Raw genomic sequence first — 55901 nt, 5'->3', positions numbered from 1 at the left:
CACGAACGCACTTCGCGTCGCGGGCAAAGCGATCGAGAACATCCGGGTCGTCATGTCCGGAGCCGGCGCGGCCGGTACGGCCATCCTGAAGCTGCTGCTCGCCGCGGGCGTCAAGAACGCCGTCGTCGCCGACATCCACGGCGTCGTGCACGCGGGCCGCGAGGACCTGGTGGACGCCGCCCCGGACTCGGCACTGCGCTGGATCGCCGACAACACCAACCCCGAGGGCCTCACGGGCACCCTCAAGGAGGCCGTGCGCGACGCCGACGTCTTCATCGGCGTCTCGGCCCCGAACGTCCTCGACGGGGACGACGTGGCCGCCATGGCCGACGGCGCGATCGTGTTCGCTCTCGCGAACCCGGACCCCGAGGTCGACCCGGCGATCGCCCGCCAGACCGCGGCCGTCGTCGCCACCGGCCGTTCGGACTTCCCGAACCAGATCAACAACGTGCTGGTCTTCCCGGGTGTCTTCCGCGGTCTGCTGGACGCGCAGTCCCGGACGGTCAACACCGAGATGATGCTGGCCGCCGCCAAGGCGCTCGCGGACGTGGTGACCGAGGACGAGCTGAACCCGAACTACATCATTCCGAGCGTCTTCAACGACAAGGTCGCGGGCGCGGTCGCCGGCGCCGTGCGGGAGGCCGCCAAGGCGGCCGGCGCGGGGGCGGGCAGCCCGTCCGGCGTCTGAGGCACAGGCCGCCGCCCGGGCCCCCGCGGGGGCCCGGGGGCACCGGCTCCCCGGACTGTGAGTAACCCCACGGCCGCCGGGAACCCGGCGCGTCGCAAGAACCCTGTCAGCAGCGCAGCTATCGTGGCGCCAGGCTCAGGCCCTCTTTTTCGTGTGACTCCCCAAGGGTGTTCTCACGACTCCTGCGGGTGCCGGATTGGCTTTCCCGCCGCAGGTAGAGGCAGGATGCGTCCCTGGGCGCGAGGGTCTGACGACGGACCCGGGTCCGGGGACTCACGGAGGACCCTGGCAGCATCGGCTTCGATCTGACGCCTCAACGGCAAGATGAACACGGGAGTAACAACATGAACCGCAGTGAGCTGGTGGCCGCGCTGGCCGACCGCGCCGAGGTGACCCGCAAGGACGCCGACGCCGTGCTGGCCGCGTTCGCCGACGTCGTCGGCGACATCGTCTCCAAGGGCGACGAGAAGGTCACCATCCCCGGCTTCCTGACCTTCGAGCGCACCCACCGTGCCGCTCGCACCGCCCGCAACCCGCAGACCGGCGAGCCCATCCAGATCCCCGCCGGGTACAGCGTGAAGGTCTCCGCGGGCTCGAAGCTCAAGGAAGCCGCGAAGGGCAAGTAACCCTGCTGTTCGTACGCCGACGGTGTACGAACCACAGTGAGTGACATCAAAGGGGCGGCCACCCGAACCGGGTGGCCGCCCCTTTGGCGTCACTGCCTGCGCCGCTGCGGCGGGATCAGCCGAGCGCCTTGCCCGGCAGCTCGACCTTCGCGCCGAGCTCCACGAGCTTCTCCATGAAGTTCTCGTAGCCGCGGTTGATGAGGCCGATGCCGTGCACGCGGGACGTGCCCTGGGCCGCCAGCGCCGCGATCAGGTACGAGAAGCCGCCGCGGAGGTCGGGGATGACCAGATCCGCGCCCTGGAGCTTGGTCGGACCCGAGACGACGGCCGAGTGCAGGAAGTTGCGCTGGCCGAAGCGGCAGTTCGAGCCGCCCAGGCACTCGCGGTAGAGCTGGATGTGCGCGCCCATCTGGTTCAGGGCGGACGTGAAGCCGAGGCGGGACTCGTAGACCGTCTCGTGGATGATGGACAGGCCCGTGGCCTGGGTCAGGGCGACCACCAGCGGCTGCTGCCAGTCGGTCTGGAAGCCCGGGTGGACGTCCGTCTCCAGCGCGATGGACTTCAGCTGGCCGCCGGGGTGCCAGAAGCGGATGCCCTCGTCGTCGATCTCGAAGGCGCCGCCCACCTTGCGGTAGGTGTTCAGGAACGTCATCATCGAGCGCTGCTGGGCGCCGCGGACGTAGATGTTGCCCTCGGTCGCCAGCGCCGCGGACGCCCAGGACGCCGCCTCCAGGCGGTCCGGGAGGGCGCGGTGGTTGTAGCCGCCGAGCTGGTCCACACCGGTGATGCGGATCGTCCGGTCGGTGTCCATCGCGATGATCGCGCCCATCTTCTGCAGCACGCAGATGAGGTCCTCGATCTCCGGCTCGACGGCCGCGTTGGCCAGCTCCGTGACGCCCTCCGCGAGGACGGCCGTCAGCAGCACCTGCTCGGTCGCGCCGACGGACGGGTACGGCAGCTGGATCTTCGTGCCGCGCAGCCGCCGGGGCGCCTCCAGGTACTGGCCGTCCGCCCGCTTCTCGATCTTCGCGCCGAACTGCCGCAGCACCTCGAAGTGGAAGTCGATGGGCCGGCCGCCGATGTCGCAGCCGCCGAGGCCGGGGATGAAGGCGTGTCCGAGGCGGTGCAGCAGCGGTCCGCAGAACAGGATCGGAATACGGCTCGACCCCGCGTGGGCATCGATGTCAGCGACGTTCGCGCTCTCCACGCGCGTCGGATCCATCACCAGTTCGCCGGGTTCGTCACCCGGACGGACCGTCACACCGTGCAGTTGCAGCAGACCCCGTACGACTCGAACGTCGCGGATGTCCGGAACATTGCGGAGCCGGCTAGGGGCGCTGCCCAGCAGCGCTGCGACCATGGCCTTCGGTACGAGGTTCTTCGCACCGCGGACACGGATCTCGCCCTCCAGCGGGGTTCCGCCGTGGACAAGCAGGACATCGTCGTTGACGGTCATGAATCTCGCGTTCCATGGAGTCGGGCAGGGGCCAGGAGGGAAAGGGTAATCGCCCACCACCCCCCTTCTGTAAGCCTGAGTGAGCCCCAGCCACGTCATAGCTCTGTCACAACACGAACCGTTCCGAACCGGGCACATGGGGTCACGGCCGGTTTCCGTGCCCCGGGGACGCTCCGGTGTGCCCGCCCGTCTGCCCTCGCCACCCTCAACCGAGGCCTTACCAGGCGACCTCTTCGATTCGTGGCCGCGTTCCCCGCCTCTGCCGCATTGCCTCCCCATGCGAGGGCAAGATGCGGGATCATGTCTGCCATGACCGAGGTGTCCTCGCTCACAGGGCGGTTGCTCGTGGCCACCCCCGCCCTGGCGGACCCGAACTTCGACCGTGCGGTGGTGCTGCTCCTCGACCACGACGAGGAGGGCTCCCTCGGTGTCGTCCTCAACCGGCCCACCCCGGTGGACGTGGGGGACATCCTGGAGGGCTGGGGGGATCTCGCCGTGGAACCGGGTGTCGTGTTCCAGGGCGGCCCGGTGTCGCTGGACTCCGCCCTCGGCGTCGCGGTGGTCCCCGGCGGCGTGTCCGGCGAGGCCGCCCCGCTGGGCTGGCGCCGGGTGCACGGCGCGATCGGTCTGGTCGATCTGGAGGCCCCGCCGGAGCTGCTGGCCTCCGCCCTCGGCTCCCTGCGCATCTTCGCCGGGTACGCCGGCTGGGGCCCCGGCCAGCTGGAGGACGAGCTGGTGGACGGCGCGTGGTACGTCGTGGAGTCGGAGCCCGGTGACGTCTCGTCCCCGTCTCCCGAGCGGCTCTGGCGCGAGGTGCTGCGCCGCCAGCGCAACGAGCTGGCGATGGTGGCGACGTACCCGGACGACCCGTCGCTCAACTGATGCGTGTGAGCTTCAGTACCCTTGGCCCTATGAGCACTCTCGAGCCCGAGCGCGGGACTGGTACGGGGACCCTCGTTGAGCCGACGCCGCAGACCTCGCACGGTGACGGTGACCACGAGCGCTTCGCCCATTACGTCCAGAAGGACAAGATCATGGCGAGCGCCCTCGACGGCACCCCCGTCGTGGCGCTGTGCGGCAAGGTCTGGGTACCGGGCCGCGACCCGAAGAAGTACCCCGTGTGTCCCATGTGCAAGGAGATCTACGAGTCCATGAGCTCCGGCGACGACGACAAGGGCAAGGGCGACAAGTAGGCCCTCCCCGCGGGGCGTGAAGCCCCCAGGGCGCGTTTCGCGCGCCCTGGGGGCTTTTGTGCTGTCCGGGCGTTGCGCGGGGTGCGTCTGCCGGTCACAGAGTGGTGGAGACCTCTTGTGGGCGTGTTCATGCAGTCCCTAGCCTCCAGGGTGTTGTGCACAGCGAAACCTTCATTGCGCATGTTGCAACGCCCCCCTCGGAGGAGCACTCCATGAAGCTGTCCGTCCGTATCGCCGGACTCACCGCGCTCGCCACCCTCCTGGCCACCGCCTGCGCGCCCCAGACCTCCTCGAACTCCTCCTCCGACAAGGACGAGAAGACCGGCACGCTGCGCGTGTGGCTCTTCCAGGAGGTCGGCAACGTCCCCAAGGAGAAGGTCGTCGACTCGGTCGTCGCCGACTTCGAGAAGGCCCACGAGGGCACCGAGGTCGACGTCGAGTACATCCCCGTAGACACCCGCGCCCAGCGCGTCAAGGCCGCCTTCAACGATCCCGCCTCCGCTCCCGACGTGATGGAGTACGGCAACACCGACACGGCCGGCTACGTGAGGGACGGCGGACTCCTCGACGTGACCGAGGAGTTCGGCGACTGGAGCGAGACGAAGGACACCGACCCGACGGCCAAGCAGTCGGTGACGGTGGACGGCAGGCTCTACGGCGCCCCGTTCTACGTCGGCGTCCGCGCCCTTTACTACCGCACGGACGTCTTCGAGGAGCTGGGCCTGTCCGTCCCCGGGACGATGGACGAACTCGCCTCCACGGCCCGCGCGATACGCGCCGCGAAGCCCGAGCTGTACGGACTGGTGGTCGGCGGCGCCTACACCTATGGCGCGATGCCGTTCGTGTGGGCCAACGGCGGTGCACTCGCGAGCGGCAAGAGCGGCTCGTACGCGTCCCGCATCGACAGCCCCGAGGCCCGCAAGGGCATCAAGGCCTACACGTCGCTCTTCGGCGACGACAACTGCCCCGCCGCCAAGTGCGCGGGCATGGGCGGCAACGACACGATCTCCGCGTTCGCCGCGGGCAAGGCGGGCATGGCGATCGGCGGCGACTTCAGCCACACCGCCGTCGAGGCCGGGAAGGTCAAGGGCAAGTACGCCGTCGTCCCGCTGCCGGGGGTGAAGTCCGGCTCGATCGCCCCCGCCTTCGCGGGCGGCAACAACATCGGCGTTCTGAAGAGCACCTCCCACCGCACACTCGCCGTCCGGCTGATGGAGCGGCTCGCCTCGAAGAAGACGCAGAGCGAACTCTTCGACGCGATGGGCTTCCTGCCGACCTTCACGGACGTGCGGGCGCAGGCCGCGCGGCGGGAGCCGTTCGTGAAGCCCTTCGTGCAGACCCTCTCCGCCGGCACCGAGTTCGTCCCCGCGTCACCCGCCTGGGCCCAGATCGACTCCTCGCTGGTCCTGCCGACGATGTTCCAGGAGATCATCAGCGGCAAGAAGGACGTCACGAAGGCCTCCGAGGACGCCGCGAAGAAGATGAACACCGCGTTCGTCTCCGCGGGGTGAACCCGATGAACGACCGCACGGAATCCGCTGCCGCTGCGGCAGGGCCCGGACCGGCCGGTGGCGATGCCGCTGGGAACGGCGTGAGCCCGACCGTGCCCGCGGGGACGCCCCCGGCGCGAGCCGCAAGCCGACCGCACGTCGGCCGGGCACCCGCGCCGGCTTCCCCTCCCCCGCCCGCGCCGGGCCGCCTCACCGCGCCCGGGGCGGCCCCCGCCGGAACGGCCCGGAAGGGTTCCGCCGCCGAGCGCGGCACCGGGCACGGCGACGGTTCGCCCGCCCGGCCGTGCCCGCGTCGGGCCGCGCCCGGCGGGTCCCCGCTCGCGGCCGGCGGCTGGACGCCCTGGCTGTACCTCGCGCCCGCGCTCGTCGTGCTCGGGGGGCTGCTCGTCTACCCGATCTACCAGCTCGGGCTGATCTCCTTCTTCCGGTACACCCAGGCGCAGGTCAGCGGCGGAGAGCCGGCCACCTTCGAGGGATTCGCCAACTACGCCGCGCTGTTCGGGGACCCGCAGTTCTGGCAGGTGCTGCTCGCCACCGTGCTGTTCGCGGCGGCCTGTGTCGTCTCCACGCTCGCGGCCGGATGCGCACTCGCCGTCCTCCTCACCCGCGTCCGGGCCGTACCGCGGCTCGCGCTGATGCTGGCCGCCCTGGGCGCGTGGGCCACCCCGGCCGTGACCGGGTCCACGGTGTGGCTGTTCCTCTTCGACCCGGACTTCGGCCCGGTGAACCGGATGCTGGGCCTCGGCGACCACTCGTGGACCTACGGCCGTCTCAGCGCCTTCCTCCTGGTCCTGCTCGAAGTGGTGTGGTGTTCCTTCCCGTTCGTGATGGTGACCGTGTACGCCGGCATCCGTGCCGTACCCGGAGAAGTGCTGGAGGCCGCCGCCCTCGACGGCGCCTCGCAGTGGCGGATCTGGCGGTCGGTGCTCGCCCCGATGCTCCGGCCGATCCTGGTCGTCGTGACGATCCAGTCGGTCATCTGGGACTTCAAGGTCTTCACACAGATCTACGTCATGACGAACGGTGGCGGCATCGCCGGCCAGAACCTCGTCCTGAACGTCTACGCCTACCAGCAGGCCTTCGCGTCCTCGCAGTACGGGCTCGGCTCCGCGATCGGCGTCGTGATGCTGCTGATCCTGCTCGCCGTCACGCTGGTGTACCTGCGGCTGCTGCGCCGTCAGGGGGAGGAACTGTGAACCCGCTCCGCACCCGGGTGCGCCGCCCGGGCCGGCTGGCCGCCGAGGCCTCCGCCCTGCTGATCGCGGTCGTCGTGGCCTTCCCCCTCTACTGGATGGTGCTCAGCGCCTTCAAACCGGCCGGGGAGATCGAGTCCAGCGAACCCAGGCCGTGGACGCTCACGCCCTCCCTGGATTCCTTCCGGCGCGTCTTCGGGCAGCAGGAATTCGGCCGCTACTTCCTCAACAGCCTCGTCGTCGCGGGCAGTGTCGTGATCGCCTCCGCGCTGATCGCGTTTCTCGCCGCGACCGCTGTCACACGATTCCGCTTCCGCCTGCGGACCACCCTTCTGATCATGTTTCTGGTCGCCCAGACGGTGCCCGTGGAAGCCCTCACGATCCCCCTGTTCTTCCTCATGCGGGACGCCGGTCAGCTGAACACGCTGGGCTCGCTGATCCTGCCCCACATCGCCTTCTCGCTGCCCTTCGCGATCTGGATGCTGCGGGGGTTCGTGAAAGCCGTTCCCGAGGCGCTGGAGGAGGCCGCCTGCATCGACGGGGCGAGCCGGGCCCGATTCCTCTGGCAGATCCTTTTCCCGCTCGTCCTGCCGGGTCTCGTGGCCACCAGCGTTTTCTCGTTCATCTCCGCCTGGAACGACTTCCTGTTCGCCAAGTCGTTCATCATCAGTGACACCACGCAGTCGACGCTGCCGATGGCCCTGCTCGTCTTCTACAAGCCCGACGACCCGGACTGGGGCGGAGTCATGGCCGCCTCCACGGTGATGACCGTTCCCGTCCTGGTCTTCTTCGTACTCGTACAGCGGCGCCTGGTCTCCGGACTGGGCGGAGCGGTGAAGGACTGACGTGACCGAACTGGTTCCGCAACCCCGCAGCGTCGTCGCCACCACCGGTGAGGTGCGGTTGACGGCCCGCTCCCGGCTCGACGCCGGCGCCGGGACGGAGGGCGTCGGCCACTGGCTGCGCACCGTCCTGGGGCAGTCCACGGGCCTGCCCCTGCACGAGGGGAGGCAGCCCGGCGACACCGACGGCGTCACCCTCCGGCTCGCCCCCGGGCTCGGCCCCGAGGAGTACCGCCTCGTCAGCGACCGGCACGGCGTCCTCATCGAGGGCGGCGGCGCGGCCGGTGTCTTCTGGGGCGCCCAGACCCTGCGGCAGCTCCTCGGCCCCGACGCCTTCCGCAGGGCGCCGCTCGGCCGCGACCGGGCCTGGGCCGTGCCGTACCGCACGATCGAGGACGCCCCCCGGTTCCGCTGGCGCGGCACGATGCTCGACGTCGCCCGGCACTTCATGCCCAAGGAAGGCGTGCTCCGTCACCTCGATCTGCTGGCGGCGCACAAACTCAACGTCTTCCACTTCCATCTGACGGACGACCAGGGCTGGCGCATCGAGATCAGGCGGCATCCGCGGCTGACCGAGATCGGCTCCTGGCGCGCCCGCACGAAAACCGGCCACCGGGCCTCGCCGTTGTGGGAGGACAAGCCGCACGGCGGCTACTACACCCAGGACGACATCCGGGAGATCGTCGCCTACGCCGCCGAGCGGCATATCACCGTCGTCCCCGAAATCGACGTGCCGGGCCACTCGCAGGCCGCCATCGCCGCGTACCCGGAACTCGGCAACACCGACGTCATCGACACCACCGCCCTCACCGTCTGGGACACCTGGGGAATCAACCCGAACGTACTCGCCCCCACGGACGACACCCTGCGCTTCTACGAGGGCGTCTTCGAGGAAGTACTCGCGCTGTTCCCCTCCGAGTTCGTCCACGTCGGCGGCGACGAATGCCCCAAGGACCAGTGGCGGAGGTCGCGGACCGCGCAGGCGCGCATCAGGGAACTCGGACTCGCGGACGAGGACGGACTCCAGTCCTGGTTCATCGGGCACTTCGGCACCTGGCTCGCCGAGCGCGGGCGCCGGCTGATCGGCTGGGACGAGATCCTGGAGGGCGGTCTCGCCGAGGGCGCCGCCGTGTCCTCCTGGCGCGGCTACGCCGGGGGCATCGCCGCCGCCCGGGCCGGCCACGACGTCGTCATGTGCCCCGAGCAGCACGTGTACCTGGACCACCGTCAGGACGCGGGCCCCGAGGAGCCGGTACCGATCGGGTGGGTGCGCACCCTGGAGGACGTCTACCGGTTCGAGCCGGTGCCGCCGGAGCTGACGCCCGAGGAGGCCCGGCACGTGCTGGGAACCCAGGCCAACCTGTGGACGGAGGTGATGGAGGACCAGCCACGCGTGGACTACCAGGCGTTCCCCCGCCTCGCGGCCTTCGCGGAGGTCGCCTGGAGCGCCCTGCCCGCCCCGCCGGAACGGGACTTCGCCGGCTTCGAGCGCCGTATGAGCGTCCACTACCGGCGGCTCGACGCCCTGGGTGTCGCCTACCGGCCGCCCACGGGCCCGCTGCCCTGGCAGCGGCGTCCCGGGGTCCTGGGCCGCCCGATCGACGGCCCGCCGCCCAGCCGGTAGTGGCGCCTGGCGCGACCGAACAGCTCGAACAGGCCACGGAAAAAGCGCACAAGGGTCACCGAAAGTGCCAATCGGCACGCAGTGGCGAACCTGTACGAAAACGGATCATCTCGCCGGTGAGGTGGGCGAATGCCTCCTAGCGGACCCGTGTCTTCGGCGCTCGCCAAGATGTGCCAGAGTTGCCACGTCCGCCCTGTCAGCACGTACCGTACGGCAGCACAGGTGGGACCAGGTGGGGCAGCGGGAAGGGGCAGCCGGTTTGACCACGCACGCACCGCAGGCGGCGCAGGCCGTCACGCTGCCCACAACACTGGACGAGGCCGTGGCGGCACTCACCGCCGTGCCCGCCGCCGTGCCCGTCGCGGGCGGCACCGACCTGATGGCCGCCGTCAACTCCGGGCAGCTCAGGCCCGCCGCCCTGGTGGGCCTCGGGCGGATCAAGGAGATCCGCGGCTGGCAGTACCTCGACGGTCACGCGCTGCTCGGCGCGGGTCTCACGCACGCGCGTATGGGCCGCCCCGACTTCGCGGCCCTCATCCCGGCGCTCGCCGCCGCCGCGCGTGCCGCGGGCCCGCCGCACATCCGCAACGCGGGCACCCTGGGCGGCAACATCGCCTCGGCCGCCCCCACCGGGGACGCGCTGCCGGTGCTGGCCGCCCTGGAGGCGACACTGATCATCGCGGGCCCGGGCGGAGCCCGCCGGGAGATCCCCGTGTCGCACCTGCTCGCCGGGATGGACATGCTCCGCGCCGGCGAACTCATCGGCTACGTGCGCGTGCCGCTGCTGCACGCCCCGCAGGTCTTCCTGAAGGCGACCGGCCGGACCGGTCCGGGGCGCGCGGTGGCGTCCGTGGCCCTGGTCCTGGACCCCGCGCGCCGGGGCGTGCGCTGCGCGGTGGGCGCCATAGCGCCGATGCCGCTGCGGCCGCTGGACGCCGAGCAGTGGGTCGGCGGCCTCATCGACTGGGACAACAACCGGGCGCTCGTGCCGGAGGCGCTGAGCGCGTTCGGGGAGTACGTCGCCGCGGCCTGCATCCCCGACGCGGCGCCGGCCGAGGACGGCTCGGTCGCGCAGCTTCCGCCCGCCGTACTGCACCTGCGGCGCACCGTCGCCGCGCTGGCCCGACGAGCACTGGGGAGGGCGCTGTCGTGACCGACGACCAGCACGGAGAGGGCACACCCCGGGGCGGCAGCCGCTGGGACCCGCTGCCCCAGGGCGAGTACGACGACGGCGCCACGGCCTTCGTCGAGCTCCCCGAGGGGGGCGTCGACGCCCTGCTGGCCGCCGACAGCCCCCTCGCCGCGCCGGGCCACGGCTATGTGCCGCCGCAGATAACGGTCACCCCCGCGACGACGGCCGGAACCGACCCGGCGGCCACGGGCGCGTGGCCGGTGCCGGGCGCGCCCGCCGACGGGGCGCAGTGGCACGACCCGAACGCCGGGCACCAGCAGCACGGTCACGAACACGGCGCGCACCAGCAGCAGGGCCACGACCTGCCCGAACAGCCGTACGGCCCCGACACGCCGTACGACCCCGGGACGCCCTACGGCTCCGACGCGGGGGCGCGGCAGCACGCCGGGGACGACCGGTTCACGTACAACCCGGCAGCGACCGGGCAGTGGAACTTCGAGGAGACCGCGGCCGCCGCCGCGCCCGGCCACGACGTGACGGGGCAGTGGTCCATCCCTGTCGCCGGGGGTGACCTCCCGGACGAATCGGGCGAGTTCACCACGTCCTCACTGGTCGAGCAGTGGGGCGGCACCCCGCCGGCCACGCTGCCGGGCGGTGCGCCCGCGCCGTGGGCCACGCAGGCCGCGGGCCGGCCGTGGGGGCAGCAGGACCCGCAGGACACGGCGGCGCAGGAGCAGCCGGGCTACCCCCACGAGTACGAGCACGAGCAGGGGCACGGACAGGGACGGCGGGCCGACGCCGGACCGGCCTCCGGATACGCCCCCGACCAGCAGGCCGCCGGGCCGTTGCCGCAGGAGGCGGGCCCGGACGAGGCCGGGTACCCGCAGGACGGCCACGCACCGGGAGTCCACGAGGACACCGGCCCCGAGCACGGGACCGGGCAGTTCGGCCACGCGCCGGAACCGTCCGGGAACGCCGGGCACGGTCCGCAGACGCCCACCGCCGCTCACGCGCCCCAGCCGTCGGAGTACGCGCCGGAGGACCCCGGGGCGACCGGCCACACGGCGGAGCCGTCCCGCTATGCCGACCACGGGCCGGAGCCCACCGGCTTCCCCGACCACGGGCCGGAGTCCGCCGAGTTCGCCGATCATGGGCCGGAGCCCGCCGGCTTCCCCGACCACGGGTCGGAGTCCGCCGAGTTCGCCGACCGCGGGCCGGAGCCTGCCGGATTCGCCGACCACGGGCCGGAGTCCGCCGAGTTCGCCGATCACGGGCCGGGGTCCGACGGCTTCGCCGGCCAGGGGCAGGAGTCGGCCGGCGCCCTCGGCCATGGCCCCGAGGCCGCCGGTTTCCCCGACCACGGGCCCGAGTCCGCTGGTGCCGCCGACCAGGGGCCGGAGGCGGACGGCCTCGCCGGGCACGGGCCGGACCCGTCCGGTGCCGTCGGTCACCCGATGCCCGCCGCTCAGGCGCCCGAGCCGTACGCGGAGGCCCCCGGCGAGTTCCTCCCGGAATCCGTGCACGAGGCGCACGCGGAAGCCGCCGCGCTTCCGCGGGACGCTCAGGGCGCTCAAGACGCCCAGGAGACCTCACAGTCCGCTTTGGGGTCCGGTGAGCCCGCCGATACCGCCGAGGACGCTCCAGGGGCCCCAGAGGCCGCTGACGGCCCCTCCGAGGCCGCTGCCGGGCCCCTGCGGGCCCCGGCGGAGGCGGACGCCGGCACCGGAACGGATGCCGCCGACGGCGAGACCCGGGACGGCCAGGCTCCCAAGGAGGACCCGGCGACCGACCCGGCCGGCACCCCGGACGCCCCGCCCGGTGCCGCCCCCCAGGAGGAACACCCCCTCGCCTCCTACGCCCTGCGCGTCAACGGCACCGACCGCCCCGTCACCGACGCGTGGATCGGCGAGTCCCTGCTGTACGTGCTGCGTGAGCGGCTCGGACTCGCGGGGGCCAAGGACGGCTGCTCGCAGGGCGAGTGCGGCGCGTGCAACGTCCAGGTCGACGGGCGGCTCGTGGCGTCCTGCCTCGTCCCGGCCGTGACCGCCGCCGGCAGCGAGGTCCGCACCGTCGAGGGTCTGGCCGAGGACGGGCAGCCGTCGGACGTGCAGCGGGCGCTCGCGCGCTGCGGCGCCGTGCAGTGCGGCTTCTGCGTCCCCGGCATGGCGATGACCCTGCACGACCTGCTGGAGGGCAACCCGGCCCCCAGCGAGCTGGAGACCCGCCAGGCACTGTGCGGCAACCTGTGCCGCTGCTCCGGCTACCGGGGCGTGGTGGACGCCGTCAAGGAAGTCGTCGCCGAACGCGAGGCCCACTCCGCGCCCGCCGACGGCGACACCGACGAGGCCCGCATCCCGCACCAGGCGGGCCCGGGCGCCGGTGGCGTGAACGCGTCGGCCTTCGGAGCGCCCCCGGAACCGCACACCCCGCACTCCCCGGACCCGCACGACCAGCCCTACGGCCAGGACGGAGGCCCAGCGTGAGCAACGAAGCAGCCACCGCACAGGCCGCGGAGGCCGCCCCCGCCCCCGAACCCCTCCCGCACGGCATCGGCGCCTCGCTCCCGCCCGCCGACGCCCGCGCCAAGACGGAGGGCACCTTCCCGTACGCCGCCGACCTGTGGGCCGAGGGCCTGCTGTGGGCGGCCGTGCTGCGCTCACCGCATCCGCACGCGCGCATCCTGTCCATCGACACCACCCACGCGCGCGAGATGCCCGGCGTCCGCGCCGTCGTCACCCACGAGGACATCCCCGGCAGCCCGTTGCACGGCCGCGGCAAGGCCGACCGCCCGGTCTTCGCCTCCGAGGTCGTGCGCCACCACGGCGAACCCATCGCCGCCGTCGCCGCCGACCACCCGGACACCGCGCGCATGGCGGCCGCCGCCGTCATCGTCGAGTACGAGGTGCTCGACCCGGTGACCGACCCGGAGCAGGCCTTCGAGGCCGAGCCGCTGCACCCGGACGGCAACCTGATCCGGCACATCCCGCTGCGCCACGGCGACCCGGAGGCGGCCGGCGAGATCGTCGTCGAGGGCCTGTACCGCATCGGCCGCCAGGACCCCGCGCCCATCGGCGCCGAGGCGGGCCTGGCCGTGCCGCGCCCGGACGGCGGGGTGGAGCTGTATCTCGCCTCCACCGACCCGCACGCCGACCGCGACGCGGCCGCCGCCGCCTTCGGCCTGGAGCCCGAGCGCGTCAAGGTCGTCGTCACCGGTGTCCCCGGCGCCACCGCCGACCGCGAGGACCAGGGCTTCCAGCTCCCGCTCGGCCTGCTGGCGCTGCGCACCGGCTGCCCGGTGAAACTCACCGCCACGCGCGAGGAGTCCTTCCTCGGCCACGTCCACCGGCACCCCACCCTGCTGCGCTACCGCCACCACGCCGACGCCGAGGGCAGACTCGTCAAGGTCGAGGCGCAGATCCTGCTCGACGCGGGTGCCTACGCCGACACCTCCTCCGAGGCCCTGGCCGCCGCCGTCGCGTTCGCCTGCGGCCCCTACGTCGTCCCGAACGCCTTCATCGAGGGCTGGGCCGTACGCACCAACAACCCCCCGTCCGGCCACGTGCGCGGCGAAGGCGCGATGCAGGTCTGCGCCGCCTACGAGGCGCAGATGGACAAGATCGCCAAGAAGCTCGGCATCGACCCGGCCGAGGTGCGGCTGCGCAACGCCCTGGCGACGGGCGACGTGCTGCCGACCGGCCAGACGGTGACCTGCCCCGCCCCCGTGGCCGAACTGCTCCAGGCCGTACGCGACTTCCCCCTCCCGCCGCTGCCCAAGGACACCCCCGAGGACGAGTGGCTGCTGCCCGGCGGCCCCGAGGGCGCGGGCGAACCGGGCGCGGTGCGCCGGGGCGTGGGCTACGGCGTGGGCATGGTGCACATGCTCGGCGCGGAGGGCGCCGACGAGGTCTCCACGGCCACCGTGAAGGTCCACGACGGCGTCGCGACGGTCCTGTGCGCGGCCGTCGAGACCGGCCAGGGCTTCACGACGCTGGCCCGGCAGATCGTCCAGGAGACGCTCGGCATCGACGAGGTGCACGTGGCGCCGGTCGACACCGACCAGCCTCCGGCGGGCGCGGGCTGCCGCGGCCGGCACACCTGGGTCTCGGGCGGGGCGGTGGAGCGCGCGGCCAAGATGGTCCGCACCCAGCTCCTCCAGCCGCTCGCCCACAAGTTCGGCATGTCGACGGAGCTGCTCCAGATCACCGACGGGAAGATCACGTCGTACGACGGGGTGCTCTCCACGACCGTCACCGAGGCGCTGGACGGCAAGGAACTGTGGGCCACCGCCCAGTGCCGCCCGCACCCGACCGAGCCGCTGAACGAGACCGGCCAGGGCGACGCCTTCGTGGGCATGGCCTTCTGCGCGATCCGCGCGGTGGTGGACGTCGACATCGAGATCGGTTCCGTACGGGTCGTGGAGCTGGCCGTCGCCCAGGACGTGGGCCGCGTCCTGAACCCGGCCCAGCTCACCGCCCGGATCGAGGGGGGTGTGACCCAGGGCGTGGGCATCGCGCTCACGGAGAACCTCCGCACGCCACGCGGTCTGATCCGCCACCCCGACCTGACCGGGTACGCCCTCCCGACCGCCCTCGACGCGCCCGACATCCGCATCGTCCGGCTGGTCGAGGAACGGGACGTGGTCGCCCCCTTCGGGGCCAAGGCGGTCAGCGCGGTGCCGGTGGTGACGTCCCCGGCGGCCGTGGCGTCCGCCGTCCGCGCCGCGACGGGCCGCCCGGTGAACCGCCTCCCCATCCGCCCCCAGGCCGCGGTGGTCACGGAACGGGCCTGAGGCCCCCGCCGCCCGCGGGGCCCGCCCGGACCCCGCGCACCGGACTCCGCTCCGCCCGCGTGCAACCGACGCCGCGCCAGGGAATGAAAGCGATTTCGGCGGAAAGGGAACGCGCGAGGGTGCTCCGAGCGTCTTGTGAGGTGACGCGGCGCGGTCGTCGGGCGCGCGTCGCTGTTCCGGGGCGTTGTCAGTGGTGGGGCGTACTGTTCTGGGCAGTGGGGAACGGCTGCCGGGCTGGGCCGGGCGGTCCGCCGTGCTCCGTCAGGGGACGGTGAGCAAGCACATGCGGGGGAGCCCATGAGTATGACCGACGCCGGTTCCGCGGTGATCACCCTGACCGAGTCCGAGCTGGATCCGTGGGTGACGCACGCGTCCACGCGGCACTGGCTGACCGGGCCCGGACTCCCCTGCGACAGCGGTGTGCTGAGCTTCGCGGAGCTGAGCCGCGAGGGCCTGCGCACGGTCGCCGACTCGACGGCCGACCCGGACGACCGCCTCTCGGCGGAGCTGCGCGAGCAGTTGGTGATAGGCGGACTGCTGGGCCCCGGCGGCCTGGAGACGGAGTCGGTCCTGCTCGACGGCGCGACGGGCGAGATCTCGACGGCGTACGTCCTGCACGACCGCCCCGGCCCGATGGACCGCCGCCCCCTGGCCCCCTCCTTGCGGACGCTGGTCCGCTTCGCGGAGGCCACGGACGAACTGGCGGGCCTGCGCGGCCAGTTCGCCTCCTACGCGGGCCGCTACGGCCCCAAGGCGGTGGCGGAGGCGTCCCAGCACCTGCTGGCGGTGTTCCGCGACGGCGCGGACGGCGAACCGGCCCCGTTCTGGAAGATGGCGGCACTGATCCGCCCCCTGTCCCTGGTGGCGGGCCGGGGCGGCACGTCCGGCCTCTCCCTGGACCTCCCGCATCGCCTCCTGGACCAGGAGTTCGGCCCCGGCAAGGTGGCGCGCTTCGAGGACGTCGACTTCCCCGCGACCCTCACGCACGAGCCGACCCGCCGCTTCCTGCGCGAGGTGGGCCTCCCGGAGGACGCCCACGTCTTCTCCCTGGACACGGACGTCCCCCTGGCGACGCTCGCCGAGTACCACGCCGACACCGACGCCCCGGCGGAGCTTCCCGCCGGGTCCCACCGCCTGATCCGCCTCGGCCACCTGGTCGAGGACAACAGCCTGGTCGTCGACGGCGCGACGGGCGCGGTCCTCAACTGGAGCGAACCCGAGGCGACGCTGTACCCGCTCAACACGGACGTGTCGACCCTCGCCTTCACCCTCTGGCTCCTGCACCGCGAGCGTGCGATAGACGCCCAGTCGTCCCACGAGCTGACGACCGACACCTACGACCAGCTGGCCATGACGATGCTTCAGGTCCTGTCGACGGTCGACCCGACGGGTGCGACCGCCGACAGACCGGCCCGCCACTACTGGACGCACGCCTTCAAGGACGAGGCGGGCCGGGTGCTCTGACGGGCCCGCCGTCAGGCGGACCCGGAGGCGGTGCGGCGGCGCACGACGAACACCAGGCCGCCGCCGATCACCGCGGCGGCGGCCGCCGCACCGGCGAGCAGCGGGGTGCCGTCGGAGCCGGTGGCGGCGAGGTTTCCGCCGGTCGTACTGCCGGTCGTGGTGCCGGTGGAGCCGCCGGAGGTGGTGCCGGCCGGGGCCGACGCCGAAGGGGAAGCCGTGGCGCCCGTGCCCCCGGCGGCCTGACCCTCCGGGTCGTTGCCGTTCCCGCCGTCGCCGGAGCCGCCGTCGGCGCCGTCCGAGGGGTGCGGCCCGGGCTCGTTGTCGCTCGGCAGGTCGATGCTGATCAGGGCGGTGTTGTTGGCGCGGTTCTTGTCGTACACGGGGGCGATGTCATAGACGGACGACGCCTTGACCTGGCCCTCGGGATCCTGCGCCGTTTTCTTGATCTTCAGTGTGAAGGTGTACATGAGGGACTGGCCGGCGTCGAGGGTCCCGTTCTGCGGCCAGCACACGTACTTGGGCTTGCCCGGGGTCCCCTGCGGTCCGCTCGGCCCGTCGATCCCGAACGGCGCGCAGTCCTTCGGCACACCGACGGCCACGGTGCCCGTCGGGATCTGCACCAGCAGGGCCGGAAGGTCGTCGCTCTCCTGGTTCTGCACCCAGCCGGGGCCGTCGTTGCGCAGGGTCGCCGTGACCGACTGCTCCCCGCCGGCCAGCGCCTCGGTCTCCTCGCCGACCGCGACGAGGTCGGCGGTGTTGTCCGCGGTCAGGGTCAGCCGCCGGTAGCTGTCGTCGAACCCCTCGCCCGGCGCCTCACCGCTCGCGCTCGTGCCGTACTCGACGGCCTCCATCAGCGCGTTGTCCAGCGCCTTGAACCGGACGGGCGTGGTGACGGAGGCACCGGGTTCGATGACCGTGTCGAGCTCGCAGAGCGCCTGCCGCACCTGGTCCTTGACGGTCGAGTAGGTGCAGCCCGCCACCTGCTCGGGGAAGTCCAGCCCCCGCGTCAGACGCACCCGGAAGGCGACCCCGTCCACCGCGGCCGTGCCCTTGTTGGTGAGGGTGACGGACTTGTCGTACACCTCACCCGGCTCGGGAGTCGCGGACGGCAGGGCCGACACGACCAGCCCGGGCCCGCCCTCCTCCGCGTGCGCCAGGGGCGCGGCGACAGCGGGACCGGCGACGGCGATCACGGCAGCGGCCAGGACGGCTGCCGAGGGGCGGAGGTGCACGGGGTTCTCCTCGTCGGAATTCCTCGTCGGCCCCGGAAGGCACGACGACCGGAGCATGGGCTACCGGTCATGTCCTGGACACCTGAGAGGCACGCGGGGTTGTGCGCGACCTCCCCCAGCGGTGAAACGGGCCCGGACACCCCTGGCGGATTGCCCCGTTGCGCCTTGAACGCGCCCTTCCCCCCTCCTGGACCCGCGCCCATGCTCGGCCCATGGGGGACACAGGCGAATGGAGCATCATCCCGTTACCCGACCCGGACGGACACCGGCAGCGGCCACCGGACGCACCACAGCCGTGGGAGAAGACCGACCGGGCCCAGGCCGTGCGGGAAGGCGCCACCGGGCCCGAGCCGCCCGCTCCGCCCCGCTGCCCCCACTGCGGGCTGTCCGGTGAACGGCGTGTCACCTACTACGGCCGGCACGTCCTCCTCGAACCGGACATGCGGGTACCGGCGCACATGGTGCCCGCCTGGCACCGCTGGTACGTGGACTCCAACGGCACGGCGTGGAACAGCCGTCAGGACGAGCCCGCCCCAGGAGCCGTGTGCCACGTACCGCACCGCATCACCTGCCCCGGCCTGAGCCTGGAGGAAGCCGGCCTCCGGCGATGGCTGGAGGCCGTACGCGCGGAGAACGCGCGCCGAGCCCGACGAAGGGCCGACGAGGATCCCGGCCCGGTACCCCTTCCCGACGCCGGCTGACATCGGCAGATCCCCGAGAGGGCCAATAGACTGGTCGAAGGGGTCGGCATGGATCGACCGAGGAGCCTCCCATGAGGAAGAACAGAAGCGGAGTCCGGCGCGCGGCGGGAGTCGTCACCGCACTTGCCACGGCCGCCGCGATCGCCTCCGTAGCCCCGGCCCAGGCTCAGTCCACCGCTCAACTGACCGCGTACGTCAGCGACGGCTGGGGCGGCGGCACCATCACCAGCCAGCCCGCCGGGATCAACTGCCACCAGGAGGCGTGGGACCCGTACGCCTCCGAAGACCCGCAGCCGAACCCGACCGGCACCTGCACCGCGAGCTTCGAGGTCGGAACGACGGTCACCTTCACCGCCACACCCGATACGGGGTCCTACGTCAACGACGGCCCCTCACCGAACCCCGTGACGGTGCGAACCGGTTACAACCACACGTGGGTCATGTTCTGCCCGAGCGGCGGCCTTTGCTCGGCGGGTTAGCGCTGGAGGCCGTGGCGGGATTCGAACCCACGTAACTCGCTTTGCAGGCGAGCCCCTGAACCACTCGGGCACACGGCCGTGATCGAGTTCGGCGTTCCACTGCCGTGGCGGGATCCGGACCCGCGCAAGTGCCGTGTTCGAACTCGGTGTAGTGACCGTAGGTCGGCCGGGCATGGGGCTCAAGAGGTGTCGGGTGGGCTGCAATGTGACTGCCACACGCGGTTCATGAAAGGGGTGGCCGAGAAGAGGGGTGTACGACCAAGGTCTCAGGCGGAGACCGTCTCGGGACAGGGGTCACAGACGGGCGTGCACCTTACGCTGGCGGGCATGACCGTCCCGAAGCCGCGTGATGCCGATGTCCGGGAAGCCGCTGGTCCGCCCTCCGTGGCCGAGCGGGAAGAGGGCGTGCTGGGGGCGGCCCACCGGGCGTTGAGTGTGGGGATCGTCTCCGTCGTGCTGCTCATCGCCTTCGAGGCGACCGCCGTCGGCACGGCGATGCCTGTCGCGGCCCGGGAACTGGACGGGGTGTCCCTGTACGCCTTCGCGTTCTCGGGGTACTTCACGACCAGCCTGTTCGGGATGGTGCTCTCCGGGCAGTGGTCGGACCGGAGCGGCCCCCTCGGGCCGTTGACGACCGGTATCGCCTCCTTCGGGGCCGGGCTGCTGCTGTCGGGGACCGCCGGGACGATGTGGGTGTTCATCCTGGGGCGGGCCGTGCAGGGGTTCGGCGGCGGGCTGGTGATCGTCGCGCTGTACGTCGTCGTCGGGCGGGCGTATCCGGAGCGGCTGCGGCCCGCCATCATGGCCGCCTTCGCCGCGAGCTGGGTGCTGCCCTCGGTCGTCGGCCCTCTCGCGGCCGGCACGGTGACCGAGCAGTTGGGGTGGCGGTGGGTGTTCGTGGGGATACCCGTGCTCGTCGTCTTCCCGCTCGCGCTCGCGCTGCCGCAGATCCGACGTCGGGCGTCGGGACCGGCGGGAGGGACCGCCAACAGGTCCGCCCAGTCGGGGAGTTCCCCCACGACGGACCTGCCCGCCCGGGCGGACCGGCCGGCCCACTCGGATCTGCCGGCCGACTCGGATCTGCCGGCCCACTCGGATCTGCCGGCCCGGGTGGATCCGCCCTTGCCGTCGGATCTGCCCGTCCCGGCGGAACGCACGGCCCTGGCCGACCGGCCTGTCCCGGTGGACCCGGCTCTGACGGCGGACCCGGCCCGGACGGCAGACCCGGCCGGGACGGGGGACCTGCCCGCGCCCGCAAACCTCCCGCCCGCGACGGCAGACTTCGCAGCCACCCGGGCAGACCTCCCGCCCGCCCCGGCGGCCTCCGCGCCCGCCTCCGTCGACCGCCGGCGCATTCGGCTTGCCCTGGCCGTCTCCCTGGGGGCCGGGCTGCTCCAGTACGCCGCCCAGGACTTGCGTCCGCTCTCGCTCCTGCCCGGTGCCGTGGGTGTGGCCCTGCTCGTGCCGGCCGTGCTCGGGCTGCTGCCGCGCGGCACGTACCGGGCCGCCCGCGGGCTGCCGTCCGTCGTGCTGTTGCGCGGTGTGGCCGCCGGGTCGTTCATCGCCGCCGAGTCGTTCGTACCGCTGATGCTGGTCACGCAGCGCGGGCTCAGTCCGACCCTGGCCGGGTTCTCGCTCGCCGCGGGCGGCGGGACGTGGGCGCTGGGCTCGTGGGTGCAGTCACGGCCGCGGGTGGAGCCGTACCGGGAGCGGCTGGCCACGGTCGGGATGCTGCTGGTGGCCGCGGCCATCGCCACGGCCCCGAGTGTGCTGGTCGACACCGTGCCCGTCTGGACCGTGGCCGTCGCCTGGGCCTTCGGCTGCTTCGGGATGGGGCTCGTGATCTCCTCCACGAGCGTGCTGCTGCTCAAGCTGTCCGCCCCCGAGGAGGCCGGCACCAACTCCGCCGCCCTCCAGATCTCCGACGGCCTGTCCAACGTCGTCCTGCTGTCCGCCGGAGGCGCCGCCTTCGCCGCGCTGGGCGGCGGCACGGTGACCCACACGGCCACCCACACCTCCGGCTCCCACCCGGCCGCCTTCACCGCGGTGTTCCTGCCGATGGCGGTGGTGGCGCTGGCCGGGGCCTGGGTGTCGACACGGCTGCGGGAACGGCGACCGTAGATCCGGGGCGGACGGCGGGCGGCGGACGGGGACCGGCGGGCGGCGGACGGGGACCGGCGGACGGCAGACGGGGACCGGCGGATGGCAGACGGGGACCGGCAGACGGGGACCGGCAGACGGGGACCGGCGGATGGCAGACGGGGACGGCGGACGGGGGGCGTGGGCCCCAGGGGAGCGGTAAAGCGGTCGTCACACCGTGATCGCCCGCCGTAGCCTCTGCGCATGTCCCACCTCGTGCTGCCCCTCGACCCCGCCCTGCGCTCGGCCCTCGACGACCTCGCGGACGCGCAGGGCCGCACGCCCGAAGAGGTGGTGCGGGACGCCGTACGCGGACACCTGCGCGAGGAGGGCGGACGCGTGCGTGCCGTCGCTGAAGGGCTCGCGCGGCACCACGCCGAGCTGCTGCGGAGGCTCGGCGAATGACCCGCTACCTGACCGTCGACGAGGTCACCGCCATCGCCGAGGTCGCCTTCGGCGGGCGGCCGCCCGAGGCGCGCGCTCCCGGGCTGCTCGCCTCCGCCGTGCACCGCCCCCGCGCCCGGATGTTCGGCACGGCCGCCTACGACGACCTGTACGAGCAGGCGGCCGCCCTGCTGCACGCGCTCGCCGCCAACCATCCCCTCGTCGACGGGAACAAGCGCACCGCCTGGCTGGCCACCGCCACCTTCCTCGCCCTCAACGGCGTCGACCCGGCCGGGGTGGACCAGGACGCGGCCTATGCGCTGGTCGTCGACGTGGCCTCCGGGGCCGAGGCGGAGGTCGGGAGGATCGCGGTGCGCTTGCGGGGGTTGTGACGTCGGTCCCACCCACCGGTGACCCGGCCCGGTCCGCGCGTGGGTGGGCTCGAGGCGCCGGTAGGGTGGCCCGGTTGTCATACGTAGCCGAGCCGTCAGGCTCCCTCGCACGAGCCGCCCGACCCCCAACGGAGACCGTGACTACCACCGCCGGCACCAGCACTGCCTCGCACCACCTGTCCCCGGCGTTCCCCGGCCGCGCCCCGTGGGGTACCGCCAGCAAGCTCCGCGCCTGGCAGCAGGGCGCGATGGAGAAGTACATCCAGGAGCAGCCGCGGGACTTCCTGGCGGTCGCCACCCCCGGCGCCGGCAAGACGACCTTCGCGCTGACGCTGGCCTCCTGGCTGCTCCACCACCACGTCGTGCAGCAGGTGACCGTGGTGGCCCCGACCGAGCACCTGAAGAAGCAGTGGGCCGAGGCCGCCGCCCGGATAGGGATCAAGCTCGACCCGGAGTACAGCGCCGGGCCGCTCGGCCGGGAGTACCACGGCATCGCCGTGACGTACGCCGGTGTCGGCGTCCGGCCCATGCTGCACCGCAACCGCGTCGAGCAGCGCAAGACCCTCGTCATCCTCGACGAGATCCACCACGCCGGTGACAGCAAGTCCTGGGGCGAGGCCTGCCTGGAGGCGTTCGAGCCCGCGACCCGCCGGCTCGCGCTGACCGGTACACCCTTCCGGTCCGACACCAACCCCATCCCCTTCGTCACGTACGAGGAGGGCAACGACGGCATCCGGCGCTCGGCGGCCGACTACACCTACGGGTACGGCAACGCGCTCGCCGACAATGTCGTCCGGCCGGTCATCTTCCTCTCCTACAGCGGCAACATGCGCTGGCGCACCAAGGCCGGTGACGAGATCGCCGCCCGCCTCGGCGAGCCCATGACGAAGGACGCCATCAGCCAGGCGTGGCGGACCGCACTCGACCCGCGCGGTGAGTGGATGCCCTCCGTGCTGCGGGCGGCCGACCAGCGGCTGACCGAGGTCAGGAAGGCCATCCCGGACGCCGGCGCCCTCGTCATCGCCTCCGACCAGGACTCGGCGCGCGCCTACGCCAAGCTCATCCGGGACATCACCGGCAGCAAGGCGACCCTGGTGCTGTCCGACGACTCCGGCGCCTCCGAGCGGATCGACGAGTTCAGCGCGAACAACGACCGGTGGATGGTCGCGGTGCGGATGGTGTCCGAGGGCGTCGACGTACCGCGCCTGGCGGTGGGCGTGTACGCCACCACCATCTCCACGCCGCTCTTCTTCGCGCAGGCCGTCGGGCGTTTCGTGCGGTCCCGGCGGCGCGGCGAGACCGCCTCGGTGTTCCTGCCGACCGTGCCCGACCTGCTCTCCTTCGCCAACGAGATGGAGCGCGAGCGCGACCACGTCCTCGACAAGCCCAAGAAGGGGGGCGAGGAGGACCCCTACGCCGAGTCCGAGAAGGAGATGGACGAGGCGAACCGGGAGCAGGACGAGGACACCGGCGAGCAGGAGCAGTTCTCCTTCGAGGCACTGGAGTCCGAGGCCGTCTTCGACCGGGTCATGTACAACGGCGCCGAGTTCGGCATGCAGGCCCACCCGGGCAGCGAGGAGGAGCAGGACTACCTCGGCATCCCGGGGCTGCTCGAGCCCGACCAGGTGCAGCTGCTGCTGCAGAAGCGGCAGGCCCGGCAGATCGCGCACAGCCGCAAGAAGCCGGACGAGGAAGCCGACCTGCTCGAAGTGCCGGCCGAGCGGCGGCCGGTGGTCTCCCACAAGGAGATGATGGAGCTGCGGCGGCAGCTCAACACGATGGTCGGCGCGTACGTCCACCAGAGCGGCAAGCCGCACGGAGTGATCCACACGGAGCTGCGGCGCGTGTGCGGTGGGCCTCCGGCGGCCGAGGCGACGGCGGGGCAGTTGAAGCAGCGGATCGCCAAGGTGCAGGAGTGGGCCACGCGGATGAAGTGACGCCGGGCGGCGTCGTCACCGGGCCGGGCCATGCCCGGCCCGTTCCGCATGTGTGGGTGTCGTGCGTGCTCCGTGGGGCGTGACGAGCCCGGTGTTGTACGTATCCGGGCAAACAGAGCCAGTCCGTCCCGAGCTGTGCCCGGATTCTGGACGGAGACTTCCGCTCAGCGAACCTGCTTCGCTACTGTCCGGCTACGCACACGCCCCGTGGCAGCGCCGCCGCGGAGCGCAGCCGTGAAGCGACGCGGTCCGGACAGGCCGGGCCGCCGGCCGCTCGGCGGCCTCTGAAGCGCGTGACCGACGGGACTCGGTGACGCATCCGCCGACCGAGGGGCCGCCGACCTCACCACTGAAGGAGTGGGCGTCGTGACCGCGGAGACCTCCCAGACGCTCGACCGGGGACTGCGTGTCCTCAAGCTGCTCGCCGACACGGATCACGGGCTCACCGTGACCGAGCTCTCCCTCCGGCTCGGAGTGAACCGGACCGTTGTGTACCGGTTGCTCGCGACGCTGGAACAGCACGCCCTCATACGCCGTGACCTCGGAGGACGTGCCCGGGTCGGGCTCGGGGTGCTGCGGCTGGGGCGGCAGGTCCATCCGCTGGTGCGGGAGGCCGCGATGCCGGCGCTGCGATCGCTGGCCGAGGACATCGGCGCGACGGCGCATCTGACCCTGGTCGACGGCGCGGACGCGCTCGCGGTGGCCGTCGTGGAGCCGACCTGGACGGACTATCACGTCGCCTACCGGGCCGGGTTCCGGCACCCGCTGGACCGGGGCGCCGCCGGCAAGGCGATCCTCGGGGCCCGGCAGCACCCGATGGCCGGCCCCGGCTACACCCTGACCCACGGGGAGCTGGAGGCGGGCGCGTGCGGGGCGGCGGCGCCGCTGCTCGGCGTGACGGGCGTCGAGGGCAGCGTGGGCGTGGTGATGCTGGCGGAGGCGGTGCCGGAGCGGGTGGGACCGCGGGTCGTCGACGCGGCCCGGGAGGTCGCGGAGGCGCTGCGCTGACGGACGCCGAGTCGCGGGGGAGGGCCCCCGGCGCCCTGATCCCGGGCGTACCGCACGCCCGCGTTAGATTGATCCCGTGTTCTCTCGCCTCACGCGCCCCCAGGCCATCGCCGTCTGCGCCCTGCCCGTCGTGGCCCTGTTCGCCACGGCGGTGTTCGCGCCGTTGCCGTTCTCGGTGGCGCAGCCGGGGCTGACGGCGAACGTGCTGGGCGAGAACAAGGGCACGGAGGTGATCACCATCTCCGGGGCGCCGGTCCGGGACACCCGGGGCCAGCTGCGGATGACCACCATCGAGGCGACCTCCCCGGGCACCCGCGTCTCGCTCCCCGACGTCATCGACAGCTGGTTCCGCACCGACCAGGCGGTGATGCCGCGCGACTCCGTCTACCCGAGCGGGAACAGCGTCAAGGAGATCGAGCGGCACAACGAGAAGCAGATGAAGGAGTCCCAGGACGCGGCGACGCGGGCCGCGCTGGGGTACCTCGGTCTCGACGACAAGGACGTCGAGGTCAGCCTGAAGCTCGCGGATGTGGGCGGGCCCAGTGCGGGGCTGCTCTTCTCCCTCGGGATCATCGACAAGCTCGACGGCGACGGCACGGGTGGCGATCTCACGGGCGGCCGGGTCATCGCCGGTACGGGCACGATCGACGCGACCGGCCGGGTCGGCGCGGTGGGGGGCGTCGCCCTCAAGACGCAGGCCGCGAAGCGGGACGGTGCGACGGTGTTCCTGGTGCCCAAGGCGGAGTGCGCGGACGCGCGTGCCGAGCTGCCGAAGGGCCTGCGGCTGATTCCGGTGACCACCCTCAAGGGCACGGTGAGTTCCCTGGTGGCCCTGGAGACGGGCAAGGGGTCCGTGCCGAGTTGTTAGTGGGCGGTGGCCGCTGTCCCCGGCCGGGTGGCGAGCCGTAACCCGACTTCTATGAGGGTCCAGCCGAGGCGGGTGCGGAGGTCGTGAGCGGGAGTGGGCCTGACGGGCCCCGTGGCTCCGGCTTCGGCACGGAGTTCGGCGGCGCGGGCGTGGTGCAGGGTGAGGTGGATGTCGGGGTGCATCTCAGTCCGTCCTGATGGGGAAGGCGTGGGTGTGGAAGCGGACCTGCTCGGCGCCAGGGGTGTCCTCGGCGGCCGTGCGGTCGCGGTAGGTCTCGATCAGCGCGTGCATCTTGTGGATGAGCTCCAGCGTCAGCTCGGGGGTCAGTCGCAGCGTGGCGCTGCTCATGTCCCAGGAACTGCTCCATTCCTCGGGCCATGAGTCACGGTTGCCCAGCCACGTCGACAGTTCCCGGGTCTGCGTGGTGGCGCTCTCGTGGAGGTACATGTCCGCCGCCCCGCGTACGGCCGGGTCCGAGTCCTTGAGCAAGGCGTCGTCGAAGTGGAGCCCCCGGTGGATCGCCTGCCACCAACGCTCGCGTCCCTTGCCCCGCTCGGGGGCGTCCTCGACGAAGCCGTACTCCGCGAGCTGGCGCAGGTGGTAGCTCGTGGCGCCGCTGGACTCGCCCAGCTTCTCGGCCAGCTGCGAGGCGGTGGCGGGGCCGCCGAAGCGCAGGGCGTCCAGCAGCTGCATGCGCAAGGGGTGGGCGAGTCCGCGCAGGGACCGGGCGTCGAGGTGCCGTACCTGAGGGTTCTGGGCTTCGGGCATGATGCAAAGCTATCTGTGCAAAGGAATCCTTGCAAGGGGTTCTTTGCAACTCGCGTGACACCCTGGACTAGTCCTTGACGAACCCCTCCTGCATCAGCCAGTCCAACGCCACCTGATGGGGATCCTCCCCGTCCACATCCACCTTCGCGTTCAGCGTCCGCGCCACGGAGTTGTTCAGCTTCGCCGTCACCGGGTTCAGGACGTCCGCGATCGCCGGCCACTCCTTCAGCGTCTTCGCGTTGATCATCGGCGCGGCGTTGTAGTTGGGGAAGAACTTCCTGTCGTCCGCCATGACCGCGAGGTTCATGGACTTGATGCGCCCGTCGGTGGTGAACACCTCGCCGAACGTGCAACTGCCCTTGTCGGTCTGGGTGTAGATGATGCCGGTGTCCATCTGGGTGATGTTCCGGGCGGGGACGTTCATGCCGTAGGCCTTCTGCATGCCCGGCAACCCGTCCGCCCGGTTCGCGAACTCGACCTCCACGCACAGCTTCACGGCCCCCGGGTCGGACTTCGCCAGCTTCGCCACGTCCGACATGGTCTTCGCGCCGTACTTCTTCGCGTTCTGCCGGTTCATCGCCAGCGCGTACGTGTTGTCGAGCTCCGAGGGCGGCAGCCAGACCAGCCCGTTCCCCGCGTCCTCCTTCTTCACCGCCTCCCACTGCGCCCGCGGATCGGTGATCGGCTCGCCGTGCCCGAGGTACGTGATCCAGGCCGTGCCCGTGTACTCGTACCCGGCGTCCGCGTCGCCCTTGCGCACCGCCTCGCGGCTGCCGATGGAACCCTGGATGCCGGTGCGGTCGATCACGTCCGCGCCGGCCGCCTCGAAGGCGATGCCCATGACCGCGCCGAGGATCAGCTGCTCGGTGAACGACTTCGACGTCACCGTCAGATGGGCGCCCTTCAGCGGCTCGCCCCGGCCGATCGAGCCCGGCTCCACATCGTCGGTCAAGGGGGAGCCGCTGGTCAGCCCGCAGCCGGCCGCCGTCAGCAGCAGGCCCGCCGCCGACAGGCACGTACGCCGCCTCATGGCCGCAGCCCCCGCGGCCGCAGCAGCAGTTCGGCGATCGACGCCAGCCAGTCCACCAGCAGGGCCAGCACCACCGTGAGGACCGATCCCAGCACCAGCACCGGCATCCGCTGGTTGGTGATGCCGGTCGTGATCAGCACGCCGAGGCCGCCGCCCCCGCCGAAGACCGCCAGGGTCGCCGTACCGACGTTCAGGACGAGGGCCGTGCGCACACCCGCGAGGATCAGCGGGACGGCCAGGGGGAGTTCCACCCGCGCCAGCACCCCCCACGGGGACATGCCGATGCCGCGGGCCGCCTCCAGCAGGGTCGGGTCGTTCGCCTTCAGGCCGGTGATCGTGTTGGAGAGCACGGGCAGGATGGCGTAGACGATGATGCCGATCAGGGCGGCCCTGCGGCCGATGCCCAGCCAGATCACCAGGAGGGCCAGCAGGCCGATCGCCGGGGTCGCCTGGCCCATGTTGGCGAAGGCCATCGCCACCGGGGTGGCCCTGCTCACCGCCCCGCGGGTCAGCAGGATGCCCAGCGGGATCGCGATGACGAGCACGAAGAACGTGGAGATCACGGTCAGTTGGATGTGCTGCCACAGCGCCTTGGAGACCTGGCCGCCCGACAGGGCGTTGCGGGTGAGCGCGTCCAGGTCGGCCTGCTGGAACCACAGCCAGGTGGCGAGCAGCACGGCGATCAGGGCGACCGGCAGGAACGTCAGCTTCTGCCAGGTGAGGCGGACGGGCCGGCGCTCCGGTGGGGATGCCTCGGCCTCCTCGAGAGGCCCGGAGGTCTCCTCGGCCTCCGTGGCCGTCACCGTTCCCCTCCCGGGCCGCTCACGGTCGCCGGCCCCGCGGCCCCCTCCTGCTCCGCGTGCGTCTGCGCGGCCCGCAGCGACTCCAGTTCGTGCTGGTGCTCCATCGCGTCGAGCCGGTCGGCCTCCAGCATCTCGTGCACGGAGTTGATGAGGGTCTCCATGTCGACGACGCCCGTGTACTCGCCGCGCCGCCCGGTCACCGCCACCCGCCCCGCGTTGTCGGTGAGCACGGCCTCCAGGGCGTCCCGCAGGGTCGCGTCGCGGGTGACGGTGTCGTGCACCAGGGTCCCGGCGCGGGCCAGCGAGCCCCGGGCCCGCATCAGATCGCCGCGCCGCAGCCACTTGTAGGGGCGTCCGCGCCGGTCGAGCAGCAGGATCTCGTTGCTGCCGCTGGTGCGCAGCCGGTTGAAGATCTGCTGCAACGGGTCGTCGACCGTGACCGTCGGATAGTCGGTGATCTCCACGTCCCGTACCCGGGTCAGGTTCAGCCGCTTCAGCGCCGCACCGGCCCCCACGAACCCGGACACGAAGTCGTCCGCCGGGTTCGTCAGGATCGCCTCGGGGGTGTCGAACTGGGCGATGTGCGACCGCTCGCGCAGTACGGCGATCCGGTCGCCGATCTTGATCGCCTCGTCGAAGTCGTGGGTGACGAAGACGATCGTCTTGTGCAGTTCGTGCTGCAACCGGATCAGCTCGTCCTGGAGGTGGTCCCGGGTGATGGGGTCCACCGCCCCGAACGGCTCGTCCATCAGCAGCACCGGGGGATCGGCGGCCAGGGCCCGGGCCACGCCCACGCGCTGCTGCTGCCCGCCCGAGAGCTGACGCGGGTAGCGGCCGTGGAACTCCCCGGGGTCCAGGCCGACGAGGTCGAGCAGCTCCTCCGTCCGCTCCTTGATCCGTGCCCTGGGCCAGCCGATCATCTTCGGGACGATCCCGATGTTCTGCGCGACCGTCATGTGCGGGAAGAGCCCGGCGGACTGGATGGCGTAGCCCACCTTGCGGCGCAGCTTGACCGGGTCCATGTCGGTGACGTCCTCGCCGCCGATGCGGATGCGGCCGCCGGTCGGCTCGATCAGGCGGTTGATCATCTTGAGCGTGGTCGACTTCCCGCAGCCCGACGGGCCGACGAAGACGACGACCTCGCCCGCCTTGATCTCCATGCTCACGTTGTCCACGGCCGGCTGCGCACTGCCGGGGTAGCGCTTGGTCAGGCCCTCCAGCTCGATGGAGGCACCGTGGTCGCCGGTCTCAGGCACGGATCCCCCTGGGAATGGTCAGCCGTCCGATCAGGACGTACGCGGCGTCGAACAGCAACGCCAGGACGATGATGCCGAGCGTCCCCGCGAGGACCTGGTTGAGCGCGTTGGCGCTGCCCAGCGAGGCGAGGCCGCGGAAGATGACGTTGCCGAGACCGGGCCCGGAGGCGTACGCCGCGATGGCCGCGATGCCCATCAGCATCTGGGTGGAGACCCGGATCCCGGTCAGGATCGGCGGCCAGGCCAGCGGCAGCTCGACCCGCAGCAGCCGGGCCGGCCGGGACATGCCGATGCCCGTGGCGGCGTCCACCAGCGTCGGGTCGACGCCGCGCAGCCCGACGATCGCGTTGCGTACGACCGGCAGCAGCCCGTACAGCGTCAGCGCGATCACGGTCGGCGGCACGCCGAGACCCACGACCGGGATGAGCAGACCGATCAGGGCGAGCGCCGGCACGGTCAGGATGGTGGCGGTGGTCGTGGTCGCGAGGTTCCCGGCCCACTCGCTGCGGTAGGTGGCGACACCGATCAGGACCCCGAGCGCGGTCGCGACGACCATGCACTGGAAGACGGCGCTCGCGTGCTGGTAGGCGTCCGTGAGCAGCTGCTGGTGCCGGCTGACCAGGTACTCCCAGAAGTTCACACGCGCTCACCCCACGACTCAGGTCTCCTCCGCGGCCTGCTCCACGAGCGGGATGATCCGCAGCGGAACGGGGTTCTCCATGACGATCGCCGTGGAGGCCCGGACGATGCCATCAAAACCGACGACCCGGTCGATCACACGCTGGAGATCGGCGTTCGAGCGGGCCACGAGCCGGCACAGCATGTCCCCGGTGCCGGTGGTGGTGTGCAGCTCCAGCACCTCCGGCACGGTCGCCAAGTGGGCCCGTACGTCGGCGCCTTGGCCCTGCCGGATCTGGAGCGTCGCGAACGCCGTGACCGGGTAACCGAGCGCGGCCGGATCCACCTGCGGACCGAACCCCCGGATGACTCCGTTCGACTGAAGCCGGTCCAGCCGGGCCTGCACGGTGCCGCGGGCCACGCCCAGCCGCCGGGACATCTCCAGCACCCCGATCCGCGGCTCCCTGGCGAGCAGCAGGATGATCCGGCCGTCCAGATGATCGATCGCCACAGCAGCCTCCCGGCATGGTCATCCTGTACAGAAGGGCCGCCGATACGGCCGTATTGCTGAACAGATTGCCCAGCAGAAACGCAAACTATTGCGCACCTTGCCGGTCAGGGAGACCCTGCGGCTATGACGCAGACCACACACCACACTCCCGACACCGCCCGGCAGGCCGACCCCTTCCCGGTCAAGGGAATGGACGCGGTCGTCTTCGCCGTGGGCAACGCCAAGCAGGCGGCGCACTACTACTCCACCGCCTTCGGCATGAAGCTGGTCGCCTACTCCGGACCGGAGAACGGCAGCCGCGAGACCGCTGCTTACGTGCTGGAGAACGGCTCCGCCCGCTTCGTCCTCACCTCGGTCATCAAGCCCTCCACCGAGTGGGGCCACTTCCTCGCGCAGCACGTGGCCGAGCACGGCGACGGCGTCGTCGACCTCGCCATCGAGGTCCCGGACGCGCGCGCCGCCTACGCCTACGCCCTGGAGCACGGCGCCCGCTCGGTCGCCGAGCCGTACGAGCAGAAGGACGAGCACGGCACGGTCGTCCTGGCCGCCATCGCCACCTACGGCGAGACCCGCCACACCCTCGTCGAGCGCTCCGGCTACGACGGCCCCTACCTGCCCGGCTACGTCGCGGCCAAGCCGATCGTCGAGCCGCCCGCCCAGCGCACCTTCCAGGCGATCGACCACTGCGTCGGCAACGTCGAACTCGGCCGCATGAACGAGTGGGTCGGCTTCTACAACAAGGTCATGGGCTTCACGAACATGAAGGAGTTCGTGGGCGACGACATCGCCACCGAGTACAGCGCGCTGATGTCCAAGGTCGTCGCCGACGGCACGCTCAAGGTCAAGTTCCCGATCAACGAGCCGGCCATCGCCAAGAAGAAGTCCCAGATCGACGAGTACCTGGAGTTCTACGGCGGCGCGGGCGTGCAGCACATCGCCCTCAACACGGGCGACATCGTCCAGACGGTCCGCACGATGCGGGCGGCCGGCGTCGAGTTCCTCAACACGCCCGACTCCTACTACGACACGCTCGGGGAGTGGGTCGGCGAGACCCGCGTCCCGATCGACACCCTGCGCGAACTGAAGATCCTCGCCGACCGCGACGAGGACGGCTACCTGCTGCAGATCTTCACCAAGCCGGTCCAGGACCGCCCGACCGTCTTCTTCGAGATCATCGAGCGCCACGGCTCGATGGGCTTCGGCAAGGGCAACTTCAAGGCCCTGTTCGAGGCGATCGAGCGCGAGCAGGCCCGCCGCGGCAACCTGTGACCCGATCGCCCCACCGAGTGCGTGCGGGTGTCACGGGGCACCCGCACGCACTCATGGCCCGGCCATCTCCGGAACATCCTCGTCCGGCGGTTCCCCCAGCTCCTGCGACGCCTCCCGGGCCGCACGCGCGTGCAGGGGAGAGAAGCGCGGGTTGATCCGCAGAGCCTCCGCGAGGTGCCGGCGGGCCGCGCCGTAGCGCTTCAGCTCCCGCTCGATCACGCCCCGGTGGTACATGGACACCGCGTCGCGCACCCCGCCCCCGCGCTCGGAGTCCGTCGCCGCCAGCGCGAACCGCAGGGCCTTCTCCGGCTCCCCGGCCCGGTACAGCGCCCAGCCCAGCGCGTCGGCGACCTCCGTCCCGGGCTGGCGCCTCCACTCCGCCCGCAGCCGCCGCACCGCCGCCTCCGGATCGCCGTGGTCGGCCTCGAACCGGCCCAGCACCAGTTCCTCGTCCGCCCCGCCCGCGGCAGCGGCCCGCACCCGCTCCCGCAGCAGGTCGTACTGCACCCGGGCCGCTTCCGGCATGCCCAGCGACTCGTACAACTCGCCCAGTTCCAGGGCGTACCGCGGGCACGGCTGCCCGGCGAGGGCCACCCGGTAGGCGTTCAGGGCCTCCGTCGTCCGGCCGAGGGCCGCCAGCGCCCGGCCCTGCCCCGCCTGCGCGGCCCGCTGGTCGGGGTCGAGCCGGACCGCCTCCCGGAAGTGCCGCAGCGCGACCTCGGGGTCCCCGCGCTCCCAGGCCAGCTGCCCGGTCCGCTCCAGGTAGGCCGCCCGCTCGGCGGGGGCCCGCGCGCCCGCCGCCGCGTCCGCCAGCGCGGCCGCCGCGTCCTCCCGCCAGCCCCGGTCCCGGTACACGGCCGCGGCCCGCGCGAGCACGGCCGGGCCGGAGCGCAGCTCGGTCAGCCGGTCCAGCGTCCGCTTGGCCGCCTTGTGCTCGCCGAGCCCGGTGTAGGCGTCGATGAGCAGCGGATACGTCGTCCACCGTCGCGGCTCCAGCTTCAGCGCCGCCTCGCCCCACCGGCGCGCGGCACGGAAGTCCCGGCGGGCGTTCGACAGCGCGGCCAGCCCGGCCAGGGCCCGGGTGTTGCGCTGCGGGCGCACCGTCAGCGACGTCCGTAGCGCGTGCTCCGCGCGCGGGTAGGAGGCCGGGTCCGCCAGACGCCGCCCCTGCTCCACATAGGCCGCCCCGAGCACCGCCCAGGACGTCGCGTCGCGCGGACGGGCCCGCACGGCCTTCTCCCGCTCGTCGATCAGCTCCGCCAGGCCGGGCAGCGCGGCCGGCACCCCGTCGCCGACCGCGGCCATGGCCTGTGCTCCCGGCGACGGCGGGGCGGGCTCGGCGGGCCGCTCCCACGGCAGCAGCACCAGCACCCCGCCCAGCACGGCACACCCCGCGACGGAGGCGATCAGCACCGGGCGGTTGAGCACGCGGCGCTTCGAGCCGCTCTCCCGCCGCACCGGACCCTCCTGCTGCTTCTCCATGCCGCTCACTGTGCGTCAGTACGACGACCACACCCGGGCAGGTGAAGGGTGCCGCCGACGGGGTTCACACCGATGGCCCCGGGTGCGAACCTGTGATCATGAGCCGTATCGAAGCGCCCGGCGACGAAACGACCTCCCACCTGGCCGGCCTCCTGCTCGGCGGCCTTCCCGCCGAGGCGGTCCTCACCGACCCCGAGGTCACGGCCTCCTACGCCAACGACATGGCGAGCTTCTGCCCGGCCGGCACCCCGGCCGTCGTCGTACTGCCCCGCACGACCGAGCAGGTGCAGCACGTGATGCGCACCGCCACCGCCCTGCGCGTCCCGGTCGTCCCGCAGGGCGCCCGCACCGGCCTGTCCGGCGCCGCCAACGCCTCCGACGGCTGCATCGTGCTCTCCCTGACGAAGATGGACCGGATCCTGGAGATCAACCCGGTCGACCGCATCGCCGTCGTCGAACCCGGAGTGATCAACGCCGCCCTGTCCCGGGCCGTCGGCGAACACGGCCTGTACTACCCGCCGGATCCCTCCAGCTGGGAGATGTGCACCATCGGCGGCAACATCGGCACCGCCTCCGGCGGCCTGTGCTGCGTGAAGTACGGGGTGACCGCCGAGTACGTCCTCGGTCTCGACGTCGTCCTCGCCGACGGCCGCCTGATGTCCACCGGCCGCCGCACCGCCAAGGGCGTCGCCGGGTACGACCTGACCCGCCTGTTCGTCGGCTCCGAGGGCTCGCTCGGCATCGTCGTACGAGCCGTCCTCGGGCTGCGCCCCAAGCCGCCCGAGCAGCTGGTGCTGGCCGCCGAGTTCGCCTCCGCGGCAGCCGCTTGCGACGCCGTGTGCCGCATCATGGAGGGCGGCCACGTCCCGTCACTCCTCGAACTCATGGACCGTACGACGGTCAAGGCCGTCAACGCCATGGCGCACATGGGCCTCCCCGAGACCACCGAGGCCCTGCTCCTGGCCGCGTTCGACACCACCGCCCCGGCCGCCGACCTGGCCGCCGTCGGCGCGCTGTGCGAGGCGGCCGGCGCCACCCAGGTCGTCCCCGCCGACGACGTGGCCGAGTCCGAACTGCTCCTCCAGGCACGGCGGTTGTCGCTCACCGCACTGGAGGCGGTCAAGGGCGTGACGATGATCGACGACGTGTGTGTGCCGCGCTCCCGGCTCGCCGAAATGCTCGAAGGCGTCGACCGGATCGCCGGGAAGTACCAGCTCACCATCGGCGTCGTCGCCCACGCGGGCGACGGCAACACCCATCCGACGGTCTGCTTCGACCCCGCTGACCCGGACGAGTCCCGGCGCGCCCGCGAGTCCTTCGACGAGATCATGGCCCTCGGCCTGCAACTCGGCGGCACCATCACCGGCGAGCACGGCGTCGGCGTGCTGAAGAAGGAGTGGCTGGCGCGCGAGATCGGCCCCGTGGGCATGGAGATGCAGCGGGCCGTCAAGCAGGCCTTCGACCCGCTGAACATCCTGAACCCGGGAAAGCTCTTCTGAGGCCCGGGCCCTCACCGGGCGAGCAGCTGGGCCAGCTCGTCGTCGAGGCCGAGCTGCTCACCCTCCGTCCCCGGCGGGACCACCCGCAGCGTCCTTTCCAGCCAGGCCGACACCGCCGCCGCCGGGGCCTGAAGCAGGGCGTCCCCGTGGGGTGAGCTCAGCGCCATCAGCACGACGCTGCGCCCCTCGGTCTTCGTCGGCCACACCCGCACGTCCCCCTGCCCGCACGGCCGGAACACGCCCTCCACCAGCAGCTCCCGGGCGAACGTCCAGTACACGGGGTGCTCGGTGTCGATGTGGAAGGTGATGTGGACGGCGTAGGGGTCGTCGGTGAGGTACCCGAGCCGGGCCGGCACCGGGATCCTGCGCTCCGGCGACAGGACGAGTTTCAGCTCCAGTTCCCGCTCCACCACGGTGTGCATGGCAGTGTTCCCTTCTCCTGACGGCTGCCCGCGAGGGCCGGTCAGGGGGAGAGAGCGGACAGGGGCCGCGGCATTACGCGCCTTGCCGGAAGTTTTTTTTCGCAGGGGCGTAGCACATCGGTGCTCGAAAGGGGCGGGTCCCGTGGGAGCGGCGGTGGGGCTTGCGCTCGTCTGATAGATGTGGAGGCCCCCATTTGGCCCCCGAGCAGATACGGGACGACGGACATGAGCGCCCCAACCCCGGCCCCCGGTGACGACAGGCCCCGCGAAGGGTATTACCCGGACCCGTCCATTCCTGGATATGTCCGGTACTGGAACGGTGCCTCCTGGGTGCCGGGCACCAGCCGTCCGGCGCCCAAGGACGGCGAGTCGCTCGCGCCGCCGCCCGGGGCGGGGGCCGCGCAGCCCGCCTCGGTGGAGGAGACCGGTCCGCACTTCTTCGACGAGGACCCGGTCGCGGAACCGTCCGCCGCCGACGCCCAGCACGGCAGCCGTCCCGAGCCCGCGTCCGCCTGGGGTGCCGACCGCTCCCGCCAGTCCGGCTTCGGCGGCGGCCAGGACCGCCGGGTCTCGTGGGGCGCGCCGCAGGGTGCGCAGGGCGCGCCCCAGCAGGGCGCACCGAGCGGGGACCCGAGGGTGCCGCACGCCGACCGCCGGCCCGACGGGGAGTCCGCCCGCGCCGACGGCACCGCGGACGTCCCGCCCTCGGGCCAGCCGAACGCCGCGGCGGGGGACGGCACGTTCGTGTTCCGCCGCCCGACGGGCAACGCCGGGGGAGGGTCCTCGGCCGATGCCCCGGACGACGGCACGATGACGTTCCGCGCGGTGTCCTCGCGCACGGGTCCGGCCGGCGGCGGCTCGAAGGCTCCCGGGGCGCCGGGCGGTCCGGACCGCGGGGCGGGTCCCGTCGGCAACTCCGGCGGCTCCGGTTCCGGCTTCGGACCGGCGGGCTCGGGCGGTTCGGGAAGCGCCGCGGCGGCGTCCGGTTTCCCGGGGCAGGCCGGGGCGGCCGGCAGCGGCTTCGGGCCGGCCGGCGGCGCGGCGGCGTCCGCCTTCGGCGGTGAGCACGGGCCGGCGGGCTCCGTGGGGGGCCCGTCGGGGCCCGCCTTCGGCGCGCAGGCCGGGCCGGCCGGTTCCGGGAGCGGCGCGTCGGGGCCCGGCTTCGGCGCGGGCAAGGCGGCTGCCGCCCGGGCCGCCGCGCAGGCGCCGGGTGTGGGCGTGCCGGCTTCAGCGGCGGCTCCGACGGCATTGTCCGGGCCCCAGGCGTCCCCCACCGTCCCTCCGCAGTCCGGCGGGCCCGGCGGTGCCCAGCCCGGCGCCGCCGCCCCTCTCAGCGCGGGCCCCGGCGGCGGTCAGTCGTCCTGGGCGCAGCAGGTGCACCGGCTCGCCGGGGGCGGCGGTGGTGACGAGCAGCCCGTCGCGCCCTGGAAGCCGCCGGTCGAGGACGTGTTCCAGGCGGCCGCCCGGCGCCAGGCGGAAGCCCGCCCCGCCGGGCTCGGCAAGCGGCTGGCCGCCCGGCTGCTGGACACCGTCGTCCTCGCCGCCCTCACCGCCGTGGCCGCCGTACCGCTCGGTACCAAGGCGATCGACCACGTCAACGAGAAGATCGACGCGGCCAGGCTCTCCGGCGAGACCGTCACGGTCTGGCTGCTCGACGGCACGACCTCCGTCTGCCTCGGCATCATCCTGGCGGTGCTGCTGCTGGCCGGTGTCCTCTGCGAGGTGCTGCCCACCGCCAAGTGGGGGCGCACCCTCGGCAAGAAGCTGATGGGTCTCGAAGTCCGGGACATCGAGGGCCACGACTCCCCGGAGTTCGGCGCGGCCCTGCGCCGCTGGCTGGTCTACAGCGTGCCCGGGCTGCTCGTGGTCGGGATCGTCGGTGTCGCCTGGTGCCTCTTCGACCGGCCCTGGCGCCAGTGCTGGCACGACAAGGCCGCGCACACCTTCGTGGCCGGCTGAGCTCCCTCGGACGGCCGTCTGCCGGATGCGGAGGCCGGGTGTTCGCGGTCGACTCGGGCCATGAGCAGTGAACCGCCCCCCGGCTCCGGTCAGCAGCCCCCGGAAGACGACCCGTTCAGGAAGCGCCCCCCGAACGAGCCGCCCGGTGAGGGCACGGGCTCGCCCTACGGCAGCGAACCCCCTCCGTACGGGGGCGGCGGTCCGGGCGGTCAGGGCGGCCCGGGTGGCGGGTTCGGCGGCGGCCCGCCCGGCGGTGGTGTTCCTCCCGGCGGCGGTCCCTATGGCGGTGATCCGTACGGCGGTGGCTCCTATCCGACCGACCCCCTCGCCGGCATGCCCCCGCTCGCCGACAGCGGCAAGCGCACGCTCGCCCGCATCATCGACATGATCCTGGTGGGTGTCGTCGTCTGGCTGCTCACGTGGGGCTTCGGCGTCAACGAGTACGACGTGGACAGCGACCGCATCGAGGTCGGCAAGTCGTTCTGGCAGTCGGCGGTCGCCGCCGTCCTCTACATCGCCTACGACACCGTCATGACCGCCAGGACCGGTCAGACCCTCGGCAAGAAGCTGCTGCACCTGCGCGTGGCCAACCTGGACAACGGCGCGACGCCCTCCGCGCAGAACGCGCTGGTGCGCGCCGCGGTGCTGTGGATCCCGTTCGCCTTCTGCTGCGCCTGCGTCTGGACCGCGATCTCGGGTGGCTGGAGCTTCTTCGACCGGCCCTACAAGCAGGGCCTGCACGACAAGGCGGCCAAAACGGTCGTGGTCAGCACCAATTGAGGCAGGCGGGGACCAGAAGGCGGCACCGAAGGATCAAACGGGCGGTCAGGAGGCCGCCCGTTCGCGTACCGGCTCCTGGGCCGGCGCCGGGATGGAGGCCCGTACCGGTTCCCGGGGGGCGGGCTGGTCCACCGCGGCCGGGCGTTTGCCGGGCAGTGGCACCGTCAGGGCTACCAGCAGTCCGAGGGCGAGCGCCGCGACGGCGATGATCGCGATCCCCGCGCCCGAACTCGTCTGAGACAGCAGCAGCATGGCGAGGGTCGAGAAGATCACGGTGCAGGAACCGTAGGCGAGCTGTGCGGCAGTCGGACGGGGCATGGCCATCATGTCCTCGAAAGTGGGGGTCCACGGGGGTGTCGGCCTGGCTTTGCGCCGGCTTCCGGGCGTTCCGCCGAACGACATTCTCTCGGGCAGGGTGCCCGACCGGAACCGGCGGTAAGCGTGACCTAATCAACAAGGGCGGTGCACAGGGGGCGCACGGAGTCATGACGTCCACGTAGTGGACATATGCACGCGCCCGCACGGCCGGTGGAGGGGGCCACGGGACAACCGTTTGGTTGTCCGTAAAACGAACGTCGCCTCCGCATAGTGCACTTGACTTGTCCAAGTCAAGGTCTGTCTTTTCTTCTAAACCTCTAGTCAAATGTCGTCACTTGACTACACGCGTTGATCACGCGCGCGCGGATTTCCATGACCGGGACCCTGCCTGCCGCGCGCCGCAACGCGGGGGAGGATCTCAAGTGACCAGTAGACCCTGGACGTTCAGAGCGGCCGCCATCAGCGTGGCGCTCGCGGCGGCCACCGCCACCGCGTCGACGTACGCGGTGGCCGACGACGCCTCGGCTCCCCGGTCCACCACCGTGGACCGGCACGACCCGGCGGATCGTCACCATGACGAGCACGACCTCGAAGGCCCGCTGAGCAAGACCCAGGACGCTCAGCGCCAGGAGGCCCTGAAGCAGGTCATATCGGGCAAGAGCAAGGTCAAGAACCGTGACGGTTCGAAGGTCGTGCAGCTCAAGAGCAAGAAGGGTGACAGCAAGTACGTCGAGCTCGGCCGCGAGAAGACCGACAAGATCTTCACGATCCTGGTCGAGTTCGGGGACAAGGTCGACAGCCGCTACGGCGGCACGGCGGGCCCGTTGCACAACGCGATACCCAAGCCCGACCGCAAGAAGGACAACTCCACGGCGTGGAGGGCCGACTACGACCGGGACTACTTCCAGGACCTCTACTTCGGTTCCGGCAAGGGCGTCGACTCGGTCAAGACCTACTACGAGAAGCAGTCCTCGGGCCGCTACTCGGTCGACGGCGAGGTCTCCGACTGGGTCAAGGTCCCCTACAACGAGGCCCGTTACGGCAACAACGCCTGCGGTGACACGAACTGCCCGAGTGTGTGGAACGTCGTCAGCGACGGTCTGAACGCCTGGGTCTCCCAGCAGAAGGCAGCGGGGAGGACCGACGCGCAGATCAAGGCGGACGTCGCGCGCTTCGACGAGTGGGACCGTTACGACTTCGACGGCGACGGCGACTTCAACGAGCCCGACGGCTACATCGACCACTTCCAGATCGTGCACGCCGGTGAGGACGAGTCCGCGGGCGGCGGCGCCCAGGGCACCGACGCGATCTGGGCCCACCGCTGGTACGCCTTCGGCACCGACGCCGGCGCCTCCGGCCCCGAGAACAACAAGCTCGGCGGCGCGAAGATCGGCGACACCGGCATCTGGGTCGGCGACTACACCGTCCAGCCGGAGAACGGCGGACTCGGTGTCTACGCCCACGAGTACGGTCACGACCTCGGTCTGCCGGACCACTACGACACCTCGGGCGGCGAGAACTCCACCGGCTTCTGGACGCTGATGTCGTCCGGTTCCTGGCTCGGCACCGGCAAGAACGAGATCGGCGACCTGCCCGGCGACATGACCGCCTGGGACAAGATGCAGCTGGGCTGGCTGAACTACGACAAGGCCAAGGCCGGCGTCAACTCCTGGCACAAGCTGGGTGTCGCCGAGTACAACACCAAGCACAAGCAGGCCCTGGTCGTCGACCTCCCCAAGAAGGCGGTCACCACCGAGATAGTCACCCCCGCCGAGGGCAAGACCCAGTGGTGGAGCGGCAGCGGTGACAACCTCAAGAACACCCTGACGCGCTCGGTCGACCTGACCGGCAAGTCGAAGGCGCAGCTGACCCTCGACGGCTGGTACGACATCGAGGCCAACTACGACTACCTCTACACCGAGGTCTCGACCGACGGCGGCGCCAACTGGACCGCTCTCGACGGCACGGTGGACGGTCAGCCGATCCCGCGCGACGGCAGCGACAAGCCGGTCCTGACCGGCACGGTCGACGGTTACAAGAAGCTCGCCTTCCCGCTCGACGCCTACGCCGGCAAGAAGATCGACCTCCGCTTCCGCTACCAGACCGACGGCGGCGTGGCCCAGAAGGGCTTCGCGGCCGACGCGATCACGGTGACGGCCGACGGTGCGCCCGTCTTCACCGACAACGCCGAGAGCGCGGACGCGGCGTGGAAGGCCACCGGCTTCTCCCGCATCGGCGCGTCCTTCACCAAGGACTACGCGCAGTACTACATCGCCGAGAACCGGCAGTACGTGTCGTACGACAAGACGCTGAAGACCGGCCCGTACAACTTCGGCTTCACGGCGCGCCCGGACTGGGTGGAGCACTACGCGTACCAGAACGGCCTGCTGATCTGGAAGTGGGACACCTCCCAGGTGGACAACAACACCAGCCAGCACCAGGGCGCCGGTCTGGTCCTGCCGATCGACTCGCACCCGGACCAGCTGAAGTGGGCCGACGGCACGCTGATGCGCAACCGCATCCAGGCCTACGACTCGCCGTTCAGCCTCTACCGCACCGACGGCATGACGCTGCACAAGGCGGACGTGGCGAAGTACATCCCGGGCTCGAAGGGCGTCTCGGTCTTCAACGACCGGAAGAACGACTACTACGACGAGTCGAACCCGACCGCGGGTGTCAAGATCACTGACACCAACACGAAGATCAAGATCCTCAAGGAAGCCAAGGACGGCTCGACGATCGAGCTGGAGGTCGGCGCCGCGGGTAGGTAATCCGCATCCTTGCAGGTCAGAGCATGATCGGCGGTGACCCACTGGCGGGTCACCGCCGATCCGTGTTTAGGTGCGTCCTGTGGCTCTCTTATTGACACCGACCGACACGGGGGATGACCGCATGGCCGCAGGAGGCTTCTGCAAGCTGCCGAACGGAATGGTGGTGGTGGCACTGAACCTGCCCAGCCCCGCCGCCGACGGCCCCGGCGCCGTCCGCGTCCTCGTGCACTCCGTGAACCGCGCCCGGGCCCTGACCAGGCTCCGCAATCTCGGTCTGCGGTCGGTCTACCTGCGCGGCAACGCCGCCCCGCCGACCCCCGACGAGATCACCGCGGTCCTGCACCACCCCGACGGCCTCATATGGCGCACGGCCCCCGACAACGGTGTCGCGTCGAGCCCGGACCTCGTCCAGGAGCTGTGGCGCCCGATCAGAGCCCTCCTGCGGCGCCCGACGGCCCAGACCTGATCCGCGAGTGCCCGCCGGGCCGCGGGACTACTGCACGACCGGCTTGCCCGACAGCTCCACGCCCGCCTCGCGCAGCTCCTCCAGGGCCCGCTCGGTGCTCTCCGGGGCCACCCCGGCCGTCAGGTCCAGCAGGACCTGCGTGCGGAAGCCCTCCCGGGCGGCGTCCAGGGCCGTGGCGCGTACGCAGTGGTCGGTGGCGATGCCGACCACGTCGACCTCGGTGACCTCGCGGGAGCGCAGCCAGTCGGCCAGCGGAGTGCCGTTCTCGTCGGCGCCCTCGAAACCGCTGTACGCCGCCGAGTACGCCCCCTTGTCGAACACGGCGTCGATCGAGCCGGAGGCGACGGCCGGGGCGAAGTTCGGGTGGAAGCCGACGCCCTCGGTGCCGGCCACGCAGTGCGCGGGCCAGGAGCGGGCGTAGTCCGGGTTCGTGGAGAAGTGGCCGCCGGGGGCGATGTGGTGGTCGCGGGTGGCCACCACGTGCTGGTAGCCGGACCCGGCCGCCTGCCCGATCAGCTCCGTGACGGCGGCGGCCACGTCGGCACCGCCGGCCACCGCGAGGCTGCCCCCCTCGCAGAAGTCGTTCTGCACATCGACGACGATCAAGGCGCGGCGCATGGTCGGTGTCCTTCGGCTATGAGGTCGGCAAGCCCGGCCGGTGAACCACCGAGCCTATTGACAGAGGAGAGCGGACGGGAGGGGGCACGGGTCGGCGCGTCACGGCACACCGCAATTAGCTACCCGGGGTCTCGTGCAGGTACTCCGTGGGCAGGACGGGCTCCCCGCGCGAGAGCTGCGTGGCCGACATCGGCAGACCCGCGCGCGCCCTCGTGTGCCGCTCGCGCGCCGCGTCCAGCGGCTCGTGCGCCACGACCTCGCCGCCCTTGACCAGCTCCACCAGGAGCTGTCGGTCCGCGAGCTCGTCCGGTACCGGGCCGGTGCCGATCACCTCGGCCTCGGCGACCCCGTGGGCGTCCACCCGCCGCGCGGCCCACTTGCGTCCGCCGACGGACGTCTTGCCGCCGCTGGACTTCTTCGCCACCGGCACCAGCGGTGCCTTCGGGTCGGCGGACTCGGCCCGCGCGACCAGCTTGTAGACCATCGAGGAGGTGGGGTGTCCGGAGCCGGTCACCAGCTGCGTACCGACGCCGTACGCGTCCACCGGCGCCGCGGCCAGCGAGGCGATCGCGTACTCGTCCAGGTCCGAGGTCACCACGATCTTCGTGTCGGTCGCGCCCAGCTCGTCCAGCTGCTGGCGCACCCGGTGCGCGACCAGCAGCAGGTCGCCGGAGTCGATGCGCACGGCGCCCAGCTCGGTCCCGGCCACCTCGACGGCCGTGCGGACCGCCTCGGTGACGTCGTAGGTGTCCACCAGGAGCGTGGTGCCCCGGCCCAGCGTGTTGACCTGGGCCTGGAAGGCGTCCCGCTCGCTGTCGTGCAGCAGGGTGAAGGCGTGCGCGGAGGTGCCGACGGTGGGGATGCCGTAGCGGAAGCCGGCCGCCAGGTCGGAGGTGGTCGCGAAACCGCCGACGTAGGCGGCCCGGGAGGCCGCCACCGCCGCGAGCTCGTGCGTGCGCCGGGCGCCCATCTCGATCAGGGGCCGGTCACCGGCGGCCGCCGCCATGCGTGAGGCGGCCGCGGCGATCGCCGAGTCGTGGTTGAGGATCGACAGGATCACGGTCTCCAGCAGCACGCACTCGGCGAAGGTGCCCTCGACCCGCATGACCGGCGAGCCCGGGAAGTACACCTCACCCTCGGGGTAGCCCCAGATGTCCCCGCTGAACCGGTAGCCGGCGAGCCAGTCCAGGGTCTCCTCGTCGACGATCTCCCGCTCGCGCAGGAACGTGAGCACGGCCGGGTCGAAGCGGAAGTTCTCCACCGCGTCCAGCACCCGTCCGGTGCCGCCCACGACGCCGTAGCGCCGCCCCTCCGGCAGCCGCCGGGTGAAGACCTCGAACACGCTCCGCCGCTCGGCCGTGCCCGACGCGAGGGCGGCCCGCAGCATCGTCAGCTCGTACTGGTCCGTGAAGAGAGCCGTCGAGGGAACGCCCACCCGGCGCCCGCCACCGCCCTGCTGAGGAAGCGCTTCGCGCCCTTCTTCTTCCGGCAGCCCAAGGTCCGCTGTGTTCATGAGCGGGATCGTACCCCCATTTCGTCAATCTGACGATTGCAGTCCCGGAGGACGCGATCGCCTTACGGCCAGGCCCGTTTGTGCGACTACCCCCCTCGGGTGGCAGCATGGGCAGTGTGACGTCACCCGCGCCCCTGGAGATCGAACGCACCGAGTCGGCGGAGGAGGTCTTCGCCGTACCCGAGCCGGACGTCCCGTGGGTCACCATCGTCCACAACGACCCGGTCAACCTCATGAGCTACGTGACGTACGTCTTCCAGTCGTACTTCGGCTACTCCAAGGAGAAGGCCACCAAGCTCATGCTCGACGTCCACCACAAGGGCCGGGCGGTCGTCTCCAGCGGCAGCCGCGAGGAGATGGAACGCGACGTGCAGGCCATGCACGGCTACGGCCTGTGGGCCACCCTCCAGCAGGACCGCAAGTAGCCAGCTCTCCGCCCAGCAGCGAAAAGGCGTTCATGCCCGGAACCTTCGAACCGCTCCCCGGCGGCGGCGCGGCCGTCGCCCTCGACGACGTCGAGATCTCCATCATCCGGTCGCTGGCCGTCCAGCTCCTGGAGCTCATCGGCCCCGGCCCCGCCGAGGACGCCTCCGGCGACCCGCTCGCCGAGCTGTTCGCCGAGGGCCCGAGCGAGCCGCCCGCCGACCCGGTGCTGAGGCGGCTCTTCCCGGACGCCTACAGCGACCCCGAGCAGCCCGCCTCGCCGCGGGACGCCGAGGAGCAGCGGGCGCACTCCGCGGAGTTCCGCCGCTACACCGAGAACGACCTGCGGGCCGGCAAGCGGGACAACGCCCTGGTCGTGGTCCGCTCCCTCGACGCGCTCTCCTCGGCGTCGGCCGGCGAGGGCGGTGCGGTGCTGAAGCTGTCCCCGGCGGAGTCGCAGCAGTGGCTGGGCGCCCTGAACGACCTGCGGCTCGCGATCGGCTCGCGGCTGGAGATCACCGACGACGAGGACACCGACCTCCTCTACCGCCTCCCGGACGACGACCCGCGCAAGCCGATGGTGATGGCCTACCTGTGGCTGGGCGGCCTCCAGGAGACGCTGGTCGGAACCCTTATGGCCTGATCGGTGCAGGTTTTGTGACCGCCGGGTGACCGATCGGTGTTCGCTCAGAGGACACTCAAATCCGGATAACGATCCCGTCACCGCACCCGCCTCCTATGGCCTCTTCGAAAGCGCTTTGTCCGCTTTTCCCTGTGCGGTGCGCCACATTCCATGCCTGTGATCAGTGTTGCGGCCGTGATAAATCTTCACGACCGCCCGGTCAGAACACCACCCGAATGTTCGGCCGGGTGCGCCACCGAGCCGGCAACCGCCGGCCAGGCACGAGCGGGCTTCCGGGCCCGCTCAGCTCCATCATTCCGGGGGGATCGAAACCCGATCCGAGGCCGACGAGAGGCCCGGGTCGGCATGGAGAAAGGCGCACCACACATGACCTCTGCGCAGGTCGACACGGAAAACGTGCCCGAAGAGGGGTACGAGCGCGGCCTCGGTAGCCGCCAGGTCCAGATGATCGCGATCGGCGGCGCCATCGGCGTCGGCCTGTTCATGGGCGCCGGAGCGAACATCGCGAAGGCCGGCCCCAGCATCATCCTCATGTATGCCCTCGCCGGCGTCGTGATCTTCTTCATCATGCGGGCCCTGGGCGAGCTGCTCCTCTACCGGCCCGTCTCCGGCTCCTTCGCCGAGTACGCCCGCGAGTTCCTCGGCCCGTTCTTCGGGTTCGTCACGGGCTGGACGTACTGGCTCATGTGGGTGGTGACCGGCATGGCCGAGCTCACCGCCGCCGCGATCTACATCCACTTCTGGTTCCCGGAGATCCCGCAGTGGGTCAGCGCCCTGGTCTTCCTGGTGGTGCTCTTCGGCGTCAACCTGATCTCCGTCAAGATCTTCGGCGAGGTCGAGTTCTGGTTCTCGATGATCAAGGTCACGGCCATCATCGGCATGATCGTCATCGGTCTCGGCGTGCTCACCCTCGGTTTCTCCGACGCCGGTGACACCGCCGCCGTCTCCAACCTCTGGTCGCACGGCGGCTTCTTCCCGAACGGCATCGGCTCCAGCCTGATGACGCTCCAGGGCGTCATGTTCGCCTACCTCGCCGTCGAGCTCGTCGGCGTCACCGCGGGCGAGTCCGAGAACCCCGAGAAGACCCTGCCCAAGGCCATCAACACCCTGCCCTGGCGCATCATCGTCTTCTACGTCGGCGCCCTGCTGGTGATCCTCTCCGTCGTCAAGTGGACCGAGTTCTCCGCCGGCGAGAGCCCCTTCGTGCACGCCTTCGGCAAGATCGGCATCCCGCTCGCCGCGGGCATCGTCAACTTCGTCGTGCTCACCGCGGCCCTGTCGTCCTGCAACTCGGGCATGTACTCCACCGGCCGCATGCTGCGCGACTTGGCCGCCAACAGCGAGGCGCCGCAGGCGTTCGGCAAGCTCAACGCCCGCAAGACGCCGGCCGTCGGCATCACGGTCTCCGTCGCGCTCATGGGCATCGGCGTCGTCCTGAACTACGTCGTCCCGGAGAAGGCGTTCCTCTACGTCACCTCCGTCGCCACCGCGGCAGGCATCTGGACCTGGATGATGATCCTCGTCAGCCACATCCGCTACCGGGCCGCGGTCGACGCGGGCCGGCTGCGCGCCTCGTCCTTCCCCGCTCCCGGCGGGGCGCTCTTCAGCTGGGTCGCGCTTCTCTTCCTCATCGGCGTGACCTGCATGATCGCGTACGACAAGGACGCGCGGGTCTGCCTGTACGTCGCGGCCGGCTGGGCCGTGGCCCTGGGTGTCGGCTGGGCGGTCCTCAAGAGCCGCAACCCGCAGATCACCGAGCGCCGCGACGCGGAGTTCGAGAAGGTCGGCTGACCACCCCACAGGACGCCCAGCCGCAGGGAGTACTCGTGGCACCCCCTGCGGCTGCCGCTCAGGGCGTCCGGCATACGGGCCGTTCCGTACCAGTCCTCGGTACGGAACGGCCCTTCTGCTTATCCTTGCCGCATGCTGACCATCACCCAGGCTCTCGTCGACCAGATCGTCGCCCACGCGCGCAAGGACCACCCCGACGAGGCGTGCGGCGTCGTCGCAGGACCGGCGGGCTCGGACCGCCCCGAACGCTTCATCCCCATGCTCAACGCGGCCATGTCGCCCACGTTCTACGAGTTCGACTCCGGCGACCTGCTCAAGCTCTACCGCGAGATGGACGACCGCGACGAGGAGCCGGTGGTCATATACCACTCCCACACCGCGACCGAGGCCTACCCCTCGCGCACCGACATCTCCTACGCCAACGAGCCCGGCGCGCACTACGTCCTCGTCTCCACCGCCGACACCGACGGGGCCGGCGAGTTCCAGTTCCGCTCCTTCCGGATCGTCGAGGGCGAGGTCACGGAGGAGGAGGTCCGGGTCGTCGAGGCCTACTGAGCCCGTCTGAACAGCGCGGTCTCACTCTCCGGCCCGAAAACGTCCGCCATGTGGGATCACATTCCAGGACCCGGACCGGGAATCGATACGATGAGCCCATGGTTTTCCACGACGTGAGCGAGAAGACGCCGGGCGATCTGCTCGTGGCGCGGCTGCACGTCGACCTGTGCAGGCTCGCCAGCGCCATCTGTTGACGCCGGACCCTGCCGCCGTACGGCCGTCAGCCGCGGCGCCGCACACACGCACCACCCCGCTGTTCCTGCGCTGCCGCGCGCCCCGACCGACTACTCCCGACAGGAGCCCTGAAGCCATGGCCATCGAGGTCCGCATCCCGACCATCCTCCGCACGTACACCGACGGTCAGAAGGCGGTGGAGGGCAGCGGTGACACCCTCGCCGACCTGTTCACCGACCTCGAGACCCGGCACGCCGGCATCCAGGCCCGCATCGTGGACGACGGCCAGCTGCGCCGCTTCGTCAACGTGTACCTGAACGACGAGGACGTCCGCTTCCTCGACGGCATCAACACCAAGCTGTCGGACGGCGACAACGTCACGATCCTGCCGGCCGTGGCCGGCGGCATGGTCTGATCACCGATGCGCTACGACTCCCCCCTGGCCGCGGTCGGCAACACCCCCCTGGTGCGCCTGCCGCGGCTGTCGCCGTCCGCCGACGTCCGCATCTGGGCGAAGCTGGAGGACCGCAACCCGACGGGGTCGGTCAAGGACCGTCCGGCCCTGCACATGATCGAGCAGGCGGAGAAGGACGGCCGCCTGACCCCGGGCTGCACCATCCTCGAGCCGACGTCGGGCAACACCGGCATCTCCCTGGCCATGGCGGCGAAGCTCAAGGGCTACCGCATCGTCTGCGTGATGCCGGAGAACACCTCGCAGGAACGCCGGGACCTGCTGGGCATGTGGGGCGCGGAGATCATCTCCTCTCCGGCGGCGGGCGGCTCCAACACCGCCGTGCGCGTCGCCAAGGAACTCTCGGCCGAGCACCCGGACTGGGTGATGCTCTACCAGTACGGCAACCCGGACAACGCGGGCGCCCACTACGCCACGACCGGCCCCGAGATCCTCGCGGACCTGCCGTCGATCACGCACTTCGTGGCCGGTCTCGGCACCACCGGCACCCTCATGGGCGTGGGCCGCTTCCTGCGCGAGCACAAGCCGGACGTCCAGATCGTCGCGGCCGAACCGCGCTACGACGACCTGGTCTACGGCCTGCGCAACCTGGACGAGGGCTTCGTGCCCGAGCTGTACGACGCCTCCGTCCTCACCACCCGCTTCTCGGTCGGCTCGGCGGACGCGGTCACCCGCACCCGCGAGCTGCTCCAGCAGGAGGGCATCTTCGCCGGCGTCTCCACGGGCGCCGCGCTGCACGCCGCGATCGGCGTCGGCAAGAAGGCCGTCAAGGCCGGGGAGCCGGCCGACATCGTCTTCGTCGTCGCCGACGGCGGCTGGAAGTACCTCTCGACGGGCGTCTACACGGCGGCCACCACGGAAGAGGCCATCGACACGCTCCAGGGCCAGCTCTGGGCGTAGCCGAGGGAACGAACCGACACGCAGGGGCCGGAGTCCACGACTCCGGCCCCTGCGCGCTGCTCAGCCCGCCAGGTACCGCACCCGGTCCCACAACGCCGGATCCACCACGCCGACCCGCCGCCGGAAACCCCACACCGGGACCTCCCGCAGCTCGTCCGTCTCCAGGAAACTCGCGCGGCCCTGGGCGTCGCCGACCGAACCCGGGGGCAGCGGGATCACCCCGGCGCGTTCGTCACGGAACCGGGTGGTGATCTTCGCGACCGTCGCCCGCTCCCCGCGCACCGCCAGCACCAGGCAGGGCCGGTCCTTTGTGCGGGCTTCGTCCTCGTAGGGCACCTCCGCCCACCAGATCTCCGCCGGCTGCGGCCGGCCCTCCGGCGCGAGGACCGGCGCCGCCGTCCGGCCCCGCAGCGCCGACGGCCGCCGACCCCGGCCCCAGCCGTCGACGAGCGTGGCGACGAGCGCGAGCAGCACCACCGCGGCGAGCGCCAGCCACCAGGACGTGTCCATACTGAGACGTTACCGGCGCCGCCCGCGCCACGCGCCCCCCTCACGAGGATCACGCCCGGCCCTGCCAGCCGAACCGGTGACAGCACAGGTGAGTTCGCCCACAACAGGCCTTTGTGGAGGAGCTACCGGAGGTTATGCGCCTTACGCTCGACGGACCGCACGACCCCCCGACGCCCCTCTCAGACATTCCCGCCAGCGGAGGTTTCTGCTTCATGAAGCTCACCGTCGTCGGCTGCTCGGGGTCGTTCCCGTCCGCGGAATCGGCCTGCTCGAGCTACCTCGTCGAGGCCGACGGCTTCCGGCTGCTTCTCGACATGGGCAACGGTGCCCTGGGCGAGCTGCAGCGCCACTGCGGTCTCTACGACCTCGACGCGATCTTCCTCAGCCACCTGCACGCCGACCACTGCATCGACATGTGCGCCTACTTCGTCGCGCGCTACTACCGCCACGACGGCGGCCGCTGCGATCCACTCCCCGTCTTCGGCCCCGAAGGCACGGAACACCGGCTGACCACCGCCTACGCGGACACCCCCTCCGCCTCCTCCATGAGCGAGGTCTTCGACTTCCACACGGTCAAGCCGTCCACCTTCGAACTCGGCCCGTTCACGGTGCACACCGAGCGGGTGGCCCACCCCGTGGAGGCGTACGGCATCCGCATCGAGCACCGCGGCCGGACGCTGGCGTACTCCGGAGACACCGGCGTGAGCCCCGCACTGGACGAACTCGCCCGGGACGCCGACCTGTTCCTGTGCGAGGCGGCGTTCACGCACGGCAAGGAGAACATCCCCGACCTGCACCTCAACGGCCGCGAGGCGGGTGAGACGGCGGCCCGGGCCGGTGCCCGCCGCCTGGTCCTCACCCACATCCCGCCGTGGACGGACCCCCAGGTCAACCTCGCCGACGCCCGCGAGGTCTACGACGGCCGGGTGGACCTGGCCGCGCCGCGGCAGACGTACGAGATCTAGCGTCCCCCGCGCTCGGGCCCCGGCACACGCGCGAAGGCCCCGGAACCACAGCGGTTCCGGGGCCTTCGGTGTGTGCGGGTTACTCAGTCACTTCGCCTCTGCCTTCTGCAGCTCGGCGAGTTCCTCGTCGGACTCCCGGCCCGGCGTCGGCAGGTTGAACTTGGTGATCGCGAAGCGGAAGACCACGTAGTAGACCGCCGCGAAGCACAGACCGACCAGGGCCAGACCCCACGGGTTGGTCGCGATGCCCAGGTTGAGGAAGAAGTCCACCGCGCCGGCCGAGAAGCCGAAGCCGTCCTTCATGCCCAGCGCCCAGGTCAGCGCCATCGAGACACCGGTGAGCACGGCGTGGATCGCGTACAGCACCGGGGCGATGAACATGAAGGTGAACTCGATCGGCTCGGTGACGCCCGTGACGAACGAGGTCAGCGCGAGCGACAGCATCATGCCGCCGACTATCTTGCGGCGCTCGGGCCGGGCGCAGTGCACGATCGCGAGGCAGGCGGCCGGCAGGGCGAACATCATGATCGGGAAGAAGCCGGTCATGAACTGCCCGGCGCTCGGGTCCCCCGCCAGGAACCGGGCGATGTCGCCGCTCTTGCCCTCGTAGGTGCCGGCCTGGAACCAGGGGAAGGAGTTCAGCAGGTGGTGCATGCCGATCGGGATCAGCGCACGGTTGGCGACACCGAAGATGCCCGCGCCGACCGCCCCGGAGCCGACCAGCCACTCGCCGAAGTTGTGCAGAGCCGTGCCGAGGACCGGCCAGATGTAACCGAAGACGATGCCGATGACCAGACCCGCGAAGGCGGACAGGATCGGCACCAGACGGCGCCCGCCGAAGAAGCCCGCCCAGTCGGGCAGCTTGGTCCGGTAGAACTTCTGGTAGAGAAGGGCCACGACGATGCCCATGACCACACCGCCGAGGACCTTGGCGTCCACGGGAGCGTCGACCATGACGACCTTGCCGTCGACCGCCGTGGCGACCTTCGGCAGGTTCTTGTCGGTGAACGTGGCCAGCACGTTCTTGAACACGAGGTAGCCGACCACGGCCGCCAGCGCGGTGGACCCGTCCGACTTCTTGGCGAAGCCGATCGCGATGCCCACGGCGAACAGCAGCGCCATGTTGTCGAGGATCGCGTTGCCGCCGGCCGCCATGAAGCCCGCGATCTTGGTGATGAAAGCGGGGAACGACTCGCGCCCGAGCATGTCGGTGTTGCCGAGTCGGACCAGCAGGGCGGCGGCGGGCAGGACGGCGACGGGGAGCATCAGGCTGCGGCCGATGCGCTGCATCACCGCCATCACCGCCGACCCCTTCTTCGGGCTCGCGGGCGCGGCTGTGGCTGTGGACATGAACTTCCTCCAGGGGGCACGGCGCCGCCCAGGAAGAGTTCGACGGGGGACGGCGGCGTCTCAAAGAAAGGGGAACGCGGTCATCACCGCGCGACCTCCACCACTGAGTGGTGTAGACCAGTTGTAGCACGGTAGGCCGAACGAGTGGAACCCGCCAATTCCACCCGCTGTGACGATCACGCCTTGGCGCTGTCCTCGACGTCCTCCTCGGGCTCGCGCCCCGGAGTGGCCAGATCGAACCTCGTGATCGCGAACCGGAAGATCACGTAATAGACGAGCGCGAAACCCAGACCGATCGGAAGGACCAGCCACGGTCTGGTCGCCAGATTCCAGTTGATGACGTAGTCGATCAGCCCCGCCGAGAAGCTGAACCCGTCATGCACCCCCGCCCCCCACGTCACCGCCATCGACACACCCGTCAGCAGCGCGTGCACCACGTACAGGGCCGGCGCGACGAACAGGAACGAGTACTCGATCGGCTCGGTGATGCCCGTGACGAACGACGTCAACGCCACCGACAGCATCAGGCCCCCGACCTCCTTGCGCCGGTCCGGCCGCGCACAATGCGTGATCGCCAGAGCCGCCGCCGGCAACGCGAACATCATGATCGGGAAGAACCCCGACGTGAACTGACCCGCATCCGGATCCCCCGCCAGGAACATGTTGATGTCACCGTGCACCACCGTCCCGTCCGGCTTGGCGAACGAGCCGAACTGGAACCAGATGGGCACGTTCAGGAACTGGTGCAGCCCCACCACCAGCAACGCCCGGTTCGCCACCCCGAACACACCCGCACCCCACGCGTCCAGACCGTCCATCCAGTCGCTGAACCCCTCCAGCGCGTCACCGATCGGCGGCCACACCCACAGGCACAGCGCCGCGAACACGATCGCCACGAACGCCATCACGATCGGCACCAGCCGCCGCCCGTTGAAGAACCCCAGCCAGTCCACCAGCCGCGTCCGGTGAAAACGCGCCCAGAAGAACGCCGTCAGCAACCCCATGACGATCCCGCCGAACACCCCCGGATTCTGGAACGCGAACGCCGTCACCGTCCGATCCCCGTCGGTCACCTGGCACCCCACGTTCGGCACCGCCACCGAACCCTCCGGACAGCCCTCCGGAAACTGCCGCAACACCGTCCAGTACACGAGGAACCCGGCCACCGCCGCCAGCGCCGTCGAACCGTCCGCCTTCTTCGCCATCCCGATCGCCACGCCCACACAGAACAGCAGCGGCAACCCCAGCGAACTGTCCAGCAGCGCACCGCCCGCCCCCACCATCACCTTCGAGACGTTCGTCCAGCCCAGCCCCTCGTCCCCGAACACATCCGGCTGCCCCAGCCGGTTGAGGATCCCCGCCGCCGGCAGCACCGCGATCGGCAACTGCAGACTGCGGCCCATCTTCTGCAACCCCTGGAACAGCCGGTTCCAGCGAACACGGGCGGGGCCGGCGGCGGCCTCGGCGCCGGCCGGGCTGTCGGCACTCATTCCGGTCCCCTCAGTCGAGACACTTTCGGCGAGAGACTTTTGTCGAGAGGCGCATTCGTGGTGTAGACCAGTCGTTCGACGGTCGCACGAACGTGACGCCATCATTCGGCACACACGACTCGGCCGCTCGTTGGCCGCTCGCAAAGATGGGCCAACTGTGGGTTACTGCGACAAAGCGGTTCGGATCAGGGAGAACGAACATGGCCACCAAGGCTGAGAAGATCGTTGCCGGGCTCGGCGGCATCGACAACATCGAAGAGGTCGAAGGCTGCATCACCCGCCTGCGGACCGAAGTCGTGGACCCCGCCAAGGTCGACGAGACCGCCCTGAAGGCCGCCGGCGCCCACGGCGTCGTCAAGATGGGCACCGCGATCCAGGTCGTCATCGGCACCGACGCCGACCCCATCGCAGCGGAGATCGAAGACATGATGTGAAGGGCGGGGATCGTCCCGGGCTTCACCCCCTGACACCCCAGCCCCACCGGGCCCCCTCCCACCGCGGAAGGGGCCCCTTCCGCACGTACGGATAGGCTCAGCCGCATGTCTCGAATCGACGGCCGCACCCCCCAGCAGCTCCGCCCCATCACCATCGAGCGCGGCTGGAGCAAGCACGCCGAAGGATCCGTCCTCGTCTCCTTCGGCGACACCAAGGTCTTCTGCACCGCATCCGTCACCGAAGGCGTCCCGCGCTGGCGCAAGGGCAGCGGCGAAGGCTGGGTCACCGCCGAATACTCCATGCTGCCCCGCTCCACCAACACCCGCGGCGACCGCGAGTCCGTCAAGGGCCGCATCGGCGGACGCACCCACGAGATCAGCCGCCTCATCGGCCGCTCCCTGCGCGCCGTCATCGACTACAAGGCCCTCGGCGAGAACACCATCGTCCTCGACTGCGACGTCCTCCAGGCCGACGGCGGCACCCGCACCGCCGCCATCACCGGCGCCTACGTGGCACTCGCCGACGCCGTCGCCTGGGCCCAGCGCAAGAAGCTCATCAAAGCCGGCCGCAAGCCCCTCACCGGCACCGTCTCCGCCGTCTCCGTCGGCATCGTCGGCGGCATCCCCCTCCTCGACCTCTGCTACGAAGAAGACGTCAAGGCCGACACCGACATGAACGTCGTCTGCACCGGCGACGGCCGCTTCGTCGAGGTCCAGGGCACCGCCGAAGCCGAACCCTTCGCCCGCGACGAACTCAACGCCCTCCTCGACCTCGCCGTCGCCGGCTGCGACGAACTCGCCGCCCACCAGCGCACCGCGCTTGATACCGTCCTCGAAAAGTAAAGGGCACACCAAGAAGGCCGCTCGGTGCGGGCAACCGCGCCGAGCACACGCGCGTCTGAAGGAGTACGGGCGCACGGCTCATCCCTGTGCGCCCGGCCAGCCACGCGGGCCCGACCGGCCCCACCGAACGAGAGGGACCGCTCCATGGCCGCGAGCCGCCGACGCCGCACCGCAGCCGTCGCCGCCACCCTGGCGGCCGTCGCGCTGACCGCCGGACTCACCACCGGCTGCGCCGCCGTCGACAAGGCGCTGGACTGCGTCCAGACCGCCGACGCCATCGCCGACAGCGTCACCGAACTCCAGCAGGCCGTCGACAGCGCGGCGAACGACCCCACGCAACTCGACGAGTCCCTCGACTCCATCGACAAGAACCTCGGCGACATCGGCGACAAGACCGACAACGCGGACGTCAGCAAGGCCGTCGACGACCTCAACAAAGCCGTCGACAACGTCCGCACGTCGATCAAGAACGGCGACGAGACACCCGACATCAGCCCGGTCACGGACGCGGCGGGCGAACTGACCAAGGTCTGCACGCCGTAACACCGCGCCGACTGGGCAGGGCATCTCATGTGCCGGGTTTCTGATGGTGGGTGCGTGCGGGTGTGCGGGGGCTGATCGCGCAGTTCCCCGCGCCCCTGACGGGGCGCGACTGCGCCCCGGCAATACTGGGGGCATGAGTCGCCTGATCCTCGCCACCCGCAACGCCGGGAAGATCACCGAACTTCGCGCCATCCTCGCCGAAGCCGGGCTGCCCCACGAACTCGTAGGCGCCGACGCCTACCCGGACATCCCCGACGTCAAGGAAACCGGCGTCACCTTCGCGGAGAACGCGTTGCTGAAGGCCCACGCCCTGGCCCGGGCGACGGGCCTCCCGGCCGTCGCCGACGACTCCGGCCTCTGCGTCGACGTCCTCAACGGAGCCCCCGGCATCTTCTCCGCCCGCTGGTCCGGCCGCCACGGCGACGACAAGGCCAACCTCGACCTCCTCCTCGCCCAGCTCTCGGACATCGCCGACGAACACCGCGGCGCCCACTTCGCCTGCGCGGCGGCACTCGCCCTGCCGGACGGCACGGAGCGGGTGGTCGAGGGGCAGCTACGGGGCGTCCTGCGCCACGAGCCCGCCGGCACGGGCGGCTTCGGCTACGACCCGATCCTCCAGCCGGAGGGCGAGTCCCGAACCTGCGCGGAACTGACTCCCCAGGAGAAAAACGCGATCAGCCACCGGGGGAAGGCGTTCCGGGCGTTGGTGCCGGTGGTGAGGGAACTGCTCGGCTGACGGCACGCGGAAGGGCGCCCACTGACGTGGTGCGCCCTTCGCGAATGAGCCCGGTGGGACTCGAACCCACGACACACCGGACCTAAACCGGCGCCCTCTTGCCAGCTGGGGTACGGGCCCACAGCGTCGCCTACTCTACTGGGCCTCGCGGATCGCTCGATGGCCTCCTCGACACCACGTCTTGGTGATCGCGTGGCAATTGGGACACAACAGCTGCAGATTCTCGCGCCGGTCGTCGCTCCAGTCCCCGTTGATGTGGTCCACCTCCAGCGTCATGGGTTTACCGAGCCACTCGGGGCCGATGCCGCACCGCACGCAGTGCTCGGGTACG

General features: G+C 71.4%; 56 protein-coding genes and 2 tRNA genes (2 of these 58 only partly in view). 38 read left to right on the top strand and 20 right to left on the bottom strand.

Going from position 1 to position 55901, the window contains the following annotated elements; translation table 11 throughout:
* Both ACFY9E_RS11950 and ACFY9E_RS11945 read left to right on the top strand, forming a co-directional pair.
* On the top strand, positions 1-688 hold the 3' portion of the coding sequence (locus ACFY9E_RS11950; RefSeq protein WP_390981839.1) for a malic enzyme-like NAD(P)-binding protein. 746 nt of this gene lie to the left of the window's left edge; the window shows 688 of its 1434 coding nt (coding positions 747-1434); the start codon falls outside the window, past its left edge; it ends in the stop codon at positions 686-688.
* 344 nt (positions 689-1032) lie between these two features.
* Positions 1033-1314, top strand: coding sequence for an HU family DNA-binding protein (locus ACFY9E_RS11945; RefSeq protein ID WP_003990598.1), 282 nt, complete (start codon positions 1033-1035; stop codon positions 1312-1314).
* 115 nt (positions 1315-1429) lie between these two features.
* Here the strand turns inward: ACFY9E_RS11945 and murA are convergent, their stop codons facing one another.
* Positions 1430-2770: a UDP-N-acetylglucosamine 1-carboxyvinyltransferase gene (gene murA, locus ACFY9E_RS11940; protein ID WP_390981836.1), complete on the bottom strand. Its 1341-nt coding sequence runs from the start codon at positions 2768-2770 to the stop codon at positions 1430-1432.
* A gap of 309 nt (positions 2771-3079) precedes the next feature.
* Here murA and ACFY9E_RS11935 point away from each other — a divergent pair, with 309 nt between their 5' ends.
* The 10 genes from ACFY9E_RS11935 to ACFY9E_RS11890 all read left to right on the top strand — a co-directional run bounded on the left by ACFY9E_RS11935 (position 3080) and on the right by ACFY9E_RS11890 (position 16518).
* Positions 3080-3652, top strand: a complete 573-nt coding sequence (locus ACFY9E_RS11935; protein ID WP_390982089.1) for a YqgE/AlgH family protein — start codon at positions 3080-3082, stop codon at positions 3650-3652.
* 29 nt (positions 3653-3681) lie between these two features.
* Complete coding sequence (locus ACFY9E_RS11930; RefSeq protein ID WP_003990595.1) at positions 3682-3963, top strand: DUF3039 domain-containing protein; 282 nt, start codon at positions 3682-3684, stop codon at positions 3961-3963.
* Positions 3964-4175: 212 nt separating this feature from the next.
* Entirely contained in the window at positions 4176-5474 is a 1299-nt protein-coding gene (locus ACFY9E_RS11925) for an extracellular solute-binding protein (RefSeq protein WP_390981833.1), read from the top strand.
* A gap of 344 nt (positions 5475-5818) precedes the next feature.
* Positions 5819-6670: an ABC transporter permease subunit gene (locus tag ACFY9E_RS11920; RefSeq protein ID WP_390982086.1), complete on the top strand. Its 852-nt coding sequence runs from the start codon at positions 5819-5821 to the stop codon at positions 6668-6670.
* Entirely contained in the window at positions 6667-7512 is an 846-nt protein-coding gene (locus ACFY9E_RS11915) for an ABC transporter permease subunit (RefSeq protein WP_390981830.1), read from the top strand. Before ACFY9E_RS11920 ends, ACFY9E_RS11915 begins: the two co-directional genes overlap by 4 nt.
* Before the next feature lies 1 nt (position 7513).
* A complete protein-coding gene (locus ACFY9E_RS11910) occupies positions 7514-9133 on the top strand; it encodes a family 20 glycosylhydrolase (protein WP_390981827.1) in 1620 nt (539 codons plus the stop codon).
* 259 nt (positions 9134-9392) lie between these two features.
* A complete protein-coding gene (locus ACFY9E_RS11905; protein ID WP_390981825.1) occupies positions 9393-10286 on the top strand; it encodes an FAD binding domain-containing protein in 894 nt (297 codons plus the stop codon).
* On the top strand, positions 10283-12748 hold the full coding sequence (locus tag ACFY9E_RS11900) for a 2Fe-2S iron-sulfur cluster-binding protein (RefSeq protein ID WP_390981822.1): 2466 nt from the start codon (positions 10283-10285) through the stop codon (positions 12746-12748). Before ACFY9E_RS11905 ends, ACFY9E_RS11900 begins: the two co-directional genes overlap by 4 nt.
* Positions 12745-15054, top strand: coding sequence for a molybdopterin cofactor-binding domain-containing protein (locus ACFY9E_RS11895; RefSeq protein ID WP_390981819.1), 2310 nt, complete (start codon positions 12745-12747; stop codon positions 15052-15054). Before ACFY9E_RS11900 ends, ACFY9E_RS11895 begins: the two co-directional genes overlap by 4 nt.
* Before the next feature lie 297 nt (positions 15055-15351).
* Complete coding sequence (locus ACFY9E_RS11890) at positions 15352-16518, top strand: SUKH-4 family immunity protein (protein ID WP_390981816.1); 1167 nt, start codon at positions 15352-15354, stop codon at positions 16516-16518.
* Positions 16519-16529: 11 nt separating this feature from the next.
* Here ACFY9E_RS11890 and ACFY9E_RS11885 read toward each other — a convergent pair whose 3' ends face one another.
* A complete protein-coding gene (locus ACFY9E_RS11885) occupies positions 16530-17750 on the bottom strand; it encodes an LAETG motif-containing sortase-dependent surface protein (protein WP_390981813.1) in 1221 nt (406 codons plus the stop codon).
* 212 nt (positions 17751-17962) lie between these two features.
* On the opposite strand from ACFY9E_RS11885, the gene ACFY9E_RS11880 reads away from it, so the two are divergent.
* Positions 17963-18451, top strand: a complete 489-nt coding sequence (locus ACFY9E_RS11880; RefSeq protein ID WP_390981811.1) for a DUF6083 domain-containing protein — start codon at positions 17963-17965, stop codon at positions 18449-18451.
* Positions 18452-18522: 71 nt separating this feature from the next.
* Positions 18523-18930 (top strand): hypothetical protein, encoded by a 408-nt coding sequence (locus ACFY9E_RS11875; RefSeq protein WP_390981808.1) that lies wholly within the window; start codon positions 18523-18525, stop codon positions 18928-18930.
* A 3-nt stretch (positions 18931-18933) separates the two neighbouring features.
* On the opposite strand, the gene ACFY9E_RS11870 is transcribed toward ACFY9E_RS11875, so the two are convergent.
* Positions 18934-19008: transfer RNA gene (locus ACFY9E_RS11870), tRNA-Cys, on the bottom strand.
* 249 nt (positions 19009-19257) lie between these two features.
* Between ACFY9E_RS11870 and ACFY9E_RS11865 the strand changes: the two genes are divergently transcribed.
* The 6 genes from ACFY9E_RS11865 to ACFY9E_RS11840 all read left to right on the top strand — a co-directional run bounded on the left by ACFY9E_RS11865 (position 19258) and on the right by ACFY9E_RS11840 (position 25658).
* Positions 19258-21051, top strand: coding sequence for an MFS transporter (locus ACFY9E_RS11865; protein ID WP_390981805.1), 1794 nt, complete (start codon positions 19258-19260; stop codon positions 21049-21051).
* 222 nt (positions 21052-21273) lie between these two features.
* Entirely contained in the window at positions 21274-21474 is a 201-nt protein-coding gene (locus ACFY9E_RS11860; protein WP_390981802.1) for a hypothetical protein, read from the top strand.
* Complete coding sequence (locus ACFY9E_RS11855) at positions 21471-21845, top strand: type II toxin-antitoxin system death-on-curing family toxin (RefSeq protein ID WP_390981801.1); 375 nt, start codon at positions 21471-21473, stop codon at positions 21843-21845. Before ACFY9E_RS11860 ends, ACFY9E_RS11855 begins: the two co-directional genes overlap by 4 nt.
* Before the next feature lie 137 nt (positions 21846-21982).
* Complete coding sequence (locus tag ACFY9E_RS11850) at positions 21983-23782, top strand: DEAD/DEAH box helicase family protein (RefSeq protein ID WP_390981798.1); 1800 nt, start codon at positions 21983-21985, stop codon at positions 23780-23782.
* 366 nt (positions 23783-24148) lie between these two features.
* Complete coding sequence (locus ACFY9E_RS11845) at positions 24149-24790, top strand: IclR family transcriptional regulator (RefSeq protein WP_283972987.1); 642 nt, start codon at positions 24149-24151, stop codon at positions 24788-24790.
* 76 nt (positions 24791-24866) lie between these two features.
* Positions 24867-25658, top strand: coding sequence for a S16 family serine protease (locus tag ACFY9E_RS11840; protein ID WP_390981796.1), 792 nt, complete (start codon positions 24867-24869; stop codon positions 25656-25658).
* Here ACFY9E_RS11840 and ACFY9E_RS11835 read toward each other — a convergent pair.
* The 7 genes from ACFY9E_RS11835 to ACFY9E_RS11805 all read right to left on the bottom strand — a co-directional run bounded on the left by ACFY9E_RS11835 (position 25655) and on the right by ACFY9E_RS11805 (position 30644).
* Positions 25655-25840 carry a hypothetical protein gene (locus ACFY9E_RS11835; RefSeq protein WP_390981793.1) on the bottom strand — a complete coding sequence of 62 codons (186 nt, stop codon included), beginning with the start codon at positions 25838-25840 and terminating at the stop codon, positions 25655-25657. The two genes, ACFY9E_RS11840 and ACFY9E_RS11835, sit on opposite strands and share 4 nt — an antisense overlap.
* 1 nt (position 25841) lies before the next feature.
* On the bottom strand, positions 25842-26426 hold the full coding sequence (locus ACFY9E_RS11830) for a helix-turn-helix domain-containing protein (protein ID WP_390981792.1): 585 nt from the start codon (positions 26424-26426) through the stop codon (positions 25842-25844).
* 67 nt (positions 26427-26493) lie between these two features.
* Positions 26494-27456: a glycine betaine ABC transporter substrate-binding protein gene (locus ACFY9E_RS11825; protein ID WP_390981790.1), complete on the bottom strand. Its 963-nt coding sequence runs from the start codon at positions 27454-27456 to the stop codon at positions 26494-26496.
* Positions 27453-28259 (bottom strand): ABC transporter permease subunit, encoded by an 807-nt coding sequence (locus ACFY9E_RS11820; protein WP_390981788.1) that lies wholly within the window; start codon positions 28257-28259, stop codon positions 27453-27455. The genes ACFY9E_RS11825 and ACFY9E_RS11820 overlap by 4 nt, the downstream gene beginning before the upstream one ends.
* Positions 28256-29515, bottom strand: coding sequence for a betaine/proline/choline family ABC transporter ATP-binding protein (locus tag ACFY9E_RS11815; protein WP_390981786.1), 1260 nt, complete (start codon positions 29513-29515; stop codon positions 28256-28258). The genes ACFY9E_RS11820 and ACFY9E_RS11815 overlap by 4 nt, the downstream gene beginning before the upstream one ends.
* Positions 29508-30155, bottom strand: coding sequence for an ABC transporter permease subunit (locus ACFY9E_RS11810; RefSeq protein ID WP_390981784.1), 648 nt, complete (start codon positions 30153-30155; stop codon positions 29508-29510). The genes ACFY9E_RS11815 and ACFY9E_RS11810 overlap by 8 nt, the downstream gene beginning before the upstream one ends.
* Positions 30156-30173: 18 nt before the next feature.
* Positions 30174-30644, bottom strand: a complete 471-nt coding sequence (locus ACFY9E_RS11805) for an Lrp/AsnC ligand binding domain-containing protein (protein WP_390981781.1) — start codon at positions 30642-30644, stop codon at positions 30174-30176.
* 123 nt (positions 30645-30767) lie between these two features.
* Between ACFY9E_RS11805 and hppD the strand changes: the two genes are divergently transcribed.
* A complete protein-coding gene (gene hppD, locus ACFY9E_RS11800; protein ID WP_390981778.1) occupies positions 30768-31913 on the top strand; it encodes a 4-hydroxyphenylpyruvate dioxygenase in 1146 nt (381 codons plus the stop codon).
* Between the two features lie 51 nt (positions 31914-31964).
* Here the strand turns inward: hppD and ACFY9E_RS11795 are convergent, their stop codons facing one another.
* The gene (locus ACFY9E_RS11795; RefSeq protein ID WP_390981776.1) at positions 31965-33404 is read right to left on the bottom strand and encodes a tetratricopeptide repeat protein; all 1440 of its coding nucleotides are present in this window, start codon (positions 33402-33404) and stop codon (positions 31965-31967) included.
* A gap of 83 nt (positions 33405-33487) precedes the next feature.
* On the opposite strand from ACFY9E_RS11795, the gene ACFY9E_RS11790 reads away from it, so the two are divergent.
* Positions 33488-34894 (top strand): FAD-linked oxidase C-terminal domain-containing protein, encoded by a 1407-nt coding sequence (locus ACFY9E_RS11790; protein WP_390981773.1) that lies wholly within the window; start codon positions 33488-33490, stop codon positions 34892-34894.
* An 11-nt stretch (positions 34895-34905) separates the two neighbouring features.
* Here ACFY9E_RS11790 and ACFY9E_RS11785 read toward each other — a convergent pair whose 3' ends face one another.
* Positions 34906-35316 (bottom strand): SsgA family sporulation/cell division regulator, encoded by a 411-nt coding sequence (locus ACFY9E_RS11785; protein WP_390981770.1) that lies wholly within the window; start codon positions 35314-35316, stop codon positions 34906-34908.
* A 225-nt stretch (positions 35317-35541) separates the two neighbouring features.
* On the opposite strand from ACFY9E_RS11785, the gene ACFY9E_RS11780 reads away from it, so the two are divergent.
* Together ACFY9E_RS11780 and ACFY9E_RS11775 are read left to right on the top strand one after the other, a co-directional pair.
* Positions 35542-37275: an RDD family protein gene (locus ACFY9E_RS11780; protein WP_390981767.1), complete on the top strand. Its 1734-nt coding sequence runs from the start codon at positions 35542-35544 to the stop codon at positions 37273-37275.
* 60 nt (positions 37276-37335) lie between these two features.
* Positions 37336-38055, top strand: coding sequence for an RDD family protein (locus ACFY9E_RS11775; protein ID WP_390981765.1), 720 nt, complete (start codon positions 37336-37338; stop codon positions 38053-38055).
* Positions 38056-38100: 45 nt separating this feature from the next.
* Here ACFY9E_RS11775 and ACFY9E_RS11770 read toward each other — a convergent pair whose 3' ends face one another.
* Positions 38101-38379 (bottom strand): hypothetical protein, encoded by a 279-nt coding sequence (locus tag ACFY9E_RS11770; protein WP_390982084.1) that lies wholly within the window; start codon positions 38377-38379, stop codon positions 38101-38103.
* A 416-nt stretch (positions 38380-38795) separates the two neighbouring features.
* On the opposite strand from ACFY9E_RS11770, the gene ACFY9E_RS11765 reads away from it, so the two are divergent.
* Positions 38796-41144 carry an immune inhibitor A domain-containing protein gene (locus ACFY9E_RS11765; RefSeq protein ID WP_390981762.1) on the top strand — a complete coding sequence of 783 codons (2349 nt, stop codon included), beginning with the start codon at positions 38796-38798 and terminating at the stop codon, positions 41142-41144.
* A gap of 121 nt (positions 41145-41265) precedes the next feature.
* Positions 41266-41610, top strand: a complete 345-nt coding sequence (locus tag ACFY9E_RS11760; protein WP_062927123.1) for a hypothetical protein — start codon at positions 41266-41268, stop codon at positions 41608-41610.
* A gap of 27 nt (positions 41611-41637) precedes the next feature.
* Here ACFY9E_RS11760 and ACFY9E_RS11755 read toward each other — a convergent pair whose 3' ends face one another.
* Positions 41638-42228, bottom strand: coding sequence for an isochorismatase family protein (locus tag ACFY9E_RS11755; protein ID WP_390981758.1), 591 nt, complete (start codon positions 42226-42228; stop codon positions 41638-41640).
* A 115-nt stretch (positions 42229-42343) separates the two neighbouring features.
* Complete coding sequence (locus ACFY9E_RS11750) at positions 42344-43741, bottom strand: nicotinate phosphoribosyltransferase (RefSeq protein ID WP_390981757.1); 1398 nt, start codon at positions 43739-43741, stop codon at positions 42344-42346.
* 107 nt (positions 43742-43848) lie between these two features.
* Between ACFY9E_RS11750 and clpS the strand changes: the two genes are divergently transcribed.
* The 7 genes from clpS to ACFY9E_RS11715 all read left to right on the top strand — a co-directional run bounded on the left by clpS (position 43849) and on the right by ACFY9E_RS11715 (position 48699).
* Entirely contained in the window at positions 43849-44166 is a 318-nt protein-coding gene (gene clpS / locus ACFY9E_RS11745; RefSeq protein ID WP_384153606.1) for an ATP-dependent Clp protease adapter ClpS, read from the top strand.
* 32 nt (positions 44167-44198) lie between these two features.
* Positions 44199-44807, top strand: coding sequence for a DUF2017 family protein (locus ACFY9E_RS11740; RefSeq protein WP_390981753.1), 609 nt, complete (start codon positions 44199-44201; stop codon positions 44805-44807).
* A gap of 366 nt (positions 44808-45173) precedes the next feature.
* Positions 45174-46598 carry an amino acid permease gene (locus tag ACFY9E_RS11735; protein WP_390981750.1) on the top strand — a complete coding sequence of 475 codons (1425 nt, stop codon included), beginning with the start codon at positions 45174-45176 and terminating at the stop codon, positions 46596-46598.
* A gap of 132 nt (positions 46599-46730) precedes the next feature.
* A complete protein-coding gene (locus tag ACFY9E_RS11730; RefSeq protein ID WP_190899287.1) occupies positions 46731-47153 on the top strand; it encodes a Mov34/MPN/PAD-1 family protein in 423 nt (140 codons plus the stop codon).
* A 98-nt stretch (positions 47154-47251) separates the two neighbouring features.
* On the top strand, positions 47252-47347 hold the full coding sequence (locus tag ACFY9E_RS11725) for a putative leader peptide (RefSeq protein WP_311688247.1): 96 nt from the start codon (positions 47252-47254) through the stop codon (positions 47345-47347).
* Positions 47348-47463: 116 nt separating this feature from the next.
* Positions 47464-47742 (top strand): MoaD/ThiS family protein, encoded by a 279-nt coding sequence (locus ACFY9E_RS11720; protein ID WP_390981746.1) that lies wholly within the window; start codon positions 47464-47466, stop codon positions 47740-47742.
* 6 nt (positions 47743-47748) lie between these two features.
* Positions 47749-48699 carry a cysteine synthase gene (locus tag ACFY9E_RS11715; RefSeq protein ID WP_390981744.1) on the top strand — a complete coding sequence of 317 codons (951 nt, stop codon included), beginning with the start codon at positions 47749-47751 and terminating at the stop codon, positions 48697-48699.
* A 60-nt stretch (positions 48700-48759) separates the two neighbouring features.
* Here ACFY9E_RS11715 and ACFY9E_RS11710 read toward each other — a convergent pair whose 3' ends face one another.
* Positions 48760-49209 (bottom strand): type II toxin-antitoxin system PemK/MazF family toxin, encoded by a 450-nt coding sequence (locus ACFY9E_RS11710; RefSeq protein WP_390981741.1) that lies wholly within the window; start codon positions 49207-49209, stop codon positions 48760-48762.
* A gap of 212 nt (positions 49210-49421) precedes the next feature.
* Here ACFY9E_RS11710 and ACFY9E_RS11705 point away from each other — a divergent pair, with 212 nt between their 5' ends.
* Complete coding sequence (locus tag ACFY9E_RS11705; RefSeq protein ID WP_390981738.1) at positions 49422-50174, top strand: MBL fold metallo-hydrolase; 753 nt, start codon at positions 49422-49424, stop codon at positions 50172-50174.
* Between the two features lie 87 nt (positions 50175-50261).
* On the opposite strand, the gene ACFY9E_RS11700 is transcribed toward ACFY9E_RS11705, so the two are convergent.
* Both ACFY9E_RS11700 and ACFY9E_RS11695 read right to left on the bottom strand, forming a co-directional pair.
* Positions 50262-51524 (bottom strand): PTS transporter subunit EIIC, encoded by a 1263-nt coding sequence (locus tag ACFY9E_RS11700; RefSeq protein ID WP_306925846.1) that lies wholly within the window; start codon positions 51522-51524, stop codon positions 50262-50264.
* Positions 51525-51700: 176 nt separating this feature from the next.
* On the bottom strand, positions 51701-53014 hold the full coding sequence (locus ACFY9E_RS11695) for a PTS transporter subunit EIIC (protein ID WP_390981736.1): 1314 nt from the start codon (positions 53012-53014) through the stop codon (positions 51701-51703).
* A 200-nt stretch (positions 53015-53214) separates the two neighbouring features.
* Here ACFY9E_RS11695 and ACFY9E_RS11690 point away from each other — a divergent pair, with 200 nt between their 5' ends.
* The 4 genes from ACFY9E_RS11690 to rdgB all read left to right on the top strand — a co-directional run bounded on the left by ACFY9E_RS11690 (position 53215) and on the right by rdgB (position 55570).
* Positions 53215-53448: a glucose PTS transporter subunit EIIB gene (locus ACFY9E_RS11690; protein WP_086602225.1), complete on the top strand. Its 234-nt coding sequence runs from the start codon at positions 53215-53217 to the stop codon at positions 53446-53448.
* 105 nt (positions 53449-53553) lie between these two features.
* Positions 53554-54291 carry a ribonuclease PH gene (gene rph / locus ACFY9E_RS11685; protein ID WP_390981733.1) on the top strand — a complete coding sequence of 246 codons (738 nt, stop codon included), beginning with the start codon at positions 53554-53556 and terminating at the stop codon, positions 54289-54291.
* Between the two features lie 144 nt (positions 54292-54435).
* Positions 54436-54834: a hypothetical protein gene (locus tag ACFY9E_RS11680; protein WP_381104463.1), complete on the top strand. Its 399-nt coding sequence runs from the start codon at positions 54436-54438 to the stop codon at positions 54832-54834.
* A gap of 133 nt (positions 54835-54967) precedes the next feature.
* Positions 54968-55570, top strand: coding sequence for an RdgB/HAM1 family non-canonical purine NTP pyrophosphatase (gene rdgB, locus ACFY9E_RS11675; RefSeq protein ID WP_390981731.1), 603 nt, complete (start codon positions 54968-54970; stop codon positions 55568-55570).
* A 45-nt stretch (positions 55571-55615) separates the two neighbouring features.
* On the opposite strand, the gene ACFY9E_RS11670 is transcribed toward rdgB, so the two are convergent.
* Together ACFY9E_RS11670 and ACFY9E_RS11665 are read right to left on the bottom strand one after the other, a co-directional pair.
* Positions 55616-55690: transfer RNA gene (locus ACFY9E_RS11670), tRNA-Leu, on the bottom strand.
* Positions 55691-55705: 15 nt separating this feature from the next.
* On the bottom strand, positions 55706-55901 hold the end of the coding sequence (locus tag ACFY9E_RS11665; RefSeq protein WP_390981729.1) for an HNH endonuclease. 299 nt of this gene lie beyond the right edge of the window; 196 of the gene's 495 nt are visible here — the last part of the coding sequence; the start codon falls outside the window, past its right edge; it ends in the stop codon at positions 55706-55708.

It is taken from the genome of Streptomyces sp. NPDC012466 (genome assembly GCF_042955215.1).
In the GTDB taxonomy this organism is placed as follows: domain Bacteria; phylum Actinomycetota; class Actinomycetes; order Streptomycetales; family Streptomycetaceae; genus Streptomyces.
Note: the sequence above shows the minus strand (reverse complement) of the source record. Positions and strands in the feature narration are given on the sequence as shown.

Bases quoted from the DNA above. Each gene is read 5' to 3' on its own strand.
- ACFY9E_RS11945 (WP_003990598.1), top strand. From the start codon at position 1,033: ATGAACCGCAGTGAGCTGGTGGCCGCGCTGGCCGACCGCGCCGAGGTG.
- ACFY9E_RS11725 (WP_311688247.1), top strand. From the start codon at position 47,252: ATGGTTTTCCACGACGTGAGCGAGAAGACGCCGGGCGATCTGCTCGTG.
- rdgB (WP_390981731.1), top strand. From the start codon at position 54,968: ATGAGTCGCCTGATCCTCGCCACCCGCAACGCCGGGAAGATCACCGAA.
- rph (WP_390981733.1), top strand. From the start codon at position 53,554: ATGTCTCGAATCGACGGCCGCACCCCCCAGCAGCTCCGCCCCATCACC.
- ACFY9E_RS11890 (WP_390981816.1), top strand. From the start codon at position 15,352: ATGAGTATGACCGACGCCGGTTCCGCGGTGATCACCCTGACCGAGTCC.
- ACFY9E_RS11705 (WP_390981738.1), top strand. From the start codon at position 49,422: ATGAAGCTCACCGTCGTCGGCTGCTCGGGGTCGTTCCCGTCCGCGGAA.
- ACFY9E_RS11825 (WP_390981790.1), bottom strand. From the start codon at position 27,456: ATGAGGCGGCGTACGTGCCTGTCGGCGGCGGGCCTGCTGCTGACGGCG.
- ACFY9E_RS11760 (WP_062927123.1), top strand. From the start codon at position 41,266: ATGGCCGCAGGAGGCTTCTGCAAGCTGCCGAACGGAATGGTGGTGGTG.
- ACFY9E_RS11755 (WP_390981758.1), bottom strand. From the start codon at position 42,228: ATGCGCCGCGCCTTGATCGTCGTCGATGTGCAGAACGACTTCTGCGAG.
- ACFY9E_RS11780 (WP_390981767.1), top strand. From the start codon at position 35,542: ATGAGCGCCCCAACCCCGGCCCCCGGTGACGACAGGCCCCGCGAAGGG.
- ACFY9E_RS11775 (WP_390981765.1), top strand. From the start codon at position 37,336: ATGAGCAGTGAACCGCCCCCCGGCTCCGGTCAGCAGCCCCCGGAAGAC.
- murA (WP_390981836.1), bottom strand. From the start codon at position 2,770: ATGACCGTCAACGACGATGTCCTGCTTGTCCACGGCGGAACCCCGCTG.
- ACFY9E_RS11880 (WP_390981811.1), top strand. From the start codon at position 17,963: ATGGGGGACACAGGCGAATGGAGCATCATCCCGTTACCCGACCCGGAC.
- hppD (WP_390981778.1), top strand. From the start codon at position 30,768: ATGACGCAGACCACACACCACACTCCCGACACCGCCCGGCAGGCCGAC.
- ACFY9E_RS11770 (WP_390982084.1), bottom strand. From the start codon at position 38,379: ATGGCCATGCCCCGTCCGACTGCCGCACAGCTCGCCTACGGTTCCTGC.
- ACFY9E_RS11735 (WP_390981750.1), top strand. From the start codon at position 45,174: ATGACCTCTGCGCAGGTCGACACGGAAAACGTGCCCGAAGAGGGGTAC.
- ACFY9E_RS11830 (WP_390981792.1), bottom strand. From the start codon at position 26,426: ATGCCCGAAGCCCAGAACCCTCAGGTACGGCACCTCGACGCCCGGTCC.
- ACFY9E_RS11750 (WP_390981757.1), bottom strand. From the start codon at position 43,741: ATGAACACAGCGGACCTTGGGCTGCCGGAAGAAGAAGGGCGCGAAGCG.
- ACFY9E_RS11680 (WP_381104463.1), top strand. From the start codon at position 54,436: ATGGCCGCGAGCCGCCGACGCCGCACCGCAGCCGTCGCCGCCACCCTG.
- ACFY9E_RS11700 (WP_306925846.1), bottom strand. From the start codon at position 51,524: ATGTCCACAGCCACAGCCGCGCCCGCGAGCCCGAAGAAGGGGTCGGCG.
- ACFY9E_RS11785 (WP_390981770.1), bottom strand. From the start codon at position 35,316: ATGCACACCGTGGTGGAGCGGGAACTGGAGCTGAAACTCGTCCTGTCG.
- ACFY9E_RS11730 (WP_190899287.1), top strand. From the start codon at position 46,731: ATGCTGACCATCACCCAGGCTCTCGTCGACCAGATCGTCGCCCACGCG.
- ACFY9E_RS11930 (WP_003990595.1), top strand. From the start codon at position 3,682: ATGAGCACTCTCGAGCCCGAGCGCGGGACTGGTACGGGGACCCTCGTT.
- ACFY9E_RS11875 (WP_390981808.1), top strand. From the start codon at position 18,523: ATGAGGAAGAACAGAAGCGGAGTCCGGCGCGCGGCGGGAGTCGTCACC.
- ACFY9E_RS11715 (WP_390981744.1), top strand. From the start codon at position 47,749: ATGCGCTACGACTCCCCCCTGGCCGCGGTCGGCAACACCCCCCTGGTG.
- ACFY9E_RS11835 (WP_390981793.1), bottom strand. From the start codon at position 25,840: ATGCACCCCGACATCCACCTCACCCTGCACCACGCCCGCGCCGCCGAA.
- ACFY9E_RS11740 (WP_390981753.1), top strand. From the start codon at position 44,199: ATGCCCGGAACCTTCGAACCGCTCCCCGGCGGCGGCGCGGCCGTCGCC.
- ACFY9E_RS11710 (WP_390981741.1), bottom strand. From the start codon at position 49,209: ATGGACACGTCCTGGTGGCTGGCGCTCGCCGCGGTGGTGCTGCTCGCG.
- ACFY9E_RS11860 (WP_390981802.1), top strand. From the start codon at position 21,274: ATGTCCCACCTCGTGCTGCCCCTCGACCCCGCCCTGCGCTCGGCCCTC.
- ACFY9E_RS11935 (WP_390982089.1), top strand. From the start codon at position 3,080: ATGACCGAGGTGTCCTCGCTCACAGGGCGGTTGCTCGTGGCCACCCCC.
- ACFY9E_RS11865 (WP_390981805.1), top strand. From the start codon at position 19,258: ATGACCGTCCCGAAGCCGCGTGATGCCGATGTCCGGGAAGCCGCTGGT.
- ACFY9E_RS11720 (WP_390981746.1), top strand. From the start codon at position 47,464: ATGGCCATCGAGGTCCGCATCCCGACCATCCTCCGCACGTACACCGAC.
- ACFY9E_RS11695 (WP_390981736.1), bottom strand. From the start codon at position 53,014: ATGAGTGCCGACAGCCCGGCCGGCGCCGAGGCCGCCGCCGGCCCCGCC.
- ACFY9E_RS11690 (WP_086602225.1), top strand. From the start codon at position 53,215: ATGGCCACCAAGGCTGAGAAGATCGTTGCCGGGCTCGGCGGCATCGAC.
- ACFY9E_RS11925 (WP_390981833.1), top strand. From the start codon at position 4,176: ATGAAGCTGTCCGTCCGTATCGCCGGACTCACCGCGCTCGCCACCCTC.
- ACFY9E_RS11855 (WP_390981801.1), top strand. From the start codon at position 21,471: ATGACCCGCTACCTGACCGTCGACGAGGTCACCGCCATCGCCGAGGTC.
- clpS (WP_384153606.1), top strand. From the start codon at position 43,849: ATGGGCAGTGTGACGTCACCCGCGCCCCTGGAGATCGAACGCACCGAG.